This is a genomic window from Streptococcus suis (genome assembly GCF_046032115.1).
Classification (GTDB): domain Bacteria; phylum Bacillota; class Bacilli; order Lactobacillales; family Streptococcaceae; genus Streptococcus; species Streptococcus suis_AJ.
The window spans coordinates 1-46667 of record NZ_JARQOZ010000018.1; the positions used below are offsets into that span (position 1 = coordinate 1).

General features: G+C 41.9%; 51 protein-coding genes. 10 read left to right on the top strand and 41 right to left on the bottom strand.

Annotated elements, in window-relative coordinates:
* Positions 1 to 134: 134 nt before the first annotated feature.
* The 10 genes from P7J36_RS06685 to P7J36_RS06730 form a co-directional block, all read right to left on the bottom strand.
* Complete coding sequence (locus P7J36_RS06685; RefSeq protein WP_408551581.1) at positions 135 to 3290, bottom strand: pneumococcal-type histidine triad protein; 3156 nt, start codon at positions 3288 to 3290, stop codon at positions 135 to 137.
* Between the two features lie 33 nt (positions 3291 to 3323).
* A complete protein-coding gene (locus P7J36_RS06690; protein WP_105119332.1) occupies positions 3324 to 4244 on the bottom strand; it encodes a metal ABC transporter solute-binding protein, Zn/Mn family in 921 nt (306 codons plus the stop codon).
* A 157-nt stretch (positions 4245 to 4401) separates the two neighbouring features.
* Positions 4402 to 5685: a trigger factor gene (tig, locus tag P7J36_RS06695; RefSeq protein WP_024417529.1), complete on the bottom strand. Its 1284-nt coding sequence runs from the start codon at positions 5683 to 5685 to the stop codon at positions 4402 to 4404.
* Between the two features lie 114 nt (positions 5686 to 5799).
* Entirely contained in the window at positions 5800 to 6399 is a 600-nt protein-coding gene (locus P7J36_RS06700; RefSeq protein WP_408551582.1) for a DUF1349 domain-containing protein, read from the bottom strand.
* Positions 6400 to 6533: 134 nt separating this feature from the next.
* On the bottom strand, positions 6534 to 7370 hold the full coding sequence (locus tag P7J36_RS06705) for an alpha/beta fold hydrolase (protein WP_408551583.1): 837 nt from the start codon (positions 7368 to 7370) through the stop codon (positions 6534 to 6536).
* Between the two features lie 11 nt (positions 7371 to 7381).
* A complete protein-coding gene (locus tag P7J36_RS06710; RefSeq protein ID WP_408551584.1) occupies positions 7382 to 8383 on the bottom strand; it encodes an NADP-dependent oxidoreductase in 1002 nt (333 codons plus the stop codon).
* Positions 8384 to 8456: 73 nt separating this feature from the next.
* Positions 8457 to 8888 carry an Rrf2 family transcriptional regulator gene (locus P7J36_RS06715; RefSeq protein WP_408551618.1) on the bottom strand — a complete coding sequence of 144 codons (432 nt, stop codon included), beginning with the start codon at positions 8886 to 8888 and terminating at the stop codon, positions 8457 to 8459.
* Positions 8889 to 9081: 193 nt separating this feature from the next.
* The gene (locus P7J36_RS06720; RefSeq protein ID WP_408551585.1) at positions 9082 to 9261 is read right to left on the bottom strand and encodes a hypothetical protein; all 180 of its coding nucleotides are present in this window, start codon (positions 9259 to 9261) and stop codon (positions 9082 to 9084) included.
* Positions 9262 to 9440: 179 nt separating this feature from the next.
* Complete coding sequence (locus tag P7J36_RS06725; protein WP_252562677.1) at positions 9441 to 9713, bottom strand: hypothetical protein; 273 nt, start codon at positions 9711 to 9713, stop codon at positions 9441 to 9443.
* Positions 9714 to 9828: 115 nt separating this feature from the next.
* A complete protein-coding gene (locus P7J36_RS06730) occupies positions 9829 to 10449 on the bottom strand; it encodes a CatB-related O-acetyltransferase (protein ID WP_172065236.1) in 621 nt (206 codons plus the stop codon).
* Positions 10450 to 10585: 136 nt separating this feature from the next.
* On the opposite strand from P7J36_RS06730, the gene P7J36_RS06735 reads away from it, so the two are divergent.
* Positions 10586 to 11131, top strand: coding sequence for a TetR/AcrR family transcriptional regulator (locus P7J36_RS06735; protein WP_408551586.1), 546 nt, complete (start codon positions 10586 to 10588; stop codon positions 11129 to 11131).
* A gap of 10 nt (positions 11132 to 11141) precedes the next feature.
* Positions 11142 to 11975 carry a beta-carotene 15,15'-monooxygenase gene (locus tag P7J36_RS06740; protein ID WP_408551587.1) on the top strand — a complete coding sequence of 278 codons (834 nt, stop codon included), beginning with the start codon at positions 11142 to 11144 and terminating at the stop codon, positions 11973 to 11975.
* A 27-nt stretch (positions 11976 to 12002) separates the two neighbouring features.
* Here P7J36_RS06740 and P7J36_RS06745 read toward each other — a convergent pair whose 3' ends face one another.
* The 6 genes from P7J36_RS06745 to truA all read right to left on the bottom strand — a co-directional run bounded on the left by P7J36_RS06745 (position 12003) and on the right by truA (position 15932).
* Positions 12003 to 12941: an alpha/beta hydrolase gene (locus P7J36_RS06745; protein ID WP_408551588.1), complete on the bottom strand. Its 939-nt coding sequence runs from the start codon at positions 12939 to 12941 to the stop codon at positions 12003 to 12005.
* Positions 12942 to 13012: 71 nt separating this feature from the next.
* The gene (locus tag P7J36_RS06750; RefSeq protein WP_253217830.1) at positions 13013 to 13315 is read right to left on the bottom strand and encodes an ArsR/SmtB family transcription factor; all 303 of its coding nucleotides are present in this window, start codon (positions 13313 to 13315) and stop codon (positions 13013 to 13015) included.
* Positions 13316 to 13412: 97 nt separating this feature from the next.
* On the bottom strand, positions 13413 to 13976 hold the full coding sequence (locus P7J36_RS06755) for a TIGR01440 family protein (RefSeq protein ID WP_408551589.1): 564 nt from the start codon (positions 13974 to 13976) through the stop codon (positions 13413 to 13415).
* Positions 13957 to 14442 (bottom strand): ECF transporter S component, encoded by a 486-nt coding sequence (locus tag P7J36_RS06760; RefSeq protein ID WP_408551590.1) that lies wholly within the window; start codon positions 14440 to 14442, stop codon positions 13957 to 13959. Before P7J36_RS06760 ends, P7J36_RS06755 begins: the two co-directional genes overlap by 20 nt.
* On the bottom strand, positions 14432 to 15193 hold the full coding sequence (locus P7J36_RS06765; RefSeq protein ID WP_408551591.1) for a bifunctional hydroxymethylpyrimidine kinase/phosphomethylpyrimidine kinase: 762 nt from the start codon (positions 15191 to 15193) through the stop codon (positions 14432 to 14434). The genes P7J36_RS06760 and P7J36_RS06765 overlap by 11 nt, the downstream gene beginning before the upstream one ends.
* Positions 15183 to 15932, bottom strand: a complete 750-nt coding sequence (gene truA / locus P7J36_RS06770; protein WP_024410345.1) for a tRNA pseudouridine(38-40) synthase TruA — start codon at positions 15930 to 15932, stop codon at positions 15183 to 15185. The genes P7J36_RS06765 and truA overlap by 11 nt, the downstream gene beginning before the upstream one ends.
* Positions 15933 to 16098: 166 nt before the next feature.
* Here truA and P7J36_RS06775 point away from each other — a divergent pair, with 166 nt between their 5' ends.
* The 6 genes from P7J36_RS06775 to P7J36_RS06800 all read left to right on the top strand — a co-directional run bounded on the left by P7J36_RS06775 (position 16099) and on the right by P7J36_RS06800 (position 20449).
* Entirely contained in the window at positions 16099 to 16554 is a 456-nt protein-coding gene (locus P7J36_RS06775; protein ID WP_014636557.1) for a Fur family transcriptional regulator, read from the top strand.
* Positions 16555 to 16717: 163 nt separating this feature from the next.
* Positions 16718 to 18586 (top strand): heavy metal translocating P-type ATPase, encoded by a 1869-nt coding sequence (locus P7J36_RS06780; RefSeq protein WP_408551592.1) that lies wholly within the window; start codon positions 16718 to 16720, stop codon positions 18584 to 18586.
* Between the two features lie 131 nt (positions 18587 to 18717).
* Positions 18718 to 19242 (top strand): hypothetical protein, encoded by a 525-nt coding sequence (locus P7J36_RS06785; protein WP_408551593.1) that lies wholly within the window; start codon positions 18718 to 18720, stop codon positions 19240 to 19242.
* 1 nt (position 19243) lies between these two features.
* On the top strand, positions 19244 to 19456 hold the full coding sequence (locus P7J36_RS06790) for a helix-turn-helix domain-containing protein (RefSeq protein WP_136670781.1): 213 nt from the start codon (positions 19244 to 19246) through the stop codon (positions 19454 to 19456).
* Between the two features lie 4 nt (positions 19457 to 19460).
* Entirely contained in the window at positions 19461 to 19967 is a 507-nt protein-coding gene (locus tag P7J36_RS06795) for a DUF2975 domain-containing protein (protein ID WP_408551594.1), read from the top strand.
* 11 nt (positions 19968 to 19978) lie between these two features.
* On the top strand, positions 19979 to 20449 hold the full coding sequence (locus P7J36_RS06800) for a hypothetical protein (RefSeq protein ID WP_408551595.1): 471 nt from the start codon (positions 19979 to 19981) through the stop codon (positions 20447 to 20449).
* A gap of 36 nt (positions 20450 to 20485) precedes the next feature.
* Here P7J36_RS06800 and P7J36_RS06805 read toward each other — a convergent pair whose 3' ends face one another.
* From P7J36_RS06805 to P7J36_RS06865, 13 genes are all read right to left on the bottom strand, one after another.
* A complete protein-coding gene (locus P7J36_RS06805; RefSeq protein WP_044758292.1) occupies positions 20486 to 21157 on the bottom strand; it encodes an amino acid ABC transporter permease in 672 nt (223 codons plus the stop codon).
* Positions 21158 to 21449: 292 nt separating this feature from the next.
* Entirely contained in the window at positions 21450 to 22325 is an 876-nt protein-coding gene (locus P7J36_RS06810; protein ID WP_408551596.1) for a transporter substrate-binding domain-containing protein, read from the bottom strand.
* A 123-nt stretch (positions 22326 to 22448) separates the two neighbouring features.
* The gene (locus P7J36_RS06815; RefSeq protein ID WP_408551597.1) at positions 22449 to 23897 is read right to left on the bottom strand and encodes an amidase; all 1449 of its coding nucleotides are present in this window, start codon (positions 23895 to 23897) and stop codon (positions 22449 to 22451) included.
* Positions 23898 to 23907: 10 nt separating this feature from the next.
* The gene (locus P7J36_RS06820; protein WP_408551598.1) at positions 23908 to 24672 is read right to left on the bottom strand and encodes a lipoate--protein ligase family protein; all 765 of its coding nucleotides are present in this window, start codon (positions 24670 to 24672) and stop codon (positions 23908 to 23910) included.
* A 188-nt stretch (positions 24673 to 24860) separates the two neighbouring features.
* Positions 24861 to 25997 carry a molecular chaperone DnaJ gene (gene dnaJ, locus P7J36_RS06825; protein ID WP_408551599.1) on the bottom strand — a complete coding sequence of 379 codons (1137 nt, stop codon included), beginning with the start codon at positions 25995 to 25997 and terminating at the stop codon, positions 24861 to 24863.
* Between the two features lie 546 nt (positions 25998 to 26543).
* Entirely contained in the window at positions 26544 to 27176 is a 633-nt protein-coding gene (locus P7J36_RS06830) for a DJ-1/PfpI family protein (protein WP_408551600.1), read from the bottom strand.
* Positions 27177 to 27432: 256 nt separating this feature from the next.
* Entirely contained in the window at positions 27433 to 29256 is a 1824-nt protein-coding gene (gene dnaK / locus P7J36_RS06835) for a molecular chaperone DnaK (RefSeq protein WP_408551601.1), read from the bottom strand.
* A 304-nt stretch (positions 29257 to 29560) separates the two neighbouring features.
* Positions 29561 to 30082: a nucleotide exchange factor GrpE gene (gene grpE, locus P7J36_RS06840; protein WP_269089031.1), complete on the bottom strand. Its 522-nt coding sequence runs from the start codon at positions 30080 to 30082 to the stop codon at positions 29561 to 29563.
* A gap of 140 nt (positions 30083 to 30222) precedes the next feature.
* Positions 30223 to 31257, bottom strand: coding sequence for a heat-inducible transcriptional repressor HrcA (hrcA, locus tag P7J36_RS06845; protein WP_408551602.1), 1035 nt, complete (start codon positions 31255 to 31257; stop codon positions 30223 to 30225).
* A gap of 166 nt (positions 31258 to 31423) precedes the next feature.
* Positions 31424 to 31927 carry a DUF2812 domain-containing protein gene (locus P7J36_RS06850; protein ID WP_408551603.1) on the bottom strand — a complete coding sequence of 168 codons (504 nt, stop codon included), beginning with the start codon at positions 31925 to 31927 and terminating at the stop codon, positions 31424 to 31426.
* Positions 31917 to 32240, bottom strand: coding sequence for a PadR family transcriptional regulator (locus tag P7J36_RS06855; protein ID WP_172021161.1), 324 nt, complete (start codon positions 32238 to 32240; stop codon positions 31917 to 31919). The genes P7J36_RS06850 and P7J36_RS06855 overlap by 11 nt, the downstream gene beginning before the upstream one ends.
* Positions 32241 to 32339: 99 nt before the next feature.
* A complete protein-coding gene (locus tag P7J36_RS06860) occupies positions 32340 to 32603 on the bottom strand; it encodes a hypothetical protein (RefSeq protein WP_274723135.1) in 264 nt (87 codons plus the stop codon).
* A 195-nt stretch (positions 32604 to 32798) separates the two neighbouring features.
* Positions 32799 to 33659: an Rgg/GadR/MutR family transcriptional regulator gene (locus tag P7J36_RS06865; RefSeq protein ID WP_408551604.1), complete on the bottom strand. Its 861-nt coding sequence runs from the start codon at positions 33657 to 33659 to the stop codon at positions 32799 to 32801.
* 98 nt (positions 33660 to 33757) lie between these two features.
* Here P7J36_RS06865 and P7J36_RS06870 point away from each other — a divergent pair, with 98 nt between their 5' ends.
* Together P7J36_RS06870 and P7J36_RS06875 are read left to right on the top strand one after the other, a co-directional pair.
* The gene (locus P7J36_RS06870) at positions 33758 to 34654 is read left to right on the top strand and encodes an ATP-binding cassette domain-containing protein (protein WP_408551605.1); all 897 of its coding nucleotides are present in this window, start codon (positions 33758 to 33760) and stop codon (positions 34652 to 34654) included.
* Positions 34638 to 35330 (top strand): ABC transporter permease, encoded by a 693-nt coding sequence (locus P7J36_RS06875; protein WP_408551606.1) that lies wholly within the window; start codon positions 34638 to 34640, stop codon positions 35328 to 35330. Before P7J36_RS06870 ends, P7J36_RS06875 begins: the two co-directional genes overlap by 17 nt.
* Positions 35331 to 35410: 80 nt before the next feature.
* Here the strand turns inward: P7J36_RS06875 and P7J36_RS06880 are convergent, their stop codons facing one another.
* The 12 genes from P7J36_RS06880 to mvk all read right to left on the bottom strand — a co-directional run bounded on the left by P7J36_RS06880 (position 35411) and on the right by mvk (position 46583).
* Positions 35411 to 36106 (bottom strand): histidine phosphatase family protein, encoded by a 696-nt coding sequence (locus tag P7J36_RS06880; RefSeq protein ID WP_408551607.1) that lies wholly within the window; start codon positions 36104 to 36106, stop codon positions 35411 to 35413.
* A 175-nt stretch (positions 36107 to 36281) separates the two neighbouring features.
* Positions 36282 to 37619 (bottom strand): PFL family protein, encoded by a 1338-nt coding sequence (locus P7J36_RS06885; protein WP_408551608.1) that lies wholly within the window; start codon positions 37617 to 37619, stop codon positions 36282 to 36284.
* A gap of 11 nt (positions 37620 to 37630) precedes the next feature.
* Positions 37631 to 37897: an ACT domain-containing protein gene (locus P7J36_RS06890; RefSeq protein WP_029175615.1), complete on the bottom strand. Its 267-nt coding sequence runs from the start codon at positions 37895 to 37897 to the stop codon at positions 37631 to 37633.
* A gap of 91 nt (positions 37898 to 37988) precedes the next feature.
* Positions 37989 to 38270: a helix-turn-helix domain-containing protein gene (locus tag P7J36_RS06895; RefSeq protein ID WP_408551609.1), complete on the bottom strand. Its 282-nt coding sequence runs from the start codon at positions 38268 to 38270 to the stop codon at positions 37989 to 37991.
* A gap of 193 nt (positions 38271 to 38463) precedes the next feature.
* Positions 38464 to 39552 (bottom strand): GHKL domain-containing protein, encoded by a 1089-nt coding sequence (locus P7J36_RS06900; RefSeq protein ID WP_408551610.1) that lies wholly within the window; start codon positions 39550 to 39552, stop codon positions 38464 to 38466.
* A 158-nt stretch (positions 39553 to 39710) separates the two neighbouring features.
* The gene (locus P7J36_RS06905; RefSeq protein ID WP_408551611.1) at positions 39711 to 40439 is read right to left on the bottom strand and encodes a LytR/AlgR family response regulator transcription factor; all 729 of its coding nucleotides are present in this window, start codon (positions 40437 to 40439) and stop codon (positions 39711 to 39713) included.
* A 37-nt stretch (positions 40440 to 40476) separates the two neighbouring features.
* A complete protein-coding gene (locus P7J36_RS06910) occupies positions 40477 to 41229 on the bottom strand; it encodes a hypothetical protein (protein WP_408551612.1) in 753 nt (250 codons plus the stop codon).
* 4 nt (positions 41230 to 41233) lie between these two features.
* The gene (locus P7J36_RS06915; protein WP_408551613.1) at positions 41234 to 42100 is read right to left on the bottom strand and encodes an ABC transporter ATP-binding protein; all 867 of its coding nucleotides are present in this window, start codon (positions 42098 to 42100) and stop codon (positions 41234 to 41236) included.
* Positions 42101 to 42440: 340 nt separating this feature from the next.
* A complete protein-coding gene (gene fni, locus P7J36_RS06920) occupies positions 42441 to 43538 on the bottom strand; it encodes a type 2 isopentenyl-diphosphate Delta-isomerase (RefSeq protein WP_408551614.1) in 1098 nt (365 codons plus the stop codon).
* 10 nt (positions 43539 to 43548) lie between these two features.
* Positions 43549 to 44628, bottom strand: coding sequence for a phosphomevalonate kinase (locus tag P7J36_RS06925; RefSeq protein ID WP_408551615.1), 1080 nt, complete (start codon positions 44626 to 44628; stop codon positions 43549 to 43551).
* Position 44629: 1 nt separating this feature from the next.
* Complete coding sequence (gene mvaD, locus P7J36_RS06930) at positions 44630 to 45655, bottom strand: diphosphomevalonate decarboxylase (RefSeq protein ID WP_408551616.1); 1026 nt, start codon at positions 45653 to 45655, stop codon at positions 44630 to 44632.
* Positions 45648 to 46583, bottom strand: coding sequence for a mevalonate kinase (gene mvk, locus P7J36_RS06935; RefSeq protein ID WP_408551617.1), 936 nt, complete (start codon positions 46581 to 46583; stop codon positions 45648 to 45650). The genes mvaD and mvk overlap by 8 nt, the downstream gene beginning before the upstream one ends.
* Positions 46584 to 46667 lie beyond the last annotated feature (84 nt).

Genomic DNA, 46667 nt, shown 5'->3' on the forward strand with positions numbered 1-46667 from the left:
TTACCGTGGCGATTTTTCTTTTTGAAAGTTTGAAAAGCTATGATGGGTAGGGCATAACCAACTACGGGAATGATTCTTATCGTTTTTCTGTAAAAAAATACCTGCAGAGCTCAGCGCTACAGGTATTTTGTTTACTATACTTGTTCTTCTAAACTTGGAAGGGAGATGGTCCGTTTGACCCCATCCTTATCTACAAGTCGAACAACTTTGCTTGTTGCATCATATTCGAAAGCTTCAAAAGAAACTTTGTAACGGTCTGAGAGCGTGACCAGACTTTGTTCAAAGGTTTTGAAGTCCATGCCAAACTCTTCTGCTCTTCGTTTTAATTCTTCTGTAAACTCGTCAATTTCCTCAGTTTCTTCAGAAATAATTTCTTCATCACTTTCTTCCGTCTCTGTTTCTTCTGTTGATTCAGATGGTGTACTTGGTGTAAATACTCCCCAGCCATCGTCTGAAACAGGGCGTTCTTGTGGATTAGTCATGTAGTATTTAACCGTTGCTAGGAAATCTTCTAGACTATACCCTTCAGGACTTCTTGCACTACCTTGGTCAAACCATTTAAAGGATACATAGTGATAGTGATCTTGATGCGGAATTACCAGAGTCCCGTTGCGTACTTCGGTCGCATAGCCAGCATTGTAGGTCAGTGCTTCGAAAGGAACGACTTTCTTCGCTTCAACTCGGTTGTAAATTTCCTCTGCTGTTTCTTTGGCAACTTGTGGCTGTTCTGGCGTTGTTGTCTCGCCTGCACTTGCTCCTGTTTCAGTTGGTGCAGGTGTTGACGGTGAACTAGAATTAGATTTCTCACGTTGAGCTACCATAGCCTCTGCTGGGATCAGCTCGCTTAAGTAATTCAAATCACTCTTATTAATCCGACGGTAACCATCTGTAATCACACGTGGGATGCGATAGTTATCCGTACCTATTTTCACTTTTGGATCTAATAGGTCTGCTGGGTCAAAAATATAGCCATCTTTTGTTGTATATTTTCCTGCTGCCTTAGCTTCTGCCAATTCTTCTGCCGAGTGAACAATTTGCCAATTTTTCAAACCTGCACGTTTCTCAATTGGTGTGACATTTTTCGCCAATTCTTCAGCGTCTCGTTTATCAAGAAGAGTTTGTACAGCTTCCAATTCTTCTTTAGATAAATCTTTCTTGGAAATTGAACGCAGAGAACCACCTGTCGCTCTTGGTAGACTGAATGCTTGACTAAAGACAAAACTTGCTGGATCTAGTACGTCTTCCGCCGAGAAGATATAGCCATCATTTGTTGCAAATTTCCCTTTTGCACGTGCATCCATGACTTCTTCTGCGGTGTGAATGATTTGCCAATTTTTCAAGCCTAAGCGGTTTGCTTTAGGTGTTGCATTTAGAATTGGGGGAACAAGATCCGTTGCTTCTCCATCACCATGTCCACTTGTAGTCCAAGCAGATGGACGAATTTCAGGATGTTGCATGATATAACGGATCGTTGCAATTTGTTCCTTACTCAACCATGTGTAAGGTAGGACGTGGATGTGATCAATGTGTGGAATAATAAAGGATTGTCCAGTATCATAGGTCGCATTCGCTCCCTTCATCGGAATTTGATCCATACCGACCAACATGGCTGGCTTAAGATCTCCTTCTGCAAGCGGTGCAATATCAAAGATATACTGCTTATCTTTTTCTGCCAAGGTCAACTCAGCAAAAGAGATTTTCATCAAATCTAATTCGTCACGACCATACGTATAAGTTTTTCCACCTACTTCCATTTCATAAACAACTTTTCCAGCCAATTTACGTTTAGCCGTTACTTGTTTGTATTCAAATGCAGGGCGGTTTTCTTCTTGAATTGGTTTTACAGGTTTTGAATCATTCCCTTGACTTGGTGTTGTTGGGTTAGCATCGTTTCCTACTTGTTCTGATGTTTTCGGCGGCACTTGTTTGCCCGCCTTCTCATTTACCCATTCCTCTACTTGCTTGATTTCAAAATCTTCGAGTTCGCCAAAACCAACATAATGGAAATGATCTCCATGACTAGCTATCAACCCTTGATCATCAACTGAGGTAATAGAGGATTTGCTAAAGGTGTATCCATCACTTGTAAAATATGCCTTACCATCTAATCCTTTTCCATAAGCAGGAATTTGACGTCCCATATAGGAAACCATTTTCCCTGTTGACTGCTTCGGTTGTGTTGGCAATACTGGTTGTGTAGGCGATACCGGTTGCGTTGTAACCGTGCCGATTGGTGTTACTGGACGATTTGGTTGTGTCGGTGTGTGTTGGGAGTGACTTGCTTGTGCACCAGAAGAAACACCTGCTCCATTTACACCAATCATTCGAGAAATCTTCTCTTCTAGAGGAGACATCTGGCTGTATGGGATAAAGTGGTAATGGTCGCCGTGTGGAACGATAACACCTGCTGCGGTTTTCTTCGTAATCGTTCTTGGGTCAAATACCAATCCATCTGCTTCTACATGGCGTTGAGATAGCGGCGTTGCATCCAATTGAGCCAATAAACTAGCCAAATCCTGACCTTGCCCCACACTAATTGTTGTCTGTTGTGCTCTATTGTTTCTATCGCCATATTGACTACCACTAGCCGAGCTCACGCTTCCTTTTTGATTCCAGTAATCTTGAGCAGCCTTCAATTCGGCAGCTGATAAATCTTTTTTAGGAATAAAGTGGAAATGGTCGCCGTGCGGAACGATAAAACCATCTCCCGTGTCTTCAATAACATCTGTCGGATTAAAGACATAGCCATCGTCTGTTCTGTAGCGGCCGTCTTTACTATTTCCTGCTGCCTGATTCTTACTGTCAGCAGAAGAGATTCCTTTTTGCCGCTCCACTTCTTCTTTGCTACGAACATTTTTACGTTTGCTAGGGTCTTTTAGATAGAGATAGTATTTCCCGTCGACTTTTATGACGTAGCCATCTTGAACTTCATTGATGATGTGACTGTCTTGTAAAACATAGTTCGGGTCCTTCATGACCAACTCTTCACTAAAAATCGCATCAAAAGGGACTTTACCATTATAGTAGTGGAAATGGTCACCGTGTGATGTCACATAGCCTTGATCAGTAATTTTAACGACTATCTGCTCTGCGTCAATATTTTCCTTGGCAGAAACTTGATCAGGTGTTAATTGTTCAGCAACGGTAGTTTGTACACTTTGACTATCTTCAATATAGGACACACGATTTTTTTGCTCTTCCATCGCTTGGAAACGTCCAAGCTGATAGCTACAGAGACTCATCCCTAAAACAAGGGCGGCTACGGAGCCAACAACTACTTTTTTCTTCATTTTTTCTCCTTTCGGTCGATAGAATTCGGCCTTTTATTTTAACTCTCGAGCTAATGTTTCTAAGACTTGCTCTAGATTTTCTAGATAGGTTAAATTATTTTCCGGATCTGCTTCAAGAGGATCCAACACTTTTAAGTCCACACCTGTCGAACTCGCCAATGCCTTGGCAAGCTTATCCGAGGCACCTTTTTCTGTAAAAATTGTTTGCACATTGTAGGTGTCAACAAATTCTTTAATTTCCGCCAACTGTCTAGGGCTTGGTTCCTCCTCTGAAACTCCTGCGATTCCCAACTGCTTCAACCCGAAGCGTTGCGCAGTGTAAGAGAAGGCTGTGTGTTGAGTGACAAATGTTTTTGATGTGGCTTTTGAAAAGATTGGGCTATACTTGTCTGCCAACTTTTGCGCCTTTTCCTCCAAGGTTGCGGCATTTTGACGATAATAATCCGCATTCTTAGGATCACTTTCTGCTAAAAGTTCACCGATCGCAACAGCTTCCTGACCAACTAAAACCGGATCCAACCATGTGTGAGGGTCATATAAACTAGCTTCATCAATCCCTTGACCAGCTTCCATGTCTTCTAAGCCTGGAACCTTTGTCAGCGGTAAATTAGTCGAAGCCTCCAAAACCTTGACAGATGAACCTTGCAAATTAGGTTCCAAACGTCCTGCCCAGGATTCCAAAATTCGCGAATGATAGATAAAAACATCTGCATCGTATATGGCCTTTATGTCCGCAGCCGATGGTTCATAAGAGTGTATGCCCTGTCTTGACCCAATCATTCGAACATCATTTTTGCTCCCAGACACTTCCTTAACCAGTGAATATATTGGGTAAAATGAGGTGACTATTTTCATTCCTGGCTGTACTTGACTCGCTTCCTTCTGAGCCGAGCAAGCTGCTAAAACAAAACCGAATAAGGCAACAAAACAGCCCCTTATCACTTTCTTTAACATAACTACCTCCTTTATTAACCAGTTAACTATATCACAAGAATGTTAACCAGTCAAGCATTTTTTTTAAAAAAAGATGGGAGTGGGAAAGAACTCGACCAGTCTAAAAAGATGATTAAACAAAAAACCCGACCAGAGTCGAGTTTTACAATTTACATTATTATTTTACAGTTGCAGTGCTTGTGATCACTTCTACAGCTTTCTTCACAGCGATGTCGTGTTTAAGCATTTCTGGTGAAAGCAAGCTACGAACTTGTGCCACTTCCATGTTGTAAGTTGCTGCCAAATCTTCGATTTCTTTGTTGATTTCTTCTTCAGTTGCTTCGAAACCTTCTGCTTTCGCTACTGCTTCAACAACCAAGTTTGTCTTAGTGCGTTTTTCAGCATCTGCTTCGTATTGTTTATGAAGGTCTTCACGAGTTGTACCAGTAATTTGGAAGTACATATCTGGTGAGATACCTTGTTGTTGCATACCACCCAAGAATTCGTTGATTGCACGGTGAACTTCTTCGTGGATCATTTCTTCTGGCAATTCAACGATTTCAGCGTTTTCTACAGCCAATTCAAGAGCTGCTGATTCAACTGCATCGTCAAAGGCAACTTCTTTTGCTGCTTCCAATTCTTTACGGTACTTAGCTTTCAACTCATCAAGTGTTTCTACTTCTTCGTCGATGTCTTTTGCCAATTCGTCATCCAAAGCTGGAACTTCTTTTGCTTTTACTTCGTGGATTTTTGTCACGAAGAGGGCTGGTTTACCAGCAAGGTCAGCTGCTTGATAGTCTTCTGGGAAAGTCACTTCAACGTTTACTTCTTCACCAGCTGCGTGGCCTACCAATTGTGCTTCGAAACCTGGGATGAATTGACCTGAACCAAGTCCAAGTGAGAAGTTCTCGCCTTTACCGCCGTCAAATTCAACACCGTCGATTGAACCTACAAAGTCGATAACAACTGTGTCGCCTTCAGCTGCTGGGCCTTCTTTGATAACCAATTCAGCCAAGTTGTTGCGTGCAGCTTCGATTTTTGCATCTACTTCTTCGTCAGATACTTCTTTAGTTGCTTCTACTGAAACTGCCAAGTTTTTGTAGTCACCCAATTTTACTTCAGGTTTTGTCACAACTTCAGCAGTGATTGTCCAGTCTTGGCCTTTTTCCATAGATACAACGTCGATTTTGGGTTGTGCAACGACTTCAAGACCAGCTTCAGCAACTGCCGCTTCATAAGCTGCTGGTAAAAGAGCGTTTACTACATCTTGGTAAAGTGCTTCTTCACCAAATTTTTGGTTGAAAACGGCACGTGGCAAGTGACCTTTACGGAAACCTGGAAGATTGATATCTTTCTTAACTTTGTTGAAAACGCGGTCCAATTCTGGTTTGATTGCATCTTGACCGATTGTAAAAGTCAAAACGCCGCGGTTTGTTTCTTTTGCTTCAAATGATACAGACATTCTGTCATTCTCCTTAAAATTTTATTGCATACTCTTCATTATACCACAAATGACAAGGATTTCAACGATTTTATAGCGGACTTTTGGGAAATGGCAGCGCTGGAAGCTAATCTTCTAATCTGGTTGTTGTCCGTCGTGGGCCAGCCACTTGCAGTCAGTCAAACTCATTTCCGAAAAGACGGCTTCAAAAGAAGAATCTTCTGGCGAGCAGGCATAGATTCCAAAATGGATTTTTCCACCGCCTTCATGTAGGTGACAAATCCGCATCTGCTCAAAATGGACACCATCTTTAGAGTTTTCGATGCAGAAATCGCTACCCCGTCGGCTCAAACGGTAATAGATTGACTTGACAGAAGCAGGTATTTCCAGAGTTGCCCAGTCTGAAAAACCGTGATTGGTCACGACACTGCCTAAGTGCTGAAAGTCTTCATTTTCATACTCAATCGAGCCCTTAATCCAGTTTTCCGAATCCTGATAAACCACGACACCACACTGGTCAAAGCGGGTATGACTATTGGAAAAATCCGTCTTAACCGTAAAGGAGAAATACTCTTCCTCCGTATCCATCAAGAGCAAAGGGGCATTGTCATTGACAAAATGGTAATAGGTCTTCTGCCACAAGTCCGTATGAGCTTGGGTTGTGATTCTGATTTCCTTATCTGAAATCTGGTAGTTTTCTGGTTCTCGCACCCAGTAAAAATTCTTCGTGTTCATTTGCTTTCCTTTCGTTTTAGATTATTATACAGACAAAAGATAAGGAAGACAAGTAACTCAATCAGCTCTTTCAAGAACAAGCTGAGGTGATTTTGGGGACTTTGCAGGCCTTGTATCATCAAGAGTAATAGGGACTATTCCTCCAAAAAGGCTATCAAGGCTGTCGAAAAGGCCTCTGCATTTTGGAAGATAGATCCGTGACCCGCATTTGGATAGATGATCAGTTGGCTGTTTTTGATTTTCTCATGCATGATATAAGAGTTCTCAGTCGGAACTTGAATATCCTTGTCGCCGTTGACAATCAGGGTGGGTTGCGTGATAAAGGCCATATCTTCTTGAGGGGCTCTGCCCCAACGTTTGATTGCCTTCAGCTGTGTCAAAAATCCTGGGACATTCATGTCCTTGTCTGCATCAGCAGCTTTTCTTTCTCCCATACGACCCAAAACTTTTTCAGCTTCCAGGCGACCTGCTTCATCGTGATTGTAGAAGATGTAGCGTTTTGGATCCACACGCTCCAGACCAGCCTTCAGCATATAGCGGAAGGTTTTTCCTGTTACCCTATCAACTTCAAGACCACCGCGATGACCTGTCCCTACAAGAATCAAGCGGTTGACCAACTGACTGTCAAGTCGGACGATTTCTTGAGCGATAAAGCCCCCCATAGAAAGACCGAGAAGGTTGATTTTCGTATGCCCCAAAGCCTTGATAATAGCAATAGCCTGCTCTGCCATTCCTGGAATAGTTGGAGCTACCTTGCCTTGACTGGCTCCGACGCCAGGCAAATCAAGAACAATGACATGCTCTTTTTCAGCTAGTAAGTCTAGCAATTTTGGATCCCAGTTGTCCAAGGTTGCGGCCAAGTGGACTAACATGACCAAGGGCAGTTTGGACTTGCCCTTACCTAGTTCACGGTAGGCAATCTGATTGCCAGCGACAGTAATGTATTGATTTTTAGTTGTGATATAAGACATAAGTACTCCTACTATTTAAAACTGAGGACAGTTTTTCCACGTGAGCGACCGTTTGCGACCTTGTCCAAGGCTGCGTTAACTTCTTCAAATGGGTAAACGGTGTCGATTGATGGTTTGATTTCTAACTTGCTGAAAATATCTGCCACTTCTTGCAGCTGTTGCCCATTGCTTTCTACGAAGATGAAATGGTAGTGTACTCCGTAGCTTTCCGCCATTTTATCAAACTTGCGACCAACCAAGCCAAGCAGGATTTGTTTCCATTTTGGCAGGTTCATGCGTTTGGCAAATTCGCCATTTGGCATGGCACGGAGGGAAACCAACTGACCACCTTTTTTCATGATCGACATTTGTTTTTCGGTTTCTGCACCGCCAAGCGTGTCCAGCACATAGTCGATTTGGGAGAGGGTTTTAGTATAATCTTCTGTCTTGTAGTCGATAAACTGGTCTGCTCCCAATGCCAATACTCGCTCTGCATTTGCCCCGTCACCGTTGGTAATAACCGTCAAACCCTTGGCTTTGGCAATCGGAATAGCCATCCCACCGACACCGCCTGTCCCGCCTGAGATGAAAATGGTCTTGCCAGCTTCTGCACCCATGAGATTAAGAGCTTGCATAATAGTCAAGGCCGTCAGAGGAACAGCTGCCGCTTCCACATCTGTCAGGTAGGCAGGAACTTTGGCAAGGGCTGTAGCCTCAACCGCTACATACTCCGCAAAGGCACCGATGTTGTCGAGAGGAAGACGACCAAAGACACGGTCACCAACCGCAAACTTGGTGACACTTGATCCAACTTCTGTAACCATACCAACGACTTCATTCCCCGCTGTTTGTGGCAATTTGTAAGGGACAATCATCTTGACATCTCCACGAGAAATCATGTTGTCCAAGGGATTGACACCTGCCGCGGTCACTTTGACAAGGACTTGATTGGGTTTGATTTGAGGTTTAGCAATGTCAGTTAGGTTAAGTACGATATTGTTTTTGTTATAAGATGTGTGTTGTGCTGCTTTCATGGTTTACTCCTTTTATTTCAAGACTTGTATCTGATACAAGTTAATGTTTATTCTTAGAAAATCTGACACTTGGTCAGATGCGTTTTTGATTGGCTGATTGGTAGAGATTGGTAATGACATTATCCAAGGTTTCTTGCCCTAGTTCTTTTTCAAGTTGTTCTTCAACTTTGGAAAAAATAGGGGACATGGCATTTTCAATGTGCTGACCAACTGGACATGCCTGGTTAGCATTTTGGTGAATTTGGAAGAGATTAATATGTTCTACTTCCTGGGTGGCAAAATAGATTTCCAATAAAGTCATCTCTTTTGGCGACTTACTTAACTGGTATCCTGATCGCCCTTGTTGCGAAGTGATGAGTCCTGCATTTTTCAGAAGTGCAATCACCTTACGAATGTAACTAGCATTGGTGCCAACACTTTCTGCTAAGGCTTGCGAGCTGAGGACTTCCTTGCTCTCACTAATCATGGTAAGAATATGAAGGGCAACAGAAAATTTTGTATCCATCATAAGATATTCCTTTCTGTTCATGTATCAATTACAAGGACAAGTTTATCAGATAATATTGAATTTGGCAACTATTATGCTTAAACATTTTAAACTCGTGCTCACAAAAAAAACCAAACTAATACTTAAAAGATAGTACTGTTTGGTTCTAAATTGAACACAAGTATATTTTGATGTTATTTTGTTTTGATATTTATTTTTTATTAATGAAATTAATCGTCCAACTTCCAACACCTGGAAGGACAACTGAACCGGCAAGCATTGGTAGGATGGTTTGACCAAAGATTACAGGACCATATTGACCACCAAGTAGGTAGTTTGCTGCAATTGCTCCTAAAACTCCAAGGAGAAGATTAACAATCCAATGTGCCAATGAAACCTTCTTGCTCAGTTTTGAGGCAATAAATGTGATTGCTACTGAAATGAAAAGACCGAAAAATCCAGATAAAATGATAGATAACATGAGATAAACTCGCTTTCTTTTTTTATAAAAATAGTATAATTCTTTAATTAAGTAATTAGAACGACAAGATGATGACAAAGTGTCGGTTATTATTTTTTAGTTTGTAAACGACTGACTATCCAACTCCCAACACCTGGAAGGACAATTGAACCGGCAAGCATTGGTAAGATGGTTTGACCAAAGATTACAGGACCATATTGTCTAAAGAGTAAATGGTTAGCTGCTACTGCACCTATAGCTCCCAAAACCCAATTTACTATCCAGTGGGCAAGAGTGACTCTAAATTTTAATTTATAAGCTGTAAAAGTCACTAGCATGGACACCGCATGTCCGAATAAAATTGTAATAGCTGTACTAATCATGAGATAAACTCGCTTTCTTTATTTGATATATAGTATAAAGTTAATATTAAGTATTTTGAACGACAAGATGATGACAAAGTGTCGGTTACTGTTTTTATCATTTCTACTACAGAAATTATTGACTATTTTTAATGTTTAGTAAGGCTTGTTTTGATTTTTCTAGGTTTAAATTTGTCAGATAAGGGACTGCCTGGTCTAATTGAGCATCAGAAAAGTGCCACCATTCTAGTTCGTTTAGAAATGTAATCATTTCAGTAGAAAACCGATAACGAATAATTCGTGCAGGATTGCCTGCAACAATAGCATAGTCTGGGACATCTTTTGAAACAACTGCATTACTGCCAATAACTGCACCATTTCCGATAGTCACTCCAGGTAAAATCGTTGCATTTCGACCAATCCAAACATCATGACCGACGATAGTATCTCCTTTTTGTGGCATATCCTGTACAGTCATACTAGTTTTATCAGCCCATTCATTTTTGACTAACATAAATGGATAGGTTGAAAAGGATGTCATAGAGTGATTTGCTGAAGGCATAATAAATTCTACTCCGTTTGCAATACTAGTAAAATTTCCAATGATTAAATTTGATCGCCCTTCTTTGTTATATAGAACATAGTCACGTTCAAAGTCCTCATGAATATTCTCCTTAGCAAAGTAGGTATATTTTCCAACAAAAATATTTTTGCTCTGTATGGTATCTTTTAGATAAAAGTTTTGTGATTTTGTCATTGTGAGCTCCTTTCGATTATGGTAGCTATTATACGCTAGTGTAACACCTGGCAACACGACAAGTTTTGAAAAAAGTGTTGGATTTTGTTATAATTAATCAAAATTAATCAAAATTAATCAAAATTTTGAGTGAACTATGGAAAATAAAGCACCATTAAGATTGCAACAAGCCCTAATTAAATTATTAGACCAACAAGAACTTGATCAAATTTCAGTAAGCAAGATTTGTAAAGAAGCTAGCGTTCATCGTTCAACATTTTATTCCTACTATAATCATCAATATGAACTTTTAGAAGATGCTTTACAAGGAATTTCTAGACTTTTCGATGAGGAATATGAGTTAGAGCAAACGAAACTACAACAAACTTCAGATATAGATAGTATTTTGGATACTTATTATTTAAAGCCATATCTCCTCTTTATCAAAAAACATAGAAAGTTATATCGTATCTATCTAGAAAGGTCTCGGGAATTTAATAAAGAAGAAACGTTTTCCTACCACATGGAAAAGACATTTTCAAAAAGACTTAAATTCAAAGGCATAAAAGATTCTAGGCAAATAGAATTAACTGCGCGCTTTTACGTAGCCGGTCTACGAGCAATAATAAATGATTGGGTGCTAAGTGATTGTTTAGACGATGTCGATGACATTATTCGCATCATTCATGAAATTGTATTTTAGGAGCATCATTTTGGAAAAAATTGATAAGCAGTTACAGTTCGTTAAAGATTATTGGCAGTACTTTTTACTAGCCAATGTTTGTATGCTCATCTTTGGCGCTTTAGTTATCACTAAAATCCTTCCAGATAGAAGTCTATTTAACATTCTTGCTAGTGTTTTATCAGGTATAGTTGCTGTTATTGACGTACTTCTACTAGTACAAGTTGTTCGAAGACTAGTTAATAGTGTATCTCTTATTCAAAATACATATTTGACCAGCCGTGTCTCACTTTTAGTTGGGACATTCTATAATGCTGTCTATGTATTATTATCCCTGATTTCGGGGTACCTTCATCAATCAGTTTGGTATTTGATATTTGCTTTTTATCATTTAACTTTTGCCTGTGTCAAATTTTTAATTGGAAAACGTTTCCGTAAAGAAGTCGAGGAAGAAGACTGGAATAACTATGGCAGAGTGGGAGTTTTCATCATCTTTTCATCAGGAGTATTTTTATCAATATTCTATTTTGTTACAAAAGGGATGGACAAGGTTAATTCAGCTTTTCCTTTGTTAGTTTATCTTACTGCACTAATCACATTCATCAATTTTATTAATTCTTTTTCTAGTCTGTTTCGTTATAGAAAAAATCCATCTCCTCGAGAAAAATCTAGTAAACAGATAAGTTTCACTAATTCATTATTTGCACTATTCTTTCTCCAAACTATGATGTTAAAACAGTTTGGACAAGCAGATAGCCATGAAAGTAAACTATTTTTGACCTACGCTCTTGGACTAAGTGTGCTCACTATCTTAATTGGGCAAGGGGTGTTTATGATACAAAAAGCTAAAAAACTCAAAAACTAAAAAACTTAAAATTGGCTGTGATAGATTTTATAGATTCTGTTTGATAAAGCGATTGATACTATCATTCATCACGCGAAGGGCTTGGTGTTCCACAGGATAGTGTCCACCGTTTGGCAACTGAACAACTTCCACTGGTACTTTTGAAATCTGGTCCAAGACAGGACGACTCAACTCATACGGTGTCCATTTATCCGCATCTGGTTGCGTTAGTAAAATAGGAGCAACCGCGAAATCCTTAGGAGCAATCTCTGGAACGTAGTTCATGTACGATTGCAAGAAATTGATAGAAGCAAGATTGCCAGCAGATGTCTTATCTTTCATAAAGACTTTGAGCAAGTCCTTGTCATTAACAAGAGCTGACATTTTGGAAGCAAACCACATAGGTAGCTGAAGACGACCCAAGCCCAAGGCTTTTCCAAGTGTCAACATAGGAACTCCAATTCGCCCCATGAGAACATGGCTGGTCGTTTGATCTCGGACAATCTGAGCCTTTTGATCCAAGAAGGTCATGCCGATAATCCCTTTTACCTTTGGATTGCGGGCAGCAACGTGATAGGTTTCCATTCCGCCTGCACTCAGGCCATACAAGAAAATCGGACGGTCATCTCGTGTCAATTCTCTATCAATCAAGGCCGCTCCAATCTCTACCCAGTCATCATATGTAACACTCTTACGATCGCGAACTTGGGAAACACCATAAGTTGGCATATCAATCATAATGGTTTCATAGCCATTTTTTGATTGTGGACCACCGAGAATCATAGAAATTTGTCGGCCATTTGTCCCTACACCATGAAAGGCAATGATTTTAGCTGGTGCAGCTGGATTTCTAAAAGTATCCAAGTGCAAGCGGTGCCCTTTGTAGTCCCACCACTCTTCCTTAGGTTGATAAGAAGCTGTAAACTGATAATCAGCTGGTAAAGATTTCATGATTTCTTTCCAAGTTGTTTGTGTTGTATAGGTCATTTTTTTATCCTCTTTTTTGATTTTATATTTTTAAACATTTCGACATATTGGTGGTAAGAAAATTTAAAGTCTTACTTTAAATCCTCCTCTATAGACTGCACTAGGTCTTTTAAGATAACCAGTGCTTCTTCTAAGCAAACTTTATAGTAGCGTTCCTTCCCATCTTTTCGATAGGTGACAAGATCTGCTGAGTAGAGCAATTTCAGATGATGCGAGACTGTTGGACGAGAAAGCGACATATGGTCTGTCAACTGATTGACCGTCATCTCTCCCTTATCAAATAAGAGCATCAACATATCTTGCCGACTCTCATCTTGTAACATGGTAAAAGCTGGAATAGCCTTCCGCAAATACTGCATTGTTTTTTGACTCATTTTCCACCTCGTGTTGAAATGTTTAAACGTATTGTATTTTAAAGTTTTGCATTTGTCAACTACTTTGTTCAAAAAAATCACAACCCTCTGGCTGTGATTAATTTTTCCGTATCTGATCTTCCAGATAAGCCGCACGGGCACCACCAATCAGTTTAGGACGGCTGGCAAGAGCTGTAACATGGGCCTGACCGATTTCACGCAAGCTCGGTCTAATTGGCACTTGGACGTGCTTGATGTGCATGCCAATCGCCGTATCACCGATGTCCACACCCGCCTGAGCTATGATAAATTCCACTTCGACCGGGTCCTTCATATACTTGAAGGCTGCCAACTGTCCAGAGCCTCCTGCATGAAGGGTGGGCAAGACATTGACAATTTCCCAATCTTTCTGGATAGCCAATTCCCGCTCCACTACCAAGGCACGATTGAGATGTTCACAACCTTGGACTGCTAAATAAATACCCTTCGGCTCCAGAATGTCCAAAATCGTTTCAACAATCACCTCACCGACCTCCAGGCTGGAGTTTTTGCCGATATGCCCACCGATTACTTCACTAGAGGATAGACCCAATACGAAAATTTGGCCCCTTTGAAGATTGCTGAGCTCTAAGACTTCCTCCACAATTTGCTGGGTTTGCTGTTTAATTTCCTTTAATGACATGATTTACTGCACCAATTCTTTCTATTGCCTGAGCCAAGATGTAACCAACTACCAAACCAACTGTGTTTTGCAGAGTATTACTCATCAGACTTGTAACAGCGTCAGCTACATTATACATGAAACTAGATGCCACAAAATAGCCACCAATCATGGAAAGACTGGCAAGAACAACTCCAATCAAACGTTTCTTACCCGTCCATCCTGCGAAATAGCCCTGTGCACCGTGGAAAAGCAAGCTAAAGAAAGCCCACTGGGGATAGCCCAACAAGAAATCAATCAGAAGCCCTGACAGTCCGCCGACAATAGCCCCCTCTTTCTTGCCCAAGTAAAAGGCGGTAAAGAAAACCCCAACATCCAGCAAGGATGTAAAGCCATTTGGAGTTGGTATATGGATAAATGCTAGAACCAAGGTCAAAGCCGTTAGAATGGCCAGTAATACAAGTTCTTGCGTCTTTTTATTTCTCATATTGAATTACCCCATATTGATCTGATTTTAAGATGGCTGCATGGACAAAGTCCTTGGACAATTTGACTGCCGCCAAAGAGTCCTGACCTAACAAAAGCTGACTGGCAATGCTGGACGCAAAGGTACAGCCTGCCCCCACATTGTTTTCTGAAAGCAGGGGCGACTTAAGCACTACCACTTCCTGCCCGTCATAGTAAACATCGACAGCCTGTGAACCTCCCAAGCGGTTGCCCCCCTTGATGACTACCGACTTGGCACCCAAGTCATAAAGCGCCACCGCCGCCTGCTCCATCTCTTCCACCGTTTGGATGTCTTTTTGGAGCAATAGCTGAGCTTCTGCCAGATTTGGCGTGATGATGCTGACACAGGGAAGGAATTTCAAGAGTTCATCCCTCAGCTGGCTGACCTCGGTATCATGCGTTTCCTTGCAGACCAAGACCGGATCCAAAACCACTGGAATATCCTGATGGGCCTTGATAAATTCCAAGGCCTGCTCTGCTATTTCCACCGTCGGAAGCAAGCCGATCTTAATAGCTGAAAAGGGCACATCCTTCAAACTAGCCAACTGCTGGGCAAACACCGCTGCATCTGTCGGAATAACCTCAAAACCTTTTTCCGTCATAGCTGTCAAGCAGGTCACCGCCACAAAGCCATGCAGGCCATGGACTGTGTAGGTGGTCAGGTCCGCATGGAGGCCGCCACCGCTGAAAATATCATTGCCCGAAAGCGCCAAAATATACTTAGTCTTCATAGATAATCTCCTTTAAATATAAACCATTTCCCGCCGCAGTTGGACCTGCCAAACCACGATCTTTTTCTGCCAAAATCCGCTTAATCTGCCCCACAGGCATCCGACCATTGCCAATTTTCAGCAAGGTCCCCACCATATTCCGCACCTGCTTGTACAAAAAGCCATTGCCTGAAAAGGTAAAAATCAAGAACTGGCGCCGCTGGTCGTACTCCATGGTCGCCGCCGTGATGGTCCGCACCTTGTCCTCGACTGAAGTCCCTGATGCCGTAAAGCCTGTAAAGTCATGGGTCCCCACTAGGTCCTGAATAGCTTCTTCTATCAAGCCCAAGTCCAAATCATAGGGATAGAAGGTCGCATAGTGGCGCATCATGGGATTCTTGGGTCGGCCAATGTCCACCAAAAACTCATAGGTCTTGCTGTGCTTGGCATAGCGGCAATGAAAATCATCCGCCACCTGCTCCACCTGGACCACATCAATGTCCTCAGGGGTTTGGGTATCCAAGGCAAAGCGGAGCTTCTCAGTGTCTCGACTGCCAGCCAAGTCAAAGTGTATAACCTGACCGTAGGCGTGTACTCCCGCATCTGTCCGACCCGCACCATGAACGGTTACTGGCTGGCCACTATTCAATCTTACTAACGTTTTTTCGATTTCTTCCTGAACTGTACGAGCATGGGGCTGGCGCTGAAAACCAGAAAAATCATGTCCATCGTAGGAAATAATTGCCTTATATCTTGTCATGTTTTGATTGTAGCACAGGAAAAGTATGTAAACAAGTCATGAGACACCAAACTGTCCTATGACAGATTTCCTGTCTCAAAATTGACACAACCTCCCAAATACACTATAATGAAACTGAATATTGTATCTTAGAATTTTTATAAAATAGTAACGAAAGGAGGAAACTATGGAACTCCATTCTCACCTCAATGCAGAAAACCAAACTGCTTTTGAACACGTCATCCAACATCTAAAAGAAAAGGGTGTACGCATTACCGAAACTAGAAAAGCAGTCGTTGCCTACATTATCGAAAGCGATGACCATCCTAGTGCTGAGATGATTTATCAAGATCTACTACCTAACTACCCAAACATGAGCCTGGCGACTGTTTACAACAACCTCAAACTTCTATTGGAAGAAGGGTTTGTGACTGAATTGAAACGGACCAATGATAATACTACTTATTACGACTTCATGGGGCACGAGCACCTCAATGTTATTTGTGAAGTCTGTGGAAAAATCACTGATTTCATGGATGTAGAAATCCCGAGCTTGAAGAAGGAAGCTCATACCCAAACTGGTTACAAAATTACAAAAGAGGTGCTATCCATCTACGGCATTTGTCCTGATTGTCAGGGATAAAAGACGAATATCAAAGCGGCTTTCTGTCGCTTTTTTTATTTCCTTTTGAATTATCAGAACAATCTTATTTAGAATTATTCTAAAAACCTTGACTTTCTTTTTTATAATTGTTATAATTAACTTGATTAAATGATAATAATTCTAAATAAGGAAACAGCAAACTATGACACTCGTAACCAACCTCAAACAACACAGTCACATCATCACGACCGCTCTCTGCTTGGCGCTCATTCTAATGGGTATCCTTCTGCTCCAGACTGGGCAGGGATGGGCTCCTATCTTCTTCATTTCAGCCTTTGTCATCGGTGGCTACCAGTCCGCCAAAGAAGGTCTGACTGAGCTGATTTTCGACAAGCACCTGTCGGTCGATCTGCTCATGATTTTGGCTGCTATCGGCTCTGGCCTGATCGGCTACTGGATGGAGGGGGCTCTACTCATCTTCATCTTCTCCCTTTCTTCTACTCTGGAAGAATTGGCCATGGAAAAAAGTAAGAATGCCATCGCAGCTCTGATGAACATGACCCCTCCAACGGCTCGTAAAATCGAGGAAAATGGTGACATCACTGTCTTAGACACCGCAGCCATTCGCATCGGCGATCTCCTGCAAGTTCGCAAGGGCGACACGGTCCCACTGGATGCCACTCTCATCAGTGAGCAATCAATCTTTGACGAGTCCATGATTACTGGTGAGCCGCTTCCTGCGGAAAAAATGGCTGGACAGGCTGTTATCGGTGGCACCATCAACCAAGGGCCAACTGTGACCGTTCAAGTTACGGCTGAGAAAGGCAATGCTCTCTTTGATAAAATCGTCCAAATGGTTGAAAACGCCCAAGAATCTAAATCACAAACAGCGACTTTCATTGAAAATATGGAAGATACCTATGTCAAGGTTGTTTTGGTGGTAGTACCGCTCTTCATTCTCTTTGCCCATTTTGCACTGGGCTGGGACTGGTTAACTGCCTTCTACCGTGGCATGATTCTCTTGACCATCGCTTCTCCTTGTGCCCTCGTAGCTTCTTCTTCACCCGCAACACTTTCTGCCATCAGCCGTGCGGCACGCAAGGGCATGATTATCAAGGGCGGTGATATTGCGGATAACATCGCCAATCTAGAAGCCATCGTCTTTGACAAGACGGGTACCCTGACCATTGGTAAACCTGAAGTTGTAGGTGCGACCTATCTTGGCGATGAGGAGCTTGTCAAACAGGTTGTTCAGGCAGTTGAAAAACAATCAAGCCACCCGATCGCTCAGGCTCTGATGACTTATACGGCTGACAGCTCTGCCATTGACCTCCAAAGCCTAGAAGACGTGACCGGAAAAGGCTTGGTGGCTGGCTATGAGGGCGACAGCTGGAAAATCGGTAAGGCGGGATTTGTGGTGGACAGCCTGGTGAGTCCCCTGTCTGCTGGCTTGCTGGCACAGATCGATGAGGCGGAAAGCACTGGGAAAACCCTGGTCTATATCAGCCAAAATGATTTCCTTGTGGCGATCTTCATGGTGGAAGATAGTTTGAAACCTGAGAGCAAGCAGCTAATTGCCCAGTTGAAAGAGATGGGCGTGACGCCAATTCTCTTGACGGGTGACCAAGAAAAGACCGCTCGGTATGTAGCCAGTCAGGTCGGTATCGACCGTGTGATTGCCAACTGTCTGCCGACAAATAAGGCTGCTGTTATCCAAGAACTGCAAAACGAGTTTGCGTCAGTCGGCATGGTGGGCGACGGTATCAACGATGCTCCTGCCCTTGCCCAAGCCAATGTCAGCTATGCCATGGGAAGCGGAACGGACATCGCTATGGAGTCAGCCGACATCGTGCTCATGGAAGACCTGACACGGATTCCCTACTCCATTCGCCTCTCTAAGAAAATGCGGGGTATCATCAAGCAAAATATCATCTTTGCCCTGTCTGTCATTGCCCTCCTCATCATCTCCAACCTCTTCCAGTCTATCAACCTCCCAGTCGGTGTGGTGGGCCACGAAGGATCAACGATTTTGGTGATTTTGAATGGGTTGAGATTACTGTATTTTAAATAACATCAAACCGCCAGTTGCTCGGCGGTTTTGTTCTTATTTTTTTAAAAAAACGCTTGCATTACAAGAATTATTGTTTTATAATAATTTTGAAGATGATATTATCATAAAACAATAATAATTGGAGGTTTGCTATGAAAACGAATCTACTCAAAACAGCAGGATTGGTTGCTGCATGTGTTCGCTATTTCTTCTATTTTTTGATTGCTCTCTATGCCTTCTTTACATTGGCAGGTTTTAGCGGGGATTCTTTTGTAACACGTTCTTGGGAATACACTTTTAACAAACCCATTGACCAGATTGGTGTCTGGCTCATCCTTTTAACAAGTGGATTAATCTTAATCGTCTTAGCGGCACTCAGTCACATTGCCCACTTGCTTCAAAAGTTATGTAAATTGCTTTTGGAAGAAGATTATTTCGCTTCAGCTAGCCTTGCCCTTTATCAGAAACTCTTCATCAGTTTGATAGTCTTAACTGCTGGTCAATTCGGACTAACCAGCTTGATTGCCCTGACAAATGCTGCTGGACCAAACAACTTCCTCAATCTACGTTGGTCTGATTTTATCCTCAATGCTCTCTTTATCTTCCTGACTTATTTTGTCTGGACCTTAGTACAAAAAGGGCAACAACTTGAAACCGAGAACAGCGAGTTTATCTGATATGGAAATGATTCGCGTAAACCTAGACAAGGTCCTCAAAGACCGACAAATGACTTCCAAGGACTTGGCGGAGCAAGTCGGCATTACTGAGGCCAACCTATCCATTCTCAAGACAGGCAAGGCAAAAGGCATTCGTTTTAATACCCTGATGAGCATCTGCCGAATCCTAGACTGCCAACCAGGAGATATTTTGGAATATGTGAATGAGGGGTAATAGCATGAACAAAAAGATATTTTTCAACATCGTCATACAATTGCTAACGTTTATTCGTTATGGATTGATTGCCTTAACAGGATTGATAATTTTGGCACTTCTTATTCTACTTATAGGCGGGAAACCTATTCAAAATAGCCTACAACTAACTGTCCCTTTGTCTATCATTGTTATCATTCTAATCATAAGTATCGTATTGGTAGTTTGCTTCATCTACCTAGCTACCATACTCAAAAAATTGATCATCAACTTTCAGAAAGGAACTATTTTCTCAACTGAAAATGTAGTCTATACAAAGATAATTTTAGGAACTCTGATCGTATGGACTAGCATACAATTTGCAAGTGCTTTTTTCCTATCTTACCTAGACTTAAAGAATGTAAGTGATTTATACGATTTTTCACTCAGTGATTACTTCATAAATGGTGTGCTGATTATTATTGCATTACTAGCAAAAATGATATTGGAAAAAGGTGTACTTTTACAAGCTGAAAACGATGAAATTATATAAAGGAGCCCATGATGAAAAAGTATATTTCCCTCATTGCACTCTGCATGATGATACCTTGCTTAAGTGCTTGTCACTCTGTCACTTCAGAAGTTAATAAAGAAATGCAAAACGAGCTAACAGCAGCTTCCATCGAAACAGAAAAAGCTCTAAAAACAGACGAAAGTCTGGCTAAGATTGAGAACTTTCAACAAATTGTCGAAATCGCGGCATCCAAAGGAGAGCTCTCTCTTGAATCGCCTTTCTCTGGCAAAATCTATTTAATGGCAACAAAAGAAAATCTCGAGAAACTCTCAAAAGAAGAGTTTACTCTAAATGAACATAGTTTCTCAACTATCGATTCTGGTAGTAGCAATGATTTTAATATTCGCTATAAAAAACAGACTTACTTCACTGTTCAAAGCTTATCCGTGCAAGATCTGGAGGATTTCGAATACACCAAATCCTCTCCCACTTCCGCTATTCTTGTGTTCTATCCAAACTAGCAAAAATTCCTCGATTCAAAAGAACCGAGGAATTTTTTAATAAGTCGCCAAGCGTTTTTCCAAATGCACCTGTCCGACAGCATATAGGGTACAGATAACCCAATAAATAAGGGCCACACAGATGTAAACGGTCATGTAGTCCGACTTGGCTCCGCCGACTATCTTGGCCTTATTGAAAATCTCTGGCACCGTAATCATAGCTGTCAGAGAGGTACTTTTTACCATGTCTAAGAGAACGTTGCTAAGGGGTGGAAGGGCAATGCGAAAGGCTTGGGGGATGATGATTTTTCGGTAAATCACATTGGTCCGCAACCCCAGGGAACGCGCCGCTTCCCATTGCCCCTTATCAATGGCTGAAAGAGATGCACGAATAATTTCAGAAATGTAGGCACTGGACATGGAAGTAAAGGCGATGATAGAGGCTGTTATGGCATCTAACTGCAAGCCCATAAAGGGCAGACCAAAATAGATGAAGAAAAGAAGAACCATGAGAGGAATACCACGCATGAGAGAAATATGGGCCATAGCCAACCAACGCAAGGGGCCAAACTTAGACATCCGCATGAGGGCTACAAAAAATCCACAGAAAGTCCCCAAGGCAAAACCAATTAGGGATAGGGATAGAGTGTAGGGAAGTCCCTCCAAAATCTGTGGAATAGCCTCTCTTGCAATATCTGCATTAAAAACTGCCTGCCAGTTAATATCCATATCTTCTCCTCTTTCCTAAAAACCAGATAGACCTTGCCAGTCTGGGACTGACAAAGTCTATACAAGATGCATTTATCGTCATTTAGTTTTTCTTTTATTACTTCGACGTAAGAGGAAACTCTGTTTCCTTATTTCCAACTTCAAACACTCCACTGGACTGTTTGAACTCGCCTTGCCTGATTTTGTAAAAGTGACTTGCTTTGCAAGTATTATCTCCAACCTCCGAAGGTTCCCCAAACCTTTGGAGCGAGTACTAAAAATAAACTAAAAGACTATAATTTGTTGCTAATTCTTATTCAACTTCGATAACTGGCAATTTATCAGCATTTTCAACAGGGATTGTCAAATCTTGTCCTGCATAGTATTTCTCAGAAATTGCCTTCAAAGTTCCGTCAGCTTTCATCGCTTCAAGAGCTTCGTCAATTTTTTCTTTCAAGCTTGTGTCAGCCTTGCTCATGACAATCCCTTGTTCAGTTGGATTGTATTTTGCATCACCCATTTTGACCTTGATGTCTGGGAAGTTGGCATTGGCCCATTTGATGGCCATGACTTGTGTGTAGTAGTCGTTTGGAATGAAGTCTGTACGACCTGTTGATACATCACGCAAATAGACATCGTTGGTTACGTTGTCATAGATAACTGGCTCTGCACCTTGCTTTTCAGCAATTTTCATGTACTGAGTACCTGCACCACCACCAGCTTTTTTACCAGTCCAGTCGCTCAAGTCAGCTGCTTCGATTCCTGATGAACCATCTTCACGGACGATGTAGCCACCAACTGAATACTTGTAAGGGATAGAGAAGTTGTACTTTTCCTTACGTGCTGCTGTCATGTCAAAGTTGTTCACAGAAATATCAACCTTGCCACTGTCCACAGCTGTAAAGGCTTCTGCTACACCAATTTCTTGGTATTCGATTTCCAATTTCAAACGTTTACCAATTTCATTGATCATGTCAATTTCATAACCGACCAATTCTTTAGCATCATTGTAGTAAGAAGTTGGGAAGAGGGTACCTGGTGTTGCAACCTTCAAGACACCTGCTTCTTGTACTTTTTTCCATTGAGTTTGTTCAGCAGAAGAACTGCTAGTATTAGAACTTGAGCTAGAACATGCTGCCAAGGTCAAAGTAGAAACCAAGAGAGCTGAGGCCAAAACTTTTTTCAACATAAAACAATCTCCTTTGGAAGCCATAGCTTCCTTTTTACTTTTTCGGTGTTAACCCACCAACTTTTACAGGTTAACATTTTGAAAACGTTTTGGCAAATAATTGAACTGAAAAAATGAATTCCCTTACAAGTTGAGTAAACCTGCTGCCTCCATTTGGTCTGCCAACTGCAAGAGTAAATCCTCTCGTCCCTTGGCTGCTGTCAATTGGATGCCGATTGGCAAGCCATCAGCCCGCACATAAGTTGGCAGACTAATCGAAGGTTGTCCTGTGATATTTGCCTGCTGGGTAAAGGGTGTCCAGGCCAGACTTTCTGCAAACATCTCCCAAATCAAACTCTGCTGCTCTGCCATTGTCAACTCCTGCGTGTGCAACAAGCGGTCCAGCATCTCTTGCGAGTGAGTGAACTGTTCTAGCATGGGAGCCACATCTGCCACGGTCGGTGTCAGAAGGAGGTCGTAATGCTGGTGGAAGTCCGCCATTCTGGCACTGTAGCGGTCCCAATCCTGCAAGACCTTGGAGTAGAGTTTGGCTGGAACGGTCTGTCCACTCTGGTAAATGGCCCAGGTCATGGCTTCCATATCATCAGGTGTCATGGACCGACCCAACCCTGCCTCTATCTCTTCAAACATCTGGGCTGTGTCCACGCTGTTCATCAGGTAGAAGGATTTCATCAGTGCCACTCCATCCAGAGGATATTCTGATAATTCCACCAGCTCATGCCCTAAGTCAGCCAAGTAATGATAGGCTTTTTGAACCGCTTCTACCGCTTCAGGACTGACCTTGCTCCCTACTGGAGACTTGCTATAGTAGGCAATTTTCAGGGACCTGTCCGTAGACGAAAAGAGAGACTGCTCAGGCAGAAGAGCCAAAGGAAAGGGAGCCTCGACTTGATAGGTCTGCAAGTGATAGAGGAGGCGTTTGGTATCGCGAACCGACTTGGTCAGGGCAAAGTTGCTGGAAGCTCCCTGCCAGCCACGATAGGACTTGGGTCCAACTGGAATTCGACCACGACTGGTTTTGAGGCCTATCAAGCCATTAAAAGAGGCTGGGATACGAATAGAGCCACCACCATCCGATGCAGCAGCAATAGAGACCATGCCTGAAGCCAGTGCTGCGGCTGCACCACCACTTGATCCACCAGCATTGCGACTAGGGTCCAAGGGAAGATTGACAGGACCATGTAGGCTAGAATCCGACATGTTCTTAAATCCAAACTCTGGCGTATTAGTCCGTCCCAAGATGATAAAACCCAGGTCCTTGAAAGCCTGCACCAGTTTGTCTGTATGAGCTACTCGGTAGTTTTGAAATAGGCGAGAACCGGCAGAAGAGGGCTGCCCCTTTTCATTTTGCCCCAAATCCTTGAGCAAGAAAGGAACTCCAGCAAATGGCTTGCCCAGATAGTCTTCTTTCTCCGCTTCTTTCAAGGCTTCTTCATATTGCTTGCTGACAACCGCATTGAGGTCGGGATTGAGTTTTTCAATCCTGTCAATGGATTCTTGCACCAACTCCTTGGCAGAAACCTGTTTTTGATTGACAGCCTGGGCCATAGCTGTCGCATCTTTCCATTTCATAGATTTTCTCCTAAATTCCATATTTTTCCATAGACTGCTTGATGGTCTTTCCGAGCGCCATAAAATCAGCCATGTTGTCCGACGAAGGATAAAAGGTAGTCAGAAAAGCCCCGTTTTCAATCAAGACATGCTCAATTCGTGTTTTCATATCCTCCACTGTCAAATCCCGACCGACAAAGTCTGACAGATTGGCCATCGAATCCGGATCCACCTGTGGAAATCGGTCAGATACTTCTTGCGGAGCAAAACTTGCTGCATAAAAGTCAGCCACCACTTGCCCTCGTTTGACTTGATTGCCTGACACACTGATATAGGCAGAAATGGCAATGGCCTCTTGGTAAATCCGCTGAGCCAATCCAGCAAACTTCCGCCCCTTGATACTAAGGTCGTAGGTCCCAGGACAATAGGAAGTTGCCACCTCACCACTGACCACCTCGAAGGGAAAATCCGAAAGCGCCTGAACAATCACATCCACCATGACCTGATAAGACTCCCGCAAATCAACCTTGTGACCAGAGGGATTAGGCAAAATCAGAGTGACATTTAAAATCCCCTCATCCGCAACAACTGCCAAACCGCCCAAACTCCGAATTATAGGACTGTATCCCGCCTGACCAATACTGGCCAAGCCCTTGTCCAGCTGAGCAACCTGGCTGTCCATCATCCCCAGAATGACTGTTTGGTCCATGGGCCAAAAATGTAAAATCCCTGTATTGGACTGACGATTGACTTCGCGCAAAAAGACCTCAGTCCACACCAATGGTCCCTGTTTCAAACCTGTCAAGCCAGACCAATCTTCATATTTTTTATGGTCACATTCTCAACCCAAGATTTCATCCGTAAGCGTTCTCTTTCAAATTACTATATCTTATTTTAACACAGAGCCTGTGATGCGTCGGAGAAAATGCCCAGAGTTTTTTCTGAAAAAGAAAGGAGACTGGAGTTTCCAGTCTCATCTTAGAATTATAAATCCTCAAAGGCATCTTTTACCTTGTCAAAGAATCCTTTTTTATGGGGTTTGACATCAATATTTCCCGCTGCCGCAAAGTCTTTAAGGGCTGCACGTTGGCGGTCGTTCAAACCTGTCGGAGTAACGATATTGACCGTCACATATTGGTCACCGATGGCACCACCGCGGACACTTGGGGCACCTTTTCCTTTGAGTCGGAAGGTCTTACCAGTCTGGGTACCTTCAGGAATGACCATATCTACATCACCGTGAACCGTTGGTACATGAACAGTATCACCAAGTGCTGCTTGGACAAAGTTGAGGTTCAGTTTATAGTGAATAGTGGTTCCTTCACGTTCAAACTTGTCTGAAGGTTGGACCTGAATGACAACGTAGAGATCTCCGTAAGGACCTCCATTGAAACCAGCTTCACCTTGACCTGCCAAGCGAATACGTTGACCAGTTTCCACACCAGCTGGTACCTTAACCGTTACCGTATGGGCTTGTTTTTCATGACCAGTTCCATGACAGGTTGTACATGGATCTTTGATTTGTTTTCCGCGACCATGACAGACATCACAGGTCATTTGACGGCGCATGGTTCCAAGTGGAGTTTGGGTGTCCACATTGATCACTCCAGAACCATGACAACGCCCACAGGTTACTGGACTTGTTCCAGGTTTGGCACCTGAACCTGTACAGGTTCGACAAGTTGCCTCACGGTTATAGGAAACTTCACGTTCCACACCAAAAATCGCTTCTTCAAATTTCAAGTTGACTGCATACTGCAAATCATCCCCTTGACGAGGTGCATTAGGATTGCGCGTCGCACCACCTCCACCAAAGAAGCTAGAGAAAATGTCTTCAAAGCCACCGAAACCTGCTCCGTCGAAACCACCAAATCCACCTGCTCCTCCGCCGAAGCCTCCATTGGCACCAGCAGGACCATACTGGTCATAGGCTGCCCGTTTCTGCGGATCGCTCAAGGTTTCATAAGCCTCTTGGACCTCCTTGTATTTATCCTCCGCACCCGGATCCTTGTTAATATCTGGATGGTATTTCTTTGAAAGCTTCCGATAAGCCTTCTTAATCTCGTCTGGCGAAGCATTCTTAGAAACCCCCAGACGATCGTAAAATTCAGTATTGTTCATATAAGATACTAAGGGCGTTAAGCGGACACAGCCAAAATAGGAGTTTTGACGCAGGACGCCACCGTCCTAGGAAAAAACTATCTTTTTGGCACAGTCCGTAGCCCGTGTTCAGTTACGAACACATTCCTTTCTATCATGGTTTGGGAAAAGTGAAAATAGGAAACTGACGCAGTGTGCCTAACACACTAGGAAGTTTATCTTTTTCACTAGGTTTTTAGCCTGTGTTCGAATTACCGAACTTGTATTCCTTTCCTTAGAATTTAGAAAGTAGCCCGTGTTCAATTACGAACACTTTCCTTTCTATGAAGATATTAAGCCGTTAAGCGACTCAAAGAAAAATAGGGAGTGAAAGTGTCCAGTGGACACTTTCAGCCCTGTCGCACAAAAACAATAAGCGACAGGTATTTCTCAAAAAGTCTATCCCCAGACTTTTTGACTTTTCACACAGCTTTTAGGGCGGGTTCAATTCCTTTCGTTAAATAATAGACGAATTTCAGAAAGTAGCCCGTGTTCAGTCGAGAACACTTTCCTTTCTATAAAAATTAGCTAAGGCATTTTTTCAAATGTCACTTTGAACTCTTCAAATTCTTTGTCAGATAGCTCAAAAATAAAATCTTCCTCAGAGTAATTGTCCAACTCTTTAAAACACCTACTTGCATCTTCAACCAAAGCAAGACTGGTCAAAACCTGACGAGAAAAGGCATTGACTGTAAAACCTGTTCCTGTAATGATATTGCCATCCTCACAGACTGGTAAGGGACGAAAATTTTCCCTAGGCAAAAAATCAAAATAGTCGATAAAATTTTGCCAAATACCACCTGTGTAAAGAGTCTGTTTCAACAATCCAGCCTTGGCAAGTAGGATAGGTGCTGAAGAAATTGCTGCAATTTTGATTGGCTTACCATCTAAACCTGCAAGAAATCGAATGAGGCATTCATCTCGTAAAGCCTGAGTAAAGTCAATCATCCCTGGGCAAAGAATACAATCATATTCCTCTATATTTACCTCTTCTAAGGTTTTATTGGCATAACAAGGTAGACCGTCCTCCGAATAAATCGTTTCCTTAGTGGAAGCAATATAATCAATCTTTCTCCCAAAGTTCAACACTAATGTGCTGGTCAACGGAGCTATCTCATAGAGAGAAAAATTAGGATAAAGCAAACAAGCAACTTTTTTCATGAAAAACCTCCTCATTAGCTATTTACCCAAAAACAGAGGCTGGGTTGCAACCTCTGTGATTGGAAAGTTTATTGATGAATGATTTCTATTCTCGAGAAGATGAGAACTGAGTTCGGGCTAAGAACTTCGGAAAAAATGATTTTCCGAACCCTAGATACTCAAAGAAATTCAAGACTAGGCTAGGCAACTGGACGAAGATTGAACTAGAGTTCATCGAGGAGAGTTAACAAAGCCTAGTGAAGAATTTCGAAGAGTATTACTTTTCAGTAAACTCGCCGTCTACCACATCATCGCCTGCGTTGTTAGCTGTTTGGGCACCTTCTTGGCCTGCAGCTGCTTGTTGTGCTGCTGCGACTTGTTCATAGAGTTTCACTGCAAGGGCTTGGGCTTTTTCGTTGAGGTTTTCAAGTTTCGCTTTCATGTCGTCCAAGTTGTTAGCTTCTTGAGCTGCTTTCAACTCATCAAGAGCTACTTGAGCTTGGTCACGTTCTGCGTCGAAGCCTTTGCCTTCAGTTTCTTTAAGAGTTTTCTCAGTCGCAAAGATTGCTTGGTCCACATCATTACGAAGGTCCACTTCTTCCTTACGTTTCTTATCTGCTTCAGCGTTTGCTTCTGCATCTTTCATCATGCGATCGATTTCTTCATCTGTCAAACCTGAGTTAGACTGGATAACGATAGTTTGCTCTTTTTGCGTACCAAGGTCTTTGGCTTTTACAGAAACGATACCGTTCTTGTCGATGTCGAATGTAACTTCGATTTGTGGAATACCACGAGGTGCTGCAGGGATGTCTGTCAATTGGAAACGACCAAGAGTCTTGTTGTCTGCTGCCATTGGACGTTCACCTTGAAGTACGTGGATATCAACAGCTGGCTGGTTATCTGCCGCAGTTGAGAAGACTTGTGACTTAGAAGTTGGGATAGTTGTGTTGCGGTCGATAAGTTTTGTAAATACACCACCCATTGTTTCGATACCAAGTGACAATGGTGTTACGTCAAGGAGGACAACATCTTTGACATCACCAGTGATGACACCACCTTGGATTGCCGCACCCATAGCAACAACTTCGTCAGGGTTTACAGATTTGTTTGGCTCTTTACCAGTTTCAGCTTTTACAGCTTCTACAACGGCTGGGATACGAGTTGAACCACCAACAAGGATGACTTCGTCAATTTCTGACAAGCTAAGACCTGCATCTGAAAGAGCTTGACGAACAGGAACTTTTGTACGTTCTACAAGGTCGTAAGTCAATTCGTCAAATTTCGCACGTGTCAATGTCATTTCCAAGTGAAGCGGACCTGCTGCTCCTGCAGTGATGAACGGCAAGCTGATTTGGGTTGACGTTACACCTGAAAGGTCTTTCTTAGCTTTTTCAGCCGCATCTTTCAAACGTTGAAGGGCCATTTTGTCAGCTGACAAGTCGATGCCGTTTTCTTTCTTGAATTCAGCTACCATGTGGTCGATAATCTTTTGGTCAAAGTCGTCACCACCGAGCTTGTTGTCACCTGCTGTTGCAAGTACGTCAAAGACACCGTCACCGAGCTCAAGGATAGATACGTCGAAAGTACCACCACCAAGGTCGAATACCAAGATTTTCTCGTCTTTGTCAGTCTTGTCCAAACCGTAAGCAAGGGCTGCTGCAGTTGGTTCGTTGACAATACGTTCTACTTCAAGACCTGCGATTTTACCTGCGTCTTTTGTTGCTTGACGTTGGGCATCGTTGAAGTAAGCTGGAACAGTGATAACCGCTTTTGTTACTTTTTCACCAAGGTACTCTTCTGCATAACCTTTCAAGTATTGAAGGATCATTGCTGAGATTTCTTGTGGTGTGTATTCTTTGCCGTTTGCTGAAACTTTTTCAGAAGTTCCCATTTTTGATTTGATAGAAATGATTGTATCTGGGTTAGTTACCGCTTGGCGTTTTGCCGCATCACCAACGATGATTTCACCATTTTTGAAAGATACAACAGACGGAGTTGTGCGGTTTCCTTCTGGGTTTGCGATGATTTTTGATTCAGTTCCTTCAAGAACTGCAACTGCTGAGTTTGTTGTACCTAAGTCAATACCGATAATTTTAGACATATGTTTTACCTCTTTTTAATTTACTTTCTTTTCAAGTAGTTTAACGACATTTCGGTCAAGTTTTCTTTTTTGGGAAATAGCAGAGCGACCTTAGTGTTTCAGTTTGCTTTTATTACTAGCTTTAACAGTCTTTGAATAGACTGTTAAAGGTGGGGAATAAACGAATGAAATTCGTACTACTGCCGAAGACTGTACTGAAGTACGGCAAGGTGAGTTCAAATAATCTCTTTTATTTGAAGTTGGAAATAAGGAAACGGAGTTTCCTCTGCCGTCGAAGTAATAAAAGATAAACTGGAAGACTAAGTTATTCCGACACCACCACCATAGCCGGTCTCAACAGACGTTCATGCAACTTGTAGCCTTTTTGGAAGACTTGTGCGATGTGTTCTGCTGGGCAGTCGTCTGTTGCTGGAACAGTTTGAATGGCCATGTGAAGATTTGGGTCAAAAACATCGGTTGCGACTTCTTCCACCCCTTCTTCTTTGAGGGCTTGAATCAAACTTTCTTGTACCATCTCCAAGCCTTTTTTGACATCTTCTGTCAAACCTTCGACTTGAAGGGCACGCTCCAAGTTATCCAAGCTCGGCAAGATTTTCTTAGCCAAGTCTTGCGAACGGTAACGTTGAATGGTCTGGCGTTCCTCGTTGGCACGGCGTTGGATATTTTGCATTTCAGCATGGGCACGGAGGTACTTGTTTTCAAATTCCTCTGCACGCTCATTTGCCAAGTCCAATTCTGATTTTTCAGGAGCTTCGACAACTTCTTCTGTTGTTTCAACCTCTTCTACGATTTCTTCGTTTTTGATTTCTTCTGACAAGTTGTTCACCTCTTCATTTTCTATTATTACTTTGACAAATAATAAATTGAGTTCGGGCTAGAAACTCAGAAAAAAGATAGATTTCCTTGTGTCTGATGACACCGCGTCAATCTCCTATTTTTCAATCGTTTCCTTCACGCCCTCACATCTTAATTGACCTCATAATGATTACTACTTAAGTATCGGTAGTAATCGGTTAATTTCATAAATAGGACGCGGCTGATGATGTTGATTAAGCTCATCTGCCTACGGTAGTCCATGTCAACAGGACCAAGCAAACTCATCTGGGCCATGCCCCTATAGGGGATTGGAAAGCGATGATGAATGACTGTCACATCCGCCAGGGCAGGATCCCTATGTTCCGCCACGGAAATACTGGTCTGCTGGTTTAGCGCCAAGCCTTGCCGCAACTCTGGGGCTAATAGTTGTGGGCTATCCAAGAGCTGATAGGTGGCGAGATTGCCATAGGTCAGCGAGGCGACCTTTCCACTGATAAAGACTGATTCTTGGAAGAGATTGGCAAAGATGTAGTCCATCAGATCCAAGACATTGTCCGTCGTGGTAAAGTAACGCTGCACCACCTGGGGAATCTCCGTCCGCAGCTTGTAGTGAATTGCCAAGACCGTCTGGTCAACGAAGCGTTCATCCACCAGGCGTTTGAGCACTTCCAAGTCCCTGGTCAAAAAGTTCTTGGGAATGGCAAACTGGACGGTGACAGGTTTGGACTGGTCTAGGGTCAAGACTGCCAAGGCATCGTGGCTACTGAGCTGCACGATGTCAAAGGAAGTCAACTGCTGACTGGTCGGCTCCACATCTAAGATGACCGAGGTGTAGCCTGTCAAATCCGCTAGGACTGTACTGGCCCGCTCCAAGATGTCTTCCAACTTGAAGGCTTCAAAGTCGAAGGCCTTGACCACCTGATAAACATCTTCTTCATTGATGTGTTCCAAGTTAAGCGAATGGTTGACAAAGTATTGAAAACCAGCCCGACTGGGCATCCGACCGCTTGACGTGTGAGCCTTTTCTAGCAAGCCCAACTGCTCTAGCTTAGCCATATCATTACGAATGGTCGCCGAACTAGAAGCAATCATCTCCTGCAAGGCCTTAGAACCAATCGGCTCATGATGGCGCGTAAACAATTCAACAATCAGATTCAAAATATCATTTTGACGTTGGGTAATCATCTCCGCTCCTTTCATGAACAGTGTTGATTTTTATATTTTTAGCACTCTATAACGATGAGTGCTAAACTTTATACTCCCATTATACGCCGAAAAAATGGATTGTCAAGAGAAAAAACCAAAAAATTAGCACTCTTTTACCTAGAGTGCTAAAAATCAGTCTGAGGACCTAGTTGTTTTTTACAAGTCGGTAAAAACGGTATCCAGTCAACAGCAAGAGAGGGATATAGATAGCAGAAAGAATAAGCGTAAGTACATAATGATGCTCATTCAGATTCACCCCTATCAAAATGAAATAAAGTCCTAAGGATAGTAAATAACGTCTTTGGATGATTGTTTTAACAAATTCCACTTTGCTTTCCCTATCACCATATAGTTCAAGTCCCCCCAACTTAGCTAGCTTCCTGAAAATAATGAAGCTTTGGCATGATGTGACAAATTCCCAACCATAGTCCTCGTACATGCGTAGATAGGATTCTCTATCCTTGTTTTTACTTTCTTTAAAATCAACCTGGTAAACGACATCTTCTGGCTCACATTTTTCAAAATGATAAAACAAGCTCCAGCTAATCTTAACTAGCTTCCACCCCTTCTTATGCATTTCACTAAGGTAGCGTGCCTGTTGATTGAAATCTGTGATAAAAAATACTTTACATTCTGTCTTAGTCTCCATAACTTTCTCCCTTACTGTTTCGATAAAGGCGTTCAATTCGAGCCAATTCTATGTCTAGAATTTCCCGACCTGTTGCTGTTATTTGGTAAAACTTTCGCTTGTCTTCTTCTCTGACAAAGGCAATCAAGCCATCCTTCTCCATTTTCGACAGGGTGCCGTACATGGTCCCAGGGCTAATCACGACCTGACCTGCCGTGACTTCCTTGGTCTTCTGTGTAATATCGTAACCATGCCGTTCTTCCTGTAAATGAAAGAGAATATAGAAGGCTGTCTCTGTCATGGGAACATAGACGCGTTTTAACTTATCATCCATAAAACTCCTTTCGCACTACGATACATCGAACTTCGATGTATAAATTATATCGCACCTCGATACACTTGTCAAGAAAAAAATCAGAGAAAATCCCTGATTTCATTTCTTGATTGTTTTAGAAAATGGTGTTTTATGTGTCGTGATAAAGTTTTCAAGCCAGCTAGCATCATCGCTCTCTGTCGCTACTTCTTCCCTTTCCTCATCCGTGTCCTGTTCTTCATCATCTGAAAAATCGACTTTCCCAAACAGAACTACCTTGCCCTCCGTTTCAGCACTTGCTGAACTGCTATTAGTTGTTAGAAGCCCAAAAGTTACAAAACCAAGCATTGTAAGAGCACCTAGAACAAGTAATTTCTTCATCATTATTTCCTCCAAGATAATTATAGTCTTTTAGTTTACTTTTAGTACTAGGCAACGAGCTGCAGACAGTACTGGAGTACGGCAAAGCGAGTTAACGAAGTAATAAAAGAAAAACTAAATGTCTATAAACATTGTTTTGTAAAGTTGTAAAACTTACAAGTATCATCTTACAGGAAATGACGAGCCACTTAAAATTCATTACATATCTGTAACTTTCTCAATTTCCTTATTGATCTGGTAGATTAAATCATAGCAATCTAAAAATTTGGCAATATGCAGGCATTCCTTCATTATTTCTAGGCCACCATCATTTCCATTCATGTAGGACAAGCGTGCTTTTATGAGCTTAAGCAGCAAGCGATCCCGCATATTCTTTTCCATGATATTGACAGAGTCAAGAATTTTGAGAAAGCGAATCGCAGCAATCTCCTCTCCCCTATCTAACAAACTACTCGAAATATTGATGAGTACCTTATAAACATTATCTCTGTTTTCTGTGATATCCATATAAAACTTTGTTCGATTGAGAACTTCCATTCCCAGAACTTCCAACATTTTGCTAGGAAGACCTCTGCTACAATTTCCGAAAATCCAGAGTTCAAATTTACCCCAATCATCTATGGACATTAAATAGTCCGATAGAATAGCTTTTTCATCCTCAGAAACATCATAATCAGGATCGCACCATTGCTGCTTGAATATATGAAAGGCCGCAACCATCACCCTATCAAACGGACGTCCATCCCTATCATACTCTGCTTGATGGTACAAAATTCTATCATCCATATACTGAGCGTTGTGACTATAAACTGCACGGACGAATTCTTCTGAGGAAAACAAATTATCTATCTGAAAATAGGACTGGTAGAGGGTAGAAAATTCGCCCTCTACCACATTCATCCGTCTCAAGCAATGAAAAAATGTATCTACAGAAAGATTACTCTTTCCATTTTCAAAGCGTGATAACTGAGCAGGTGTCACGAAATCCCCAGCCACTTCTTTGAGAGACATATTTTTTGATTCACGAATGAGTTTAAAAATTTTTCCGTAATTTCCCATTATATTCTCCACGCGTTACATTTATGTAACGAAATTTGCCAACTTTTGAATCTAGTATATCATAAATTTATCATTTTTTTATAGAAAGGCAGGTAGTTATGTCATCTCTCTTATCTACCCAAGAATTATCAAAGCAATATGGGAAACAAAAAGCAGTTCATCAGGTTTCTTTAACGATTAATAAAGGAGAAATCTGTGGCTTAGTCGGTGAAAATAGTGCTGGGAAGACAACGCTTCTCAGAATGTTATCGGGCCTCATTTCCCAAACTTCAGGTACCATTACTAGCTCAAAAGATTGTCGTATGGGAGCTTTAATTGAATCCCCTGCTCTACAACCTAATTTATCTGCGATCGATAATCTTCGTTACATGGCTCTGCAATTAAATCTCAAGCAAGCGGATGAAAAAATCTTAGAGACATTAGCAATTGTCGGTTTAGAGGATGTGGATCCTAAGAAAAAATCCAAAGATTTTTCATTGGGAATGCGTCAACGTTTAGCCATTGCCTTAGCTATTCTAGATAAGCCTGATTTTTTAATCCTAGACGAACCGATTAATGGTCTTGACCCTGTTGGAATCAAAGAAATGAGAAGCATTATTTTAAATCTTCGCAATCAATATGGGATGACCATCCTTATCTCCAGTCATATCCTATCAGAGCTTGAGATGGTGGTTGATCGCTACATTATTATGCATAAGGGCCTTATCGTCAAAGAATTCTCAAGACAAGAACTTGAACAAACCTTAGAAGAACAGCTCTATCTACAAACGAACAACCATCCTAAGACCTTTACTATCCTTGAAGAGCAGGGCATCGCTTACAAAATAGATAAGGATTATATCAGTCTGTCATCAGATACAAATGTTATGAGCCTCATTCATCTCTTGATAAACCATGAGATGGAGGTCAAAGAAATTTTTAAACAACAAATGTCATTTGAAGATTATTACCTGACATTGATTCAAGAAGGAGAAGAGCATGATACATTACTTTAAAGCTGATTTATTTAAGATTCAAAAAGAACAGAGATTAACGGTTTCATTGGGAATATTGGCTTTACTGTCCTTTTTATCCGCTTTTTTGTTGCATGGCAACGAAGACTTCACTAGCTCTCTTATTCAATTGCTTTCTCAATTTATCACACTATTTTTTATCGTTCCAGCCAACCTTTTCTTTGGAGAAGATTTTACTTACCGTACCATCAATCATATTATTATCAAGCAACAAACAAGAAAAGGGGTATTTTTCTATAAAGTCTTAGCAACCCTTGTACTAGATCTCGCTTATATCCTTCTATCCTATTTATTGAGTAGCAGTGTTGGCTTACTTCTAGGTGATCGTGTTGATTTTGCAGTGATAATACAAAGTTTCATTGTTCAAACACCTTTATTTATCTGTATCTCTCTGTTATCCATCCTGATATTTGTCAAGTCCAATAAGGTCAATCAAGCCTATCTTGACTTTAGTTTAATTAGCCTTCTTTTTGACAATATCACTAACCTCATTACCAGTAACCTACTCCATATGACATTACCAACAGATTATTTTCTATTTCTTTCGCTTCAACAAGGGGAACATATTTCAAGGCTATCCATGGGTCTTAGCTTTATGGCTACTCTATTATATCTCTATCTGAGTTACGGCATTTTCAGTAGGAAAGAGTTAAAATGATGTAGCTTAGATTTCATATATAAAAACATGTATGTCACACATCAGAAAAAACGTATGACATACATGTTTTCATTTCACATTTATTCCCCTTGAGCAATCAATTCTGCTCCACGGTGACGGTAGGACATATCTCCGACTGCTTCAATAGTAAATTGACCATTTTCATACTTGAGGACAGTAATAGAACCATTGTCCAAGAAGAGATTGGTTGGACTTTCTGGATTGAGTAGATTTACAAGAGTTGCAATGGTCATACCATGGCTGACTACAAGAGCATTTCCTCCACCTTGTTTTTCTACATCCTGTGCGATGGATTCAAAACCTGTCAAGATACGGTCACGCAAGACTTCCCAAGACTCTGACCAACCAGCTGTATCTGCCTCTTGGATACCATGAGCAATTTCCTCATAGCTCATGCCAACGACATCAATCGTCCCTTTCAAGCGTGGTAAAACACCTTGAAAAAGTTCTGCGTCATACATGCCCTCGAAACTACCAAAGCACCATTCACGGATACGCTTGTCTTGGTAATATGGGATTTTTCCTAAAATTCCCAATTCACGCTGGGCGATGGTCATGGTCTGAACGGTCCGCCCTAGGTCACTGGATACGGCTAGTTTAAAATCAATGCCTGCATCCTTGAGCCCCAAGCCCAGCTCACGAATTCCTTCCTCACCAGCCTTGGTCAGCGGTGTATCACACCAGCCCTGCACGCGCCCGATGGTATTAAACATGGTTTTCCCATGTCGAGAAATATATAATCTTACGTCTGCCATAGTGTTCTCCTTGTCTTTTCTTACTATATAGTCATTTGAATTAGCTTTGATACATCGTCACTTTCGGCTTGCTGTACTCTAGTACTACCTGCACCTCGGTTCCTTATCTGAAAGCTAATTCACTCGACTATAGTATAGCAAAAAACCGACTGCTTGTCGCAATCGGTTTACGTTTTTAGTTCTTAAAGCTATGAATCGGTGCTGGAATTTGTCCGCCACGGTTGATAAAGTCAGCAGACGAAGCCTGATTGACCTTCATAACAGGAGCCGTTCCCAGAAGCCCACCAAATTCAATCATATCCCCTTCTTTTCCAAGCGGAATGATACGAACCGCAGTAGTTTTCTGGTTGATAACCCCAATCGCCGCCTCATCCGCAATCATAGCTGCGATCGTTTCAGCAGGCGTTGTTTCTGGAATGGCAATCATATCCAAACCAACAGAACAGATAGCCGTCATAGCTTCCAATTTTTCAAGGTTGAGCGAGCCATTTTGCACCGCCGCAATCATGCCCTCGTCCTCAGACACAGGGATAAAGGCACCTGACAAGCCACCGACTTGGTTGCAGGCCATGACTCCACCCTTTTTCACTGCGTCATTGAGCAAAGCCAGGGCAGCGGTCGTTCCGTGCGTACCTACGGTTTCTAAGCCCATTTCCTCCAAAACCCGAGCCACTGAATCGCCAACGGCTGGCGTCGGAGCAAGGGACAGGTCCACGATACCGAACTTAACACCCAGGCGTTCACTGGCCATATTGCCGACCAACTGACCGATACGGGTAATCTTGAAGGCCGTCTTTTTGACGGTTTCCGCCACCACATCAAAGCTCTCGCCACGCACTTTTTCAAGGGCACGCTTGACCACACCAGGCCCAGACACACCGACATTGATAACCACATCCGCCTCGCCGACACCATGGAAGGCACCCGCCATGAAAGGATTGTCCTCGACCGCATTGGCAAAGACCACCAGCTTGGCCGCCCCCATTTCAGAAGCTTCCGCCGTCTCCTTGATGATCCGCCCCATATCCCGCACAGCCGTCATGTTGATACCCGTCTTGGTCGATCCGATGTTGACTGACGAGCAGACCTTTGTCGTTTGGGCCAATGCCTGCGGTATAGAGTTGATGAGGATTTCATCCCCTTTTTGGTAGCCCTTTTGAACGAGAGCTGAAAAACCTCCGATAAAATCGATGCCGATTTCATGAGCCGCCTTGTCCAAGGCATGAGCCAAGGGAAGATAATCCGTCGCATCCGTCGCCGCACCAATCAAAGCAATCGGCGTTACCGACACCCGTTTATTAACAATGGGAATCCCCAGCTCCGCCGCAATCTCATCACCGACCGCTACCAAGTTCTTAGCCTTGGTCACAATTTTGGTGTAAACTTTTTCCGCAGCCTTATCGATGTCCGAGTCGATACAGTCCAAGAGGGAAATCCCCATGGTAATGGTCCGAATATCGAAGTGCTGCTCCTCGATCATCTCAATGGTTTCTCTAACCTGTCTAATATCCATGATTGCTCTCCTTACAAGTTGTGCATGGCATCAAAAATCGCCGCACTTTGAATGTTGATTTTCACGTTCAAACTTTGACCAAAGGCATCCAATTCCGCACGAAGTTGCGTGAAATCTTGCTTCTCATCTGATGACACCACCGCCATCATGGTAAAATACTCATCCAAAACAGTCTGAGAAATATCATCAATATTAAGTCCCAATTCCGCAATCTTAGTCGCAACACCCGCAACAATCCCTGACTTGTCCTTACCGACAACTGTAACAATAGCTTTCATCTGAACACCTCTTCTAAATTTTCATTTATTTTATCATAAATATGCAGAAAAAGGTAGAAATCCTATTGCTTTCTACCTCCATCATACGTCTTTATAGTCCTTGTTGCTTCTTGTAGTCGGTCACAGTCATGCCAGTCCATTTCTTGAAGGCACGGCTGAAAGCATTGACCTCGCTGTAGCCAATCAAGCTGGAAATCTCCTCTGCTGGTAATTTCATCTTGAGATAGGAGAAGGTCATGGCCTTTTGGACGGCTTGCAGTTCCTGTTTGAAGCTGGTATTTTGAGCATAACCAAGTTCTTCGCCGTACGTACGCATATTTTCTTGAATAGCTGCCAAGATTTCCAAGCGTTCTGCGATTGAAACTGTGTCCAAGCTTGTGGGTCCAAGTGGTTAAATGCTTCTTGATCTGTGAGTACCATGATGATTTCCTCATTCCTTAATTTGTTTTACAAGAATGATTATAGACCTCTGACAGAAAAAGTTGAATGACATTTGGCGACTTGTGCTTACCAATTTACGCCAAAGAAAAGAACTCCCCAATCCGAAGATGAGAGAGTCCGATCTACTAGTATGGCACTGGAATGACAACCAATACAATAAATTGATTTGATTTAACACTAATATTTAGATGTCCTTTCAATTTCGTAACCCTATCATAAATGCTTTTTATTCCTATACCTTGTCTATCTGGCGATTTGATAGATTTCATACCATCATAATGAATAGCCACATTAGTTTTTGCGATAGAATTAGCTATTTTAAAAACCAATTTGTTATGCTTAAAGCGTAATACTATGTCAATTGGGGTCTTTAAGCCGTTACGTTCAATTTCTTCTATAGCATTATCAAGAATATTCCCAAGAATGGCACACAAATCAATAGCAATAGTACTTAAATCTAAATTATATGGAACTTGTAAATCTAAATTATATAGGATATCATCTTTTTTCATCTTAGATATTTTTTGATTTAATATTGCATCAATGGGGATACATCCTGTAATTTTACGATTAAATACTTCCTGTCCCAATATCTCTTGAGTTATTGTTTGGATGTTCTCACATTCATTATTAGCAGCATAAAAATCAATTGAAGAAATAATATTTTTCAAATCGTGTCTAAGGATAGCCAACTCATTTTCTTGCTTTATGATCTCACTCGTCATGTTATTTTCATCAGAAGCTATTTTGTTTTTGATAATATTGTAGTTTTTTTCACTCAAGTAATTATAAAGCACAATGATAACAATATTAATTAACCACAAATAGCTGTCAAATAAGAGAACTTTACCAAGAGATAACGGTATTTTATGTAATAGCAAGACAATCGAAATAAAAGGAGTGACTGAAAGAATACCATATTCTATTTTATTCAGACCTATTAAATTGTCTACTTTGAATCGTCTCAAGCCTAATACAAATATCAGAGTCAGCACCATCAGGAAAAATTGAACAAAGAAGATAGCAAATGTTTTAGTTTGTGGTGCATGGTTAAATAGTAAAACAACAATATCTTCTTGAATCAATAACCAAAAAATCAGAAATAAGAAATGAAATATTTTTTTCACTATATTTCCAGATAAAAAGAAGAAGAGAATCAAAAAAGTGAAGAACAGGGAAAAAATTTTCAAATCAATAAAGGTATTCTGATTCACAATTATTGACGTCCTGCCAATAAAATAGATGAATACAATAAAGCAATAGAATCTCAGCTTAGAAATTCTGATAACAAAAAAATGCTGTAAATAGATCCAAATAATAAAGCTTTGAAATAAAAAAAGAGAGAGGAGACCAGTCGTTTTAAATAAACCAATCATAATCCAAAACTCCTCTCAATAAATTGATTATAGGCTGTAACTACCGCTTTCTTTCGACTTCTACTGATAGCGATACAATCGCCATTTACCATTGTTACTTCATTTCTATTAAAAGATGCAACATAATCTAAATTAATTATTGTACCACTATTAACTCTAACGAAATGTGTTTGTGGTAACCCTTCTTCAATTGTTGATATCTTCCCATAAAATGACACATTACTACCATCAACTAATTCAAGATGAATTTTTCTACCAAATTCAGAATATAAGCAGACAATATTCTCTAAAATCACTTGAAAGTGTTCCTTACCTACTTGATAGAATAGGAATTTCTGTTTAGCAGTCAATTCTACAAGAACATCCTTAAGAACAGCTCTCAGTTTCTCAATAGATACAGGTTTTATTAGATAACGAAAAGGAGAGACTTCAAAACTCTCTAAAGCATACTGTTCATAACTTGTAACGTAAATTAAGATAAAATTCCGATCAATATCCCTCAATAGTTTTGCAGTCTCAATCCCATCAATTCCTTCCATTTCAATATCCAAAAACACCAAGTGATAACTATCCTTCTGAGTCCTCATCGCTTTCACTAGACGCTCCCCTTTATAATAACCATCAATCTCATATTGAATGTGACTCTCATCAAAATAGGTTGAAATTTGAGTCTCTAAATGACTAACCTGTAAGCTATCATCATCACAAATTGCTATTCTATACATCTATTTCTATAAATTCCTTTTTGGAATATTATATCACTCACAATGCTTTCTTTTCAAATCCTTTCATGGTAGCGATCAATAATAATATACACATTAAAAAATAACTTAACAAATGAGCAATAGACAAACTAATTGTAAATTGATAATTAGGTACAACAAAGAAATATCCAGGGATAAATTTAGAAATAACAGTAACATACGACAACAGTTGACATAAAAAATAGACACCTAAACTTATAAATGCAGCTACTATCGCTGAAACATGTAGTGATAAATAAAAAGCAACGCTAGCAAGCAAAATAATAAAACCTAAATTTACCAAACTAATGACTATTGACTGTACATTCGTAGCATGTAATTCCAAAAAATTCTCATAGCCATATTCACTTCTAGATACAAAACAAATATAAGTGGCTAGTGATGATAAGCAGTTCAGTACATACAAAAATAAGATTGATAAGATGACAACTATATATTTAGAAATAATCAATGTTTTCTTACTAGATACTCGGTTTACTTCTAGTAGAATTTGCCCACCTTGGATTTCTCCACCTAAAATAAAGGAAGAAGTATACAAAATTAACAATAAGGGAATGGTTAAGATTAGTAAGAACGTCCACATCGTCGTGATAAAGGTAACTAAATCTAATTTAGCACCGATTTTCACAAAATCCCAATGTAAGAAAATACCCAATCCGTAAACTAAGGACCATAAGGATAACACTGTTAATACGATAAAATTTTTCCGTTTCAGTAATTTATAGAGTTCTGCTAAAATAATAGATTTCATGATTTTACCCCCTAAATAATTCCTCGATAGAATCTTTTATTGTGATATCTTTGATTTCACCGTTATACTTGTAAATAAGTTTTAAAATTGAATTTAGCGTTGATACATCCTGCGGTAGAATTATCTGATTTTCTTTTATATCGACTAAAACTTTCAAACATTCCTCTAGCTCTGGCACTACATGATCCAAGGTTATAATTATTTTATTTTCTCCCAGTTTAGAATGCATTTCAACACGCTTTTCATTTATAAATAAGAAATAATCACAAATTTCTTCAATTTCGTGTAACTGATGTGATGAGATTAGTATTGTAACCCCCTTTTCTTGACGTAGCTTTACAATATAATCTAGAAGAATCCTAACTCCTGCGGGATCCAAACCAACAAATGGTTCATCTAAAATCAAAAATTCAGGATCATCCAACAATGCTAAAGCCAAACCCAATCTCTGTTTCATACCAAATGAATAAGATTTTACTGGTTTTTTACTATTATCTAAACCAACAAATTTTAACAACCCATCAATTCGGTCATCTAAATCTTTTTCACTGAATGTTGAAGAGTACATAGAGAACAATTTTAAATTATCATATGCAGAGAAATCTTCAAACAATCTACAATCTAGGAGGAAACCAATTTTATTCAATGCCTTTCTTTTAGTATGATAATTCGAATCCCCTTCAAATTGAATATCACCTTCAGTTCGTGATGTGAGACCCAATATCATCTTCATAAGAGTAGTCTTCCCACATCCATTTTTTCCAATCAAGCCAACTATATCTCCTGATTGGATGTCAAAATTGACATTAGTTAACACTTCTTGTGAACCAAACGATTTACTTAAATTACACGCTCGTAGTATTGTACTCATGAATATTACCTCCACCAGGTGCGGTATGCACTAAATAATTATCGAACTCAATCTTTTCAAAAGAGATTCATCTAAATTATAAGAAATCATTAAGATATTTTTCTGGATCCAAAAATTTATAAGCTATTACTTTTGATGATTGTTCATCTAAAGTAAACTCAGCTTTATCAAGTTGATGTTTTTAGTATAGCCCAAATAAGCAAAACAAAAGCTCTTTTGTACTAATTTGTATGTTTACTTGTAGTATCTGGTAATCCATTCTTTTACTCACATTATTGATTATTTGATTGGGGATTCTCCCCAATCAAATCAAAAAACTCGCTTTCGCGAGTTTGGTTGTTTATTTCATACTTTGCGACCGACGGGCATAGGCTTTCCAGTCAATCCCACGCGCTTCGCACCAGTTTTGTACATTTGGAGCCAAGACCAAATCTTTCTGACGGAGTTCCGCAATGTTCTTAGCACCCAGCATGGTCATGATTTCTGCCATCTGCCATTGGAAGGTCTTGATAGCCTGCAAGCCGTCGTCAAAACGATGTCCCTTACCATCCTTGACATACTGGAGGAAATGATTGGACATACCAACAAGGTCTGCACCGAGGGCCAATGATTTGACAATATCTAGTGGCGTCTTAATACCACCAGATGCAATCAGACTTGGGCGAACTTCTTCAGGGACAGACATAGCTTCCACCAAGGATGTCACCGTTGACTGCCCCCAACCCTCTAGATAGGTATAATCATTGAAGGTCCGACGGGCATTTTCAATCTTGGCAAAATCCGTCCCCCCAGTCCCAGACACATCAATGGTCTTGACACCGACAGAAGCCAGTTGGGCAACCGTTTCACGGCTCATACCAAAACCAACTTCCTTGACGATGACCGGCACTTCCATCTCCCGCACTAGAGTTTCAATATTCTTCAACCACATGGTAAAATCACGGTCTCCCTCAGGCATAACAATCTCCTGAGGTGCATTGACATGGATTTGGATGGCATTGGCCTCCAACAAATCCACCGCCCGCTTGGCATTCTCAACACTGTGGTGGGCACCTAGATTGGCAAAAATAATGCCATAAGGATTTTCCCGACGCATAACGGAGAAGGTTTCCGCAACAGACGGATCCTTGATCGCCGCACTAACCGAACCTGAAGCCAGAGCAATCTTCCCAAAATGCCCCATAATTCCCAAGAGGCGATTGATTTCCCGCGTCTTCTTGCTTCCACCGGTCATGGCATTGATAAAGAAAGGAAAGGCAAAGTCCAAACCAGCTACACTGGTCGAAATATCCACTTCATCTACCTTGGTCTGAGGTAGGGAATGATGGACAAACAAGGTCTCCGTAAAGTCCTTGGCCGGTGTGGCACTATATTGCTGGTTGGCCAAGCCAACGTGTTGATCCTTGCGGTCTAAACCAAATTCTCCTAGATAAAACATAGGGTTCTCCTTATTCTCTACTTGTGATCTTTAGTTGGAGTGGAAGAATGCCGGCTTGTTGCCAAGCCTTCTCAATAGCTACTTTTTGTTCCTTACTGTCTACCAAGCAAATGCCGCAGTCACCACCGCCTGCACCAGATGATTTGGCCACCGCTCCATAAGTCTGGGCCAGATCACAGAGTTGGCTCAGTCGAGGCGTTTCAATGACCAAGCCCATTCCTCTCGCAAAGTCTTGTAAGAGCTTGCGGTTCTGAGCAATGGCCTGTCTTACTGACGCTGAGTCATTTGTCTGACAAGCTACTATCAACTGCTCTACACAGGTCTTAGAGTCGGCTAGAAACTGGCTATGAATGTACTCTTTTTCTGCCTGACTTTTTTGGCTTTCCATCTGGGAAACCAATCGATCTGTCGAAGCCGCCGACCCTGTCCAGCCAACCAAGAGGTCTAAGCCCTCGGGTAACTGGATAGGGCTGATGGACAACCCCTGCCAATCACTTTCCACCAGATCCAGCAGGGACAGCTCTGCCATTTTCCCTAACAGCCAAGAACGGTCCAGGGAATGATAGGCAATCAAGCCACCAAAACTGGAAGCCGCCAAGTCACCGAAGGAACCCGTCATGCCTAGTTTGGTCTGGACCAAGGCTGCCAGCTTGTAGGTCAGGAGGGCATCTGGTCGGTGACCGTAGTAAGTTAGCAGGGCCTTGACCGTCGCAACCGTCACTGCCCCTGACGAGCCCAAGCCGTACTTGGCACCTGAAGTCTGGTCATCCAGGTCAGATTGGACCGCTAGGCTATAGGTTGCTTGACAAGTATAGCCCTTGGCTGTCAGATAGGCTTCTGTCACCTGCATGGTTGTCTCAATCAGAGCATAGGGATGGTCCCCTTGGACATGAAGGGCACCTTCCTGACGTTCCCAAGTCAGATAGAGGTCTGCTTGCTGGCTGGAATGAAGAAGGCCGTGGTCACTTGTTTCAATGGTGACAGTCAGGTATTGGTCAAGGGCCGCAATCACTGCGGGATAGCCTGCCTCGACGACTGCATATTCCCCTGCTAGAAAGAGTTTTCCAGGTATCTTTACTTGTACTCTCATGCTACAAGCCCTTTTCAAACGTTGCTTGTGAGGCCTGCCACTCGTCTTCGCTGAGGACATAGGCAGCAGGACCAGGCTTGCTGGTGATGATTTTCTCTCTTGGGAAGACTTTGGCCAATTCAGCTACTAGCTCATCCATTTGACTTGCTCGGCAGAGGACCTTGACATTCGGTCCTGCATCCATGGTCATGTAGGCTGATAAGCCACTTGTCTCACGAACCTGACGGACTGCCTCTTGGGCCTCTAGGCTATCGGCTGACCAGTAGGTAAATGGCGGATTGGCAGAGAGCGTCGTTGCGTGCATTTTCATACCATTGTGTTCCGTAATCTGACCAAGTTTTTCAAAATCACGGTTGGCAATAGCTGCCTTGATGTCCACCAAGTCTTGTTTGGCGGTTTCTACCCAGGCGGAATAAAATGGCGAGGTAGCAACCGTGTGGTCCATTCCCTCTCGACTGGCAATCTTCTTCGGTCCAGTATTGACGGCTAAGACGACCATGGCAATATCCCAATCGGCATCGTCAATGGGATGAGCCATAGAATCTTCCGAACCCGTTCCCATATCCCACTCGACAAATCCACCGAATAGGCTGCGGGTACTGGAGCCAGAGCCTCTACGTGCTAGGGTGGATAGGGTGGCTGGTGACAAATCTAAATCCAAGGCAGTTGCGGTTGCAAGTGCAAGTGCTGCGAAGGCTGATGCTGAGCTGGCCAAACCAGCCGCAGTCGGAACAAAATTTAGACTTTCCACTCGGGCAAATGCCCTTTCACCTATATATTCGCAAAATAAATCCAAAAATCGAGAAATTTTTAAAATTTCTTTTTCTTTTTGTAAGATTCCGTTGAGATAGAATTCATCAGCAGTTAATTCCGGGTCAAAAACGACCTTGGTATCCGTATAAAATGCGTCAAGGGTCAGGGATAAACTGGAATTCATAGGTAGGAATAATTCCTTATCGCGTTTTCCCCAGTATTTAATCAAGGCAATATTGGTATGGGCACGGGCTATGCCTGTTTGTTTAGTCATTGGTTTCTCCTAAGTACTGTATCCAGGTTTGGCGGGCACCACCTTGGTCAAGTATGTATGCAAGTTTTTGGGCATCCTGGGCTGTTCTTGCCAGGGCAATCATGCATCCTCCACGGCCGCCACCAGTTAATTTGGCTCCGAGAGCTCCATTTTCTTGGGCAAGGCTGACCAGCTTATCCAGGCTGGGATCAGACACGCCTAATTTTTGCAGGAGAGCATGAGCTTGGTTCATTCTGCTGCCTAGAAGCTCTGCCTGGTCTGTGGCTAAATCTTCCTTGGCCTGTCGGGTCAAGTTACCCAGTTCTTCTACTAGCTTGATAGCCTCTGGCTTTTTCTCCAACAAATCCGCCACGTCTGAAATGGCTTCTAAGGTATTTCCCGTCACGCCTGTATCAGCCACTACCAAGTGGGCATGGAGTTTCAGCTCCAAGGGTTCGATGGGCTGGTGCTTGATAAAGAAGACGGGGGACTTGCCGCTGGTGGTCGCCGCATCAATCCCCGATGGGTTGCCGTGAGCAATTTTTTCCGAAGACTGAACGATGTCCAAGAGTTCGTTGTCAGTCAGTTCTTTTTCATAGTAGGCAAAGAGGGCGCGTGCCACTGCAACTGCCACGGCTACACTGGAGCCCATGCCGCGCTCGGCGGGAATAGTCGAACTGATCTCGATATGAATCGCTGGGTCTGTCGGCGCACCAATGCGATAGAGCGAAAAACGAATGGCGTGCTTGAGGCTTTCCCAGATTTTGGGCATCTTGTGAACCAGTCCTTCATAGAAGTCACAGGCTACACTAAGTGCCTGGCCTTGGGCAGTCACCTGGGCTGTAATTTCCACAGCAGAAAATGGCATGGCAATAGCAGGCTGACCATAAACCACCGCATGTTCTCCCATCAAAATGATTTTCCCATTTGCTTTTCCTACTACTGACATACTTTTTCTCCTCGTAAAATAAGTTTATGGGGATTTTTCAATCCCAAATTTTTAATGAGTGTAATAATGTTAACTTGACTATTG

Excerpts from the sequence above, each read along its gene's own strand:
- P7J36_RS06850 (WP_408551603.1), bottom strand. The coding sequence starts at position 31,927 with ATGGAGACTAAGACAGAATGTAAAGTATTTTTTATCACAGATTTCAAT.
- P7J36_RS06925 (WP_408551615.1), bottom strand. The coding sequence starts at position 44,628 with ATGAGAGTACAAGTAAAGATACCTGGAAAACTCTTTCTAGCAGGGGAA.
- P7J36_RS06750 (WP_253217830.1), bottom strand. The coding sequence starts at position 13,315 with ATGAGTCAAAAAACAATGCAGTATTTGCGGAAGGCTATTCCAGCTTTT.
- dnaK (WP_408551601.1), bottom strand. The coding sequence starts at position 29,256 with ATGTCTAAAATTATCGGTATTGACTTAGGTACAACAAACTCAGCAGTT.
- fni (WP_408551614.1), bottom strand. The coding sequence starts at position 43,538 with ATGTTTTATCTAGGAGAATTTGGTTTAGACCGCAAGGATCAACACGTT.
- mvk (WP_408551617.1), bottom strand. The coding sequence starts at position 46,583 with ATGTCAGTAGTAGGAAAAGCAAATGGGAAAATCATTTTGATGGGAGAA.
- P7J36_RS06860 (WP_274723135.1), bottom strand. The coding sequence starts at position 32,603 with ATGATGAAGAAATTACTTGTTCTAGGTGCTCTTACAATGCTTGGTTTT.
- P7J36_RS06875 (WP_408551606.1), top strand. The coding sequence starts at position 34,638 with ATGATACATTACTTTAAAGCTGATTTATTTAAGATTCAAAAAGAACAG.
- hrcA (WP_408551602.1), bottom strand. The coding sequence starts at position 31,257 with ATGATTACCCAACGTCAAAATGATATTTTGAATCTGATTGTTGAATTG.
- P7J36_RS06780 (WP_408551592.1), top strand. The coding sequence starts at position 16,718 with ATGACACTCGTAACCAACCTCAAACAACACAGTCACATCATCACGACC.
- mvaD (WP_408551616.1), bottom strand. The coding sequence starts at position 45,655 with ATGACTAAACAAACAGGCATAGCCCGTGCCCATACCAATATTGCCTTG.
- P7J36_RS06815 (WP_408551597.1), bottom strand. The coding sequence starts at position 23,897 with ATGAAATGGAAAGATGCGACAGCTATGGCCCAGGCTGTCAATCAAAAA.
- P7J36_RS06870 (WP_408551605.1), top strand. The coding sequence starts at position 33,758 with ATGTCATCTCTCTTATCTACCCAAGAATTATCAAAGCAATATGGGAAA.
- P7J36_RS06795 (WP_408551594.1), top strand. The coding sequence starts at position 19,461 with ATGAACAAAAAGATATTTTTCAACATCGTCATACAATTGCTAACGTTT.
- P7J36_RS06805 (WP_044758292.1), bottom strand. The coding sequence starts at position 21,157 with ATGGATATTAACTGGCAGGCAGTTTTTAATGCAGATATTGCAAGAGAG.
- P7J36_RS06810 (WP_408551596.1), bottom strand. The coding sequence starts at position 22,325 with ATGTTGAAAAAAGTTTTGGCCTCAGCTCTCTTGGTTTCTACTTTGACC.
- P7J36_RS06785 (WP_408551593.1), top strand. The coding sequence starts at position 18,718 with ATGAAAACGAATCTACTCAAAACAGCAGGATTGGTTGCTGCATGTGTT.
- P7J36_RS06735 (WP_408551586.1), top strand. The coding sequence starts at position 10,586 with ATGGAAAATAAAGCACCATTAAGATTGCAACAAGCCCTAATTAAATTA.
- P7J36_RS06865 (WP_408551604.1), bottom strand. The coding sequence starts at position 33,659 with ATGGGAAATTACGGAAAAATTTTTAAACTCATTCGTGAATCAAAAAAT.
- P7J36_RS06905 (WP_408551611.1), bottom strand. The coding sequence starts at position 40,439 with ATGTATAGAATAGCAATTTGTGATGATGATAGCTTACAGGTTAGTCAT.
- tig (WP_024417529.1), bottom strand. The coding sequence starts at position 5,685 with ATGTCTGTATCATTTGAAGCAAAAGAAACAAACCGCGGCGTTTTGACT.
- P7J36_RS06760 (WP_408551590.1), bottom strand. The coding sequence starts at position 14,442 with ATGAGAAATAAAAAGACGCAAGAACTTGTATTACTGGCCATTCTAACG.
- P7J36_RS06890 (WP_029175615.1), bottom strand. The coding sequence starts at position 37,897 with ATGAAAGCTATTGTTACAGTTGTCGGTAAGGACAAGTCAGGGATTGTT.
- P7J36_RS06755 (WP_408551589.1), bottom strand. The coding sequence starts at position 13,976 with ATGTCATTAAAGGAAATTAAACAGCAAACCCAGCAAATTGTGGAGGAA.
- P7J36_RS06830 (WP_408551600.1), bottom strand. The coding sequence starts at position 27,176 with ATGAAAAAAGTTGCTTGTTTGCTTTATCCTAATTTTTCTCTCTATGAG.
- P7J36_RS06765 (WP_408551591.1), bottom strand. The coding sequence starts at position 15,193 with ATGAAGACTAAGTATATTTTGGCGCTTTCGGGCAATGATATTTTCAGC.
- P7J36_RS06715 (WP_408551618.1), bottom strand. The coding sequence starts at position 8,888 with ATGGATACAAAATTTTCTGTTGCCCTTCATATTCTTACCATGATTAGT.
- P7J36_RS06855 (WP_172021161.1), bottom strand. The coding sequence starts at position 32,240 with ATGGATGATAAGTTAAAACGCGTCTATGTTCCCATGACAGAGACAGCC.
- P7J36_RS06730 (WP_172065236.1), bottom strand. The coding sequence starts at position 10,449 with ATGACAAAATCACAAAACTTTTATCTAAAAGATACCATACAGAGCAAA.
- P7J36_RS06910 (WP_408551612.1), bottom strand. The coding sequence starts at position 41,229 with ATGAAATCTATTATTTTAGCAGAACTCTATAAATTACTGAAACGGAAA.
- P7J36_RS06705 (WP_408551583.1), bottom strand. The coding sequence starts at position 7,370 with ATGTCTTATATCACAACTAAAAATCAATACATTACTGTCGCTGGCAAT.
- P7J36_RS06745 (WP_408551588.1), bottom strand. The coding sequence starts at position 12,941 with ATGACCTATACAACACAAACAACTTGGAAAGAAATCATGAAATCTTTA.
- truA (WP_024410345.1), bottom strand. The coding sequence starts at position 15,932 with ATGACAAGATATAAGGCAATTATTTCCTACGATGGACATGATTTTTCT.
- dnaJ (WP_408551599.1), bottom strand. The coding sequence starts at position 25,997 with ATGAACAATACTGAATTTTACGATCGTCTGGGGGTTTCTAAGAATGCT.
- P7J36_RS06690 (WP_105119332.1), bottom strand. The coding sequence starts at position 4,244 with ATGTTAAAGAAAGTGATAAGGGGCTGTTTTGTTGCCTTATTCGGTTTT.
- P7J36_RS06880 (WP_408551607.1), bottom strand. The coding sequence starts at position 36,106 with ATGGCAGACGTAAGATTATATATTTCTCGACATGGGAAAACCATGTTT.
- P7J36_RS06800 (WP_408551595.1), top strand. The coding sequence starts at position 19,979 with ATGAAAAAGTATATTTCCCTCATTGCACTCTGCATGATGATACCTTGC.
- P7J36_RS06710 (WP_408551584.1), bottom strand. The coding sequence starts at position 8,383 with ATGAAAGCAGCACAACACACATCTTATAACAAAAACAATATCGTACTT.
- P7J36_RS06700 (WP_408551582.1), bottom strand. The coding sequence starts at position 6,399 with ATGAACACGAAGAATTTTTACTGGGTGCGAGAACCAGAAAACTACCAG.
- P7J36_RS06685 (WP_408551581.1), bottom strand. The coding sequence starts at position 3,290 with ATGAAGAAAAAAGTAGTTGTTGGCTCCGTAGCCGCCCTTGTTTTAGGG.
- P7J36_RS06915 (WP_408551613.1), bottom strand. The coding sequence starts at position 42,100 with ATGAGTACAATACTACGAGCGTGTAATTTAAGTAAATCGTTTGGTTCA.
- P7J36_RS06885 (WP_408551608.1), bottom strand. The coding sequence starts at position 37,619 with ATGGATATTAGACAGGTTAGAGAAACCATTGAGATGATCGAGGAGCAG.
- P7J36_RS06725 (WP_252562677.1), bottom strand. The coding sequence starts at position 9,713 with ATGATTAGTACAGCTATTACAATTTTATTCGGACATGCGGTGTCCATG.
- P7J36_RS06790 (WP_136670781.1), top strand. The coding sequence starts at position 19,244 with ATGGAAATGATTCGCGTAAACCTAGACAAGGTCCTCAAAGACCGACAA.
- P7J36_RS06775 (WP_014636557.1), top strand. The coding sequence starts at position 16,099 with ATGGAACTCCATTCTCACCTCAATGCAGAAAACCAAACTGCTTTTGAA.